Here is a 43162-nt window from a genome sequence, read left to right on the forward strand (position 1 = left end):
ACGAGTAGACATTGTTAGTGGTTGTCCATTTTTGTCTATGAAAAATGAAGCGGCTTCTGACGGTTTAAGCTAAAAAATTAAGTGAAAAATTTTAAAAGCCAACAAATCAACGATGAGTCAAAAATCCAAACCTCCACTGATTGGTATCACAACTTATGGTCATCAACAAACAATTCCTGTGTCCCCACTGAGTGCTTATTCAGATGCTGTACGAACCGCAGGTGGTATACCAGTTTTATTGCCAGCAACAGACGTTGACTTAGTAAAATTCTTAGAGCCTCTCGATGGTCTTATTCTTTCTGGTGGTGGAGATATTGATCCAGTTTTTTACAATGGTTGTGCTCATCCTACCATTTATTCAGTAGATTCACACAGAGATGCTTTTGAACTCCAGGTAGCACGCTTTGCTCTGGATAACCACATACCAGTATTGGGCATTTGCAGAGGATTGCAAATCTTGATTGTGGTATCTGGTGGTACTCTCATTCCTCATATACCAGATGAGTACGGTACATCTGTCTTGCATAGACTAGAACCAGGACCAGAACTGCGGCAATCCACAGAACATATGATCAAACTCAATGCAAATAGCCGTCTGGCAAAGTTGATTCAAAAAACTCAAATATCTGTGGTTTCATTTCATCACCAAGCCGCACGTACGATTGGGCCTGGTTGGCGTGCTGTCGCATATGCACTGGAAGATGGAGTGATTGAAGCAATCGAACATGAACATCATCCTTGGGCAATTGGTGTTCAATGGCATCCAGAACTTTCTCCAAATGATCCCAATCATCAGCGAATTTTCCAGGATTTTGTAGAATCAACGCTCCTTCGAAACAATCTAATCACAGTTTGAGTTTTTGTCTGTAAATGCTTACGCTGATCATCAATAAAAAATAAAGCAACTTTGACAAGTTGTGCTACGCTATCTGAACTTGACGCGTCGTGACACAAGAGGTATTTCAGATGACGAAACTGCGGGTAGGATTGCTTTTTGGTGGTCGTTCGGGAGAACATGAAGTTTCTATAAGTTCAGCACGGGCGATCGCCAGAGCCTTGACGACAGAGCAAAACACTGATGCATACGAAATCTTGCCTTTCTACATCCAGAAAGATGGACGTTGGTTAGCAGGGGATGCACCACAACAAGTCTTAGAATCAGGAACACCGCTGCAATTGCCTACCACACTGACAACCACACCTGATCATCAATTATCAGCTGCCAAAACTCAAGTTCTTAGCCGTTGGCAATCTCCTTCCCAAGTTGCAGAAGTAGATGTTTGGTTTCCCATTCTCCACGGTCCCAACGGTGAAGATGGCACAATACAAGGATTACTCACCTTAATGCAAGTTCCCTTTGTTGGTTCTGGAGTATTGGGTTCGGCGGTGGGAATGGATAAAATTGCGATGAAAACAGCCTTTGCCCAAGCAGGATTGCCACAGGTAAAATACAAAGCGTTAAATAGAGTGCAAATTTGGTCGAATCCTTGTGTTTTCCCCAAACTGTGTGATGAAATTGAGGCCACTTTAGGTTATCCGTGCTTTGTCAAACCTGCTAATTTAGGTTCATCGGTAGGTATTGCCAAAGCGCGATCAAGGCAAGAATTAGAAGCAGCATTAGATAACGCCGCTAGCTACGACCGAAGGATAATCGTTGAAGCTGGAGTTGTCGCCAGAGAATTAGAGTGTGCAGTTTTAGGAAATGATAGTCCTAAAGCTTCTGTTGTTGGTGAAATCACTTACGTGAGTGAATTTTATGATTATGAAACTAAATATACAGAAGGTCAGGCAGATTTCTTGATTCCAGCACCTGTATCAGAAACTGTCACTCGTCAAATTCAGGAAATGGCTTTGCAAGCCTTTGCTGCCGTTGACGCTGCTGGATTGGCAAGGGTAGATTTTTTCTACACAGAAGCCACAGGAGAAATTTTTATCAACGAAATCAACACATTACCAGGCTTTACAGCAACAAGTATGTACCCTTTACTCTGGGCGCATAGCGGTGTTTCTTTCCCGGAATTAGTTGATAGGTTAATTCAACTTGCGATCGAAAGACATTCTACTTTCTCAACAACAAAAGAGGAAAACTGATTTCATGTTGTTTGTTTTTAAGTATAAATAAATACCTTTAAAAGATAGAAAATATCGGATTAAGTAATTTGTGTTTATCAAAAAAATACTTAAAAACGATAGGTTTCTACGGATACATCATAGTCAACCCTTCAGTACAATTAATAATTGGAGGGTACAAATTAATAAAGCAATTATGGAAAATAGCCAGAATGCACAGCAGCAACCATCCCAATCAGAAGCAGCCATACCAGAGTCGGGGAAGAGAATTCCGGGACGCGCAGAGAGCAAAAATCTTCTGATACATCTGCTTGTACATTATCCTTTGCTATTCCCATTTGGGTTGTTACTGATTTTTATAGGTTCTAGTACTCTTGCCTTGTACAGCTTGGGCTATGTAGGACGTGTGAGACAGGAAGAACCTGAAATCGCAGAGGCTGAAATTATCAAACCAATTAAAGTACCCTCTGAGACAATCAATCCTACACCTTTATGGATGGTGGCTGCGATTGCTCTAAGTTGTGCGAGTGGTAGCTTGATACTATTCTTACTGCTAAACCGTCCAGCAAACCGTCAACAATTCAAAAATCAGATTAACCGCCATTACAAACGCGTAGCACAACAACGTCGCCCAGATTTAGAACCTCGGCCCAAGAAAAATCAGCCAGTTTTTGTGCCATCACAAGTTAGGGCACCTGTTGTAGTCATGCCCAGCCAAACACAACCTGTAGTTACAGTTTTACCACCAGAGCAAAATATTTTGCCGAGTCAGGCTAAAGAATCTCTGGCGAATATGTTGGATATGCGTAAGCACACTCCATTGTCTACAATCTTACGCAAGGATTAACATAACATACAATCCGTGTGTGTCTTTGTTATTGCTGACGGGGTCTAACACGTAAGAAATTGAGCCAGCCCTAATACAACGAGTACCCGACTTGGAAGATAGATCCACAAAAAGAGGGCTGGCTCAATTTCTAGGGGACAATGCGTGACCTCAAATCTGAGATTAACAACCTCTGTGTTACGCATAACCCGGATCTTTCTTAACAATTGTGTAAAACCAGACAATTCGGGGAGTTTAGAGCTAGAGGAGGTTAAGAGGGGCTGACTTAGTGTCGCAAAGATGGATAGGAGAATATTCTAAAAAGCGAGCGCCTACTTGTTGTTGGCGCTCGTTAAATGTTTTGAAGAACCAGCGGAGCGTCTATGCCTCTGATCAGAAGACACAAGTCAGGATTGCTGAATCGATTTGGTTGGGGATTCATATCAAGTCCGTTAAATGACTTATCAAAAGTCCGCAGCAGAGCGCGTAGCGGGCAAGAAGTGTTTATCCGGACTTGATATCAGTCGTCAGGAGCATAGACAAGAGGAACGTTCCTGGATTCTGGCGAATGATTCTTCTTCAATTGAACGTTCTGTTTGTGTCGATATATTTTTAATATCTTCTCTCTATCAGATAGCCTTAGATTGTATCGTTTCATAATCTCAATGATGTGTTAATTAATAACTACGGATGAAGGGTATGACCCTTCATTTGTTTCTATAAAAACAAGGGGTATGACCCATCATTGATTCATACTTAATTAAGGGGTATAACCCCACATAAATTTGTCATAGAAAGAGATGTAAAATTAGACTTGAAAGTGTTCCTTAGGGTAAATCTCTGAGAGATAAAGCTCCGCTAGACTCAAGATGATTGAGGAAAAAACATGAGGAAATATCTGGATATATTACCAATTTTTGTCGTACTAGGTCATTTATCAAATCAATAAAAAACTTGCCAAAATGGCAACAAAACTATGAGCAACTCAGTTAAATTAAAGAAGGTAAATGACTTCAAGGGTATTGTTATCAGGGTGTATCGCATACCATTAGATGTGATACACCTTCTACCAAAAAATCACCAAATAAATATCAAAGTATATCTTTGGTGTACTGACTAGTTGTCGAAATAAATACATATGAATAATTAAGTTTACATTTACCGCACCAGGAATACTCAGCCCGTACAGGCGTTGTCGTTGACCTGCACATTAGCCCCCTAAATCACTGGCAGTGTCTGTACATATTCCTGTCTCTTCAGCGGTAAATGCTAAGTGGGAGCTTGAAAGCGTTTGGTATGCTTGCTCCCACTCTTTTTTCTTTTACTTAAGTTTTTGAAGATAACAAAAATAATTTTTTAAGGATTATTCTCCAGATAACAAGAATTCTCTCTTGAGTAGAAAACGGCTGTGCTGTCAGGACATAGCAAGGCTTTGTGCTTCTAGGAGATAATTTATAGTTTCTGTAAACTAAAAGCGCGGTCAAGCATTCAAAACTAAACAATCCAAAGTCAAATTTCCAGTACTAGTGAGTCAATTTAGACTATAACTTAAGCGAATCTGATTGAGAAAACAAGATAAAAAAATCTATCTAGATTCATGACCAAGTTATATTGTGTGCTGTCATTTTCCAAAAATAAAAAACCTGCCACTTTGGCAACCAACCTATGAACGAATCGATTAAATTAAAGAAGGTAAACGACTTCAAGGGTGTTGTTATCAGGGTGTATTACATATTATAAACGTGATACACTTTCTACCACAAAAAGCAGAAAAAAATGGCTATTTTTTGGAAAAAAATAATAATCAGGTTTACATTTGTCGCACCAGGAATATCCAGCCCGTACAGGCGTTGTCGTTGACCTGTACATTAGCCCCCTAAATAACTGGCAGTGTCTGTACATATTCCTGTCTCTTCAGCGGCAAATGGTGAGTGGGAGCTTGAAAGCGTTTGGTATGCTTGCTCCCACTTTTTTTCTTAATAGCGTTAAATAGGCTCTCACAAATGTCATCATAGTTATGGTGAAAACACATTGGAGATAAGACAACGGTTTACGCACGCCCTTTAGCACGTTTAATTGAACAACTGCAACGCTTGCCGGGAGTAGGTCCTAAAACTGCTCAGCGGTTGGCATTGCATATTTTAAAGCGACCAGAAGCAGAAGTTGAGGCTTTGGCACAAGCTCTTATTGAAGCAAAAAAACAGGTGGGTTTGTGTTCTGTTTGTTTTCACCTATCTGCTGAACCAGTTTGTGAAATCTGCCGCAACTCAAACCGTGACAACACGACTATCTGTGTAGTCGCAGACTCGCGTGATGTGATTGCCTTGGAAAAAACCCGTGAGTTCAAAGGCAAGTATCATGTTTTAGGTGGGGTCATTTCTCCAATTGAGGGCATTGGACCAGAACAGTTGACTGTCCAAGCTTTGGTGCGAAGGGTGAGTCAGCACAAACCTCAAGAGGTTATTTTGGCAATTAGTCCAAGTGTGGAAGGTGAAACAACGACACTGTATGTGGGTCAACTACTGAAGCCATTTACCAAAGTGACGCGCATTGCTTTCGGTTTGCCTGTGGGTGGTGATTTGGAATATGCTGATGAGGTGACCTTGGCAAGAGCTTTGGAAGGTCGGCGAGAGCTAGATTAATCATAAGCAAAGTACAATAGCCAGAGGCTTAACGCAGAGCGTACCGCACATCCTCCTATCTGTGTTGATTCGGTGACTTGCGCCTGGAGATAGCAGGCTGTCCCACTCCAGGCATGTGTTCTACCAAAATGCCCTTATGTGGAATAAGGGCTTGGCAAGAGCAGATTGGTAATTGGGGAATTAGACTTATTTGTGTTTGTCCTTATTTTGTTCTTTCTCTTGGTGACTATACTGCTGGAGTACTAAAACACACTGATTAATCGCCCAGTAAAGAACTTCTATTGGAGAGTCTCCCTGCTGAATGCGGTTTTCTACTTGTATGCCAATTAGCAAGGTTTGCAAAATTAGCAAGCCAGCGATGATTTTCTGACTAAGGTTGGAACTGAATTTTTGGGTTGACATTTAAATCACCTTGGTTTTGGATTTACAAGGTGAATTGTTTTTTTGGGTAAATGCCCAGACACGTTCCCCACACAGTGTTTATAATGTCTGTGTAATAAGGTTTTGCAGCTTGGGGACGTTTGTTTGTTTGGGTTATGAAAATTTCTTAATACTTTCTTTACGTTTAACTAATGCCAAGGAATATCCGTTGGGACGAATCTGTAAAAGAGAATACACAGTGTTTAGTAGAAGTTTTACTGTTTCATGCAGATGATGCATTCAAGGATGAGAAACTAAAAAGCATAGTTAATGTGGAGTGGGTAACAGAGAATAAACTGCGAGTCACAGGATTTGAAGACAAGCAGACAAGTGGTAAAAGAAAGCGAACAGTTGAAGTTGGTACCAAAAAAGAATATTTACTCAAGCTACTTCACAAAGCTGACAAAAGTTTAAGACTTCCCAAACCCAAAGACGAAGTTAGTAAAAGTCCAGAACACAGAGAATTAGATGAAATTCAAACTGCACTCGACTGCTTGAACGAGTTAGGAGTGCGAGAAGACGAAAAATCTGCAAAGAATAAAGGTTATTGGAAATTTACACTGACGCTAAAACATCAGACAGTAACACCGGAAGAAAATCTAGAGGTAGTAAAGCGGAAGTGGAGGGAACACTCAAAGACGAATTCACTGGAGAGATCCCAAACTCCACAAACAACGGATAAAAGCATTTACTGTCAATCAATCTGCCATAAGAAGCTGGAAAAGCCGCAAGAATCCGCCAGACTCAAATGCGAAGCACCTGAGATGGGATTTGAGGTAGATACTCTAGTGCCGCAGGTGCGATCGCGTGCCGCAGCCGACATCGGGTACATAGAACAAGTAGGAAAAATGCGGATGTTTCGGATCAATTATCCTGTACCTGTAACAGATGTATATGTTAACCTCAATATTCTGAAGCAAATAAGCAGCAACGATTTCTCTTTTTCCAACAGGCACAAAAATTCTGACGATGATTACAGCTGGCGCAGTTTTGACAGACAAGGATTAGGTTCGACACAACAGAAGGAAGTGCCTGCACTTGAGACAATACATAAACATCGCAAATTGATGGTGCTAGGCAAGCCAGGATCAGGAAAGACAACCTTACTCAAGTCGTTAGCAACTGCCTGCATTTATAAAAACTTAGGGTGGAATGATCCAGATTATATTCCAGTTTTCATTGAACTGCGGAAGTTTGCAAAGGATGCTGCAGAGTATAAAAAATTAGGGCATGAGGAATTTAGCTTATTTGATGCTATCCAAAAGTTGTTTAAACAATGGAAAGTTGCTCCTGAAGGCTGTAAACGTATTTTGGAAGAAGGCAGAACGCTGATTCTGCTTGATGGGCTGGATGAGATACCTACTAGCCACAGTGATTTTGTCACATGGCAAGTACGCCACTTCTGTCAAGATTTTGCTAAAAACCGCTTCATTATCACCTGTCGGACTCAAAGTGTAAAATATTGCTTTGATGATAGTTTTACTGACGTAGAAATTGCAAATTTTACCCAAGAACAAGTTTGTAAATTCGTCCATCACTGGTTTACTGTAATGGTTGGTGATACAGAAGCAAAGGAGTTAATACAAAACTTAAATACTCAATTACTAGTAAATAGACCTGTTGGAGAGTTAGCTGTTACTCCAATTTTGCTGAACTTAATTTGCTATGTGTTTTGGGCTAAGCAGGGCGATTTACCAACCAAGCGCTCTGAACTCTATGATGAATGTTTAAAAGGTTTGCTAGAAGGAGAGTGGGATCAAAGCAGAGGAGTTAAACGAGATAGTGAATTATCCTTAGACGAAAAAGAAAAACTGTTGGCACAAGTAGCATACACGCTGTTCGAGAATAATGATTATTTCCCACGCCAACGAAAGTTAGAAGAGCTTATTGTCAACTATCTTCAGACTCAACGTTCAGAAGCCAAGTATATTCTAGAATTGCTAGAATCACAGCATGGCTTGCTCATCCAACGCTCCACACAATATTTTTCTTTCTCCCACCTTACATTTCACGAGTTTTTTACAGCTAAATACATAGTTTCTAGTCCCAATCTCCAAGAAGTATTTCAACGTCTAGTTACTCACATTACTGAACCACGTTGGAGAGAAGTTTTCTTGCTTACTGTGGAGATGTTAGATCATACAGATAACTTGTTGCAGTTATTGCAGTTGATGAGATGTCAGATTGACAAGCTTCTAGCAGGTGATGAGAAGTTACAGCAGTTCCTCTGTTGGGTTGAAGAAAAATCCCTTTCAGTAAAAACATCACATAATCCTGCTGTTATTCGAGCCTTTTACTTTGATATTGGTTTTGACCTTGCCCAAAATTTTACCGCCTGCCGAGCACTCTCTTGTGCTGTCAATCAAAATTTTGCCCCTTGCCGAGACCTTGTTGCCAACCCCTTCAACAAGAATTTTGGTCTTAGCCTCTTTCCTGGTATGGACTTAGATGACAGCCTCGCTCTCATTTTTATCAACACCTGCGACTTCGGTACAGACCGAATCAATATGGACTCTATTTTCGATAGAGCCACCGACTGCAACACTAATCCAAATATACAATGTGAACTGAAACAACTCAAAGACCAATTATCAGATTTCTTTCACGAGAACTCAGAAAATTTCAAACAATGGTGGCAGGAAAACAGTCAAGCTTGGATAGAAAAACTCAGATCTGTGATGATTAACCATCGTAATATTGGTCACGATTGGAAATTTAGTGAGCTTCAAAAGCAACTGTTAAAGCAGTACTACGACGCAAATAAACAACTGGTTGATTGTCTTAATAGTGATTGTTGCATCAGTCTGAAAGTGCGGCAGGAGATTGAGAATACACTACTGTTGCCTATAATAAGAAATATTCCGCCTTAGAGCCACTACGTAGAATGGGTGGCGAAAAGTATTAATTTATCGCGATTGTGAGCGGCAATCGACAGAAAAAGTACATAGCTGAATACTCAAAAGCCAGCAGTCGGATTTGAACCGACGACCTTCCGATTACAAGTCGGATGCACTACCACTGTGCTATGCTGGCATATCTAGCTTTTTTAAGATAGGACTAACTAGGCTTTTTTGGCATTGCACTAATTAATGATTGTACCATACACAATCAAATTGTACAACAAAAGTTGTAAAGAGTTATATTTGTCCAAATGGTGCGGGAAATTTCTCATCCTCATCTGAATGCCGATTTCAGAAGATGATTGACACTCCCAACTCTGCCTGATTCCGCGTCTGTTGAGAGCGCAAAGCAGATCAATCACAGCACTTGAGACTATAATGAAACTCAAGCAAATTTGTGATTCTTTTCACTGACAATATTGATAAACTAGTCATAGACCAAAGCCACCTTAAAATTATGGGCTAGACATAAAGATATCTGGTGTAGTTTTAAGACAAGATTTTTTGACACGGCTGGGTACACCAAACAGAAAAACAAAAGTGTTCTTTGTAGAGCAACAAGCATGACAGCGTTGATTGGACGGGATTTATTAAGTCTGGCTGATTTGAGTCCAACGGAAGTTCTAGAACTTCTGCAAATGGCATCACAACTAAAATCACAAAGGCTGAGGTTGCAGTGTCATAAAGTGTTGGGGCTGTTGTTCTCCAAGGCTTCAACTCGGACACGAGTGAGTTTTACTGTAGCAATGTACCAACTGGGTGGACAGGTGATTGATTTAAATCCCAATGTCACTCAAGTCAGTCGCGGAGAACCAGTGCAAGATACAGCGCGGGTTTTGGATAGATACCTCGATGTTTTGGCAATTCGTACCTTTGCACAGCAAGAATTGGAAATTTTTGCCAACTATGCCAAAATTCCCGTCATTAATGCTCTCACTGATTTAGAACATCCGTGTCAAGTTCTGGCTGATTTAATGACAGTGCAAGAATGTTTTGGTACTTTTTCTGGATTGACTTTGACTTATGTGGGAGATGGGAATAATGTTGCTAATTCTCTGTTATTAGGCTGCGCTTTGGTAGGCATGAATGTGAGAATTGCCACACCAAATGGATTTGAACCAAATGCAGCGATTATAGAAACAGCACGTTCTATTGCAGCCAATAAAACTCAAGTCCTCTTGACTCATGACCCAGAAATTGCAACAAAAGGTTCTCATGTCATTTACACTGATGTTTGGGCAAGTATGGGACAAGAGCAAGAGGCAGACAACAGAATGCCAATTTTCCAACCTTATCAAGTGAATGAACAATTGATGAGTCTTGCTGAACCAGAAGCAATTGTTTTACACTGTTTACCAGCACATCGTGGTGAAGAAATCACTGATGAGGTTATGGAAGGTTCTCAATCACGTATTTGGGACCAAGCAGAAAATCGGATGCACGCTCAAAAAGCCTTACTCGCAAGTATTTTAGGGGCAGAGGAATTTTAAGTTATCAGCTCTGAGTGATGAATTGTGAGTTATGAATGGCTAAGTCTTTACTTCTGAGGGACTCCTAAATTCTCTGTTCTCGCTTGAAAATAGAACTTACCAACTCACCAACTCGTTCGAGAAAAATCTTTTTCATAGTAAGCTTCGTGGGATTTTCTCGTGGTTGACTGACTTGAATTTATCAAAATGTTTAAAATAAATAGTGCGTAGGGAGGTTTTTTGTAGTACTAATGTTCTAGGAGCATTTGTATTTACCTCCTTAGAAATTTATGGAACGTCTGACAGAAGCCCAAAGAGAACTTTACGAATGGCTGACAGAGTACATACGAGTACATCAGCATTCACCTTCTATTCGACAAATGATGCAGGCGATGAATTTAAAATCACCTGCACCGATTCAAAGTCGGTTGGAACATTTACGCAATAAGGGGTACATTGAATGGAGTGAAGGTAAAGCACGGACAATTAGAATTTTACAAGCGTTAAAACAAGGTGTCCCAATTTTGGGAACGATCGCCGCAGGTGGATTAATAGAACCGTTCACGGAAGCTGTAGAAAATATAGATTTAGCGAATTTCTCATTACCTCCTCAAACATATGCTTTGCGGGTAACTGGCGATAGCATGATTGAAGATTCTATTGTGGAGGGAGATTTGGTATTTTTGCGTCCAGTACTAGAACCAGATCAACTGAAAAATGGGACTATCGTCGCCGCGAGAGTGGATGGTATTGGTACGACTTTGAAGCGGTTTTATCGACTAGGCGATCGCATTACCCTCAAACCTGCAAACCCTAAGTACAATCCAATAGAAATGAACGCTATTCAGGTACAGGTGCAAGGTTCGCTTGTCGCCATTTGGCGCAATTACAACTGATACCTATAGATAAGGAGGATGAGGAAGGAAGAAGCGAAGGATATTTTCCCACACTCCCACATCGAATGAAGTTAAAAGTTAGAAGTCAAAAGGAACTCATAAAAAATTCTTTCTTTTTACTTTGTACTTTTTAATCCCACACTCCCCTATCTTCCTTATCTTCCTCATCCTCCTGGCTTTCGACTTCTCTTAGTACTGATGAGTGTTTATGTATTTGGTAAAAAATCAAGTCACGCAACTACCCACGTTCAAATTAAGATTACCATTTGTCGGTGAAAGTAGGGGTGGTTATCATACACAACCATTACCAGGATGTCCTAGAATACCACCATCTCTACAATTGCGAGGGTATCAGCGACAAGCTGTCAACAATTGGTTTGGCAACAACGGTAGAGGTACACTAAAAATGGCGACTGGTAGTGGTAAGACTATTACGGCGCTGGCGATCGCCACTGAATTATACAAGCAAATAAACTTACAAGTCTTGCTTGTCGTTTGTCCCTACCGACATCTCGTCACGCAATGGGCGCGAGAATGTGCAAAATTTAATTTGCAACCTATTTTAGCTTTTGAGAGTTTACACAATTGGCAGAGTCAACTTTCCACACAACTTTATAATGTGCGTTCTACTTCTCAACCGTTTCTTACAGTTATCACGACCAACTCTACTTTAATTGGGGATGGCTTTCAATCTCAACTCAAGTATTTTCCGGAAAAAACTCTCATCATTGGAGACGAAGCACATAACTTAGGCGCACCCAAGTTGGAAGAAAGTTTACCTCGTCGCGTTGGGTTGCGACTCGCTTTATCTGCGACACCAGAAAGGTATTTTGACGAAGGTGGAACCCAATCTTTATTTGAATATTTTGGTCCTGTTCTCAAACCAGAGTTCACCTTAAGAGATGCTATTACTCAAGGCGCTTTGGTTCATTATTTATATTATCCGATATTAGTAGAGTTAACAGACATCGAAAGCCGTGCTTATGCTAAATTGACGAAAAAGATTGGACAAGCACTGCTATATCGAGAACGAGAAAACGTTGAATTAGCAGATTTAGAAGATAACGAAGATTTAAAGCCGTTATTGATGCAGCGCGCAAGATTAATTGGTGCAGCGGAAAATAAGTTAAACGCTTTGCGGGAGTTAATGTCAACTCGTCGCGAAACAACTCATACACTTTTCTATTGTAGTGATGGTTCACAAGAGATAGGACAACGTTCTAGCTTGCACCAGCTAAAAGCTGTCGTCAAAACTCTGGGGATAGAACTCGGTTACAAAGTCAGCACCTACACATCCCAAACATCTATAGAAGAAAGAGAAGTTTTGCGTCGTCAATTTGAAAGCGGTGAATTGCAAGGTTTAGTAGCCATTCGTTGTTTAGATGAAGGAGTCGATATTCCAGCAATTCAAACGGCTGTGATTTTGGCAAGTTCTGCTAATCCTCGCCAGTTCATTCAACGGCGCGGAAGAGTTTTGCGCCCTCATCCAGGAAAAGAACGTGCCACAATTTTTGACATGATTGTCTTACCACCAGATTTAGATAGGAAAACTTTAGAAGTCGAACGCAATTTATTGAGAAAGGAATTACTGAGATTGGTTGAGTTTGCTGATTTAGCTGATAATGCTGGTGAAGCGAGGATGAAGTTACTCAACTTACAAAAGCGATACGGTTTGTTGGATCTATAAAGCCAAAAACAGGACGACTTTGCGCTTGGTAACTGCTTGTGTCCGACTTGTTCTGTGAGTCGGTTCGTCAATATTTAGATGCGTTTGCCCTGGTTATACCAATTCTGTATGAAAATGCACCACGAACTTATGAAGAACGAACCGCCAAGCCTGCCCTCGAGCGAAGCGAAGGGACGCCAAGAACGCCAAGAAAGAAAGAAAGAAGAAGTCAAGAAAATTTGGCGCAGCCTCACAAAGAATTGGTATTAGACTGCCCGAATTAAAGTGCCTTGAGTTGGCGTTTCTAAAACTGCTTTGGCTAAATTTCCTGGGATATTCCCATCAATTATCCAGCAGTCAATTCCTAAACTGGAAATAGCCAAAAACTCCTCAACTTTTTTAGCCATTCCCCCAGTCACATCTACTGATTTGCTATTACCCAGGAAAGGTTTAATCTGAGAATAGTTGGCTTGAGTAATATTAGAAAGTACTTGCCCATCTTGATCGCGCACACCTGGATAATTCCCGGCATTAATTAGGCGAACTTGAAACTTATGTTGAAGATAGAAATATTTGGCTAGTTCTGCCAGCAAAGTATCTGTGGACAGGATAGTACCACCAATCGCTTTGTCTAGAACAACATCACCAAACACTAAAGGAATCAAACCTGCTTGTAGGCTATTTTCTATTGCACAGAAGTCGCTCGTCAATAGTTTTTTATTATGAGTCACTACCATCGTAAGAGGTGGCAAGCTTACTACTGGCAAACCTGCTTGTAAAAAAACTTTAACTAGTAGTAAATTCAAATCTAAAGCATCTTGGTGGACTAAGCAGAATCCGAGTCTTTCTTCATCAGAAAAAAACCCATCAATTGTATTGTATTTTTTAGCTGATTGGTGAGCGAAAGAACCAGCACCGTTGCCTATAATCAATTTCAAATTAGGATTTTCATGTCTGATGAGGCTGATTTGCTCAACCAGTTGTGCCATAATTTCTGGTCGAGCAGTGTAAGGTTTATCCTTATCAGTAATTAAGGAACCTCCCAGCTTGACTAATACTAGCTCCATAATCAAATGCTCAGGGCAAGCAAGACGAGAACTTCTAGGAAGTTTATCATAATAAAACAAATAAAAATTGATAGTGCAGCAATTTTCAGGTAATTGAACCACAAACTACGGTAAGCTGGACAAAGAGTGATGAATGAGATGCCACTATTTTACTCAGGAGATTTGTGTTGTCGCGTCACGCATTTGTCCCTTATAAATCTGGCACACGAGTGTTGTGTTGAGTGTCCTCCGGACACGCTACGCGAACGGTGGGACTTTCTGGAGTACTCGTTTTTATAAGACTCCCAGATTCGGTGAGTTATACCAAAGACAGGGTATAGAAAAATGTCGTTCAATATTCCCCCTTACACCCTTACACCCCTACGGGGAAATCAAAAATCAAAACCATAAGGTAAGAAATAAATAAAGAACACTGTCACTTTTGACTTGTTTTGCCCCTACACCCTTTCTTGATCAAAGTGGTGACTTACAATGACATTATTCCACAAGTGATCATGTGAAATCATCTGATGATTAGTTCATGAAACTTTGATATTTTAAATTGATGACAAAATATTGCTGCCAGTATATTTACTAATAGTTATCAAACCAGATAATATGATAATCTATGAAACTTATCTCTGAAAAGTCAGATGACAAAAGAAACTCATATTGATTATGTTCAAGAACCAATTCTCAGTGCTTCACCAGAAGTACGGCAAATAATTGATCGTGTATGGCAGCTGGAGAAAAGTAGATTAGATAAGAAAATTAATAGCCATATTAATGATGATATTCTGGCGATTGTGAAGGAAGCAGTGCGATGAAGCTGACTTCGATTAAGCTTTGTAACTTTCGCTCTTTTTATGGCAAGACACCAGAAATCATTCTTGCAGGAGGAGAGACTCGCAACACAACAATTATTCACGGTAATAATGGTTCCGGAAAAACGAGTCTGTTGAATGGGTTTACTTGGGTGTTGTATGAGAAATTTAGTGCAGCTTTTGCATCGACTGAACAGTTAGTGAATAAGCGTGCGATCGCCGAAGCGAAACCTGGGCAAGTTGTAGAATGTTGGGTTGAGGTGGAGTGGGAACATGACGGCAAACGCTACAATGTGAAACGCATATGCCGAGTTTATAAAAATGAAACCGACTTCAACGTTACCAAAACAGAATTGCGTATGCAGGTAGCTGGGGATGATGGACGTTGGTATTTTCCACCTCAGCAACCAGAAGATGTGATTGGGCAAATTTTACCTATAAGTTTACATCAATACTTCTTCTTTGATGGTGAACGCATCGAAGAGATTGTTCGTTCTGACAAGAAAGCTGAAATTGCTGAAGCCACAAAGATTTTTTTAGGCGTAGAAGTGATTAACCGTTCCATCAATCACCTCAAGGAAGCCAAAAAAACTCTGGAGAATGAGTTAAGGGCGATTGGTGACTCAGAAATTAAACAACTTTTGAAACAGCAAAATACTCTCGATCAGGAAATTGAGCGTATCACAAAGCGACAAACAGAAATTAAACAAGAGTTAGAATATCAAGAAACTTTTAAAAAAGAGACAAGCAACCGCTTAAGAGAACTTAGTGCTGCCAAGGAATTAGAAGAAAGACGAAGAGAATTAGAAAAACAAAAAGCATCATCTCAGGAAAATCTCAGAGAAAGTCGGGAAGCGATTAAAAAAGCTATTTCTGCACGCGGTTATACTATATTACTGTCACAAAACACAGCACAATTTCGAGAAATCATAGATGACTTGAAGCAGCGAGGTGAGTTAACGTCTGGAATCTCACGGGAATTTGTGAATGAGTTACTCGACACTCAACGCTGTATTTGTGGTGCAGATTTACGCGAAGGAAGTCACTCACACGAGAATGTGAGAAAATTATTAGAGAAAGCGGGTTCTTCAATTGTGGAAGAAACAGCTATCCGTATGAGTGCTCAAGTCGATGAAATTGATAAGCAAGCAGTGAGTTTTTGGTCAGAAATTGATAGAGAGCAAGCACGGATTAATCAGTTAAGACAAACTATATCACAAACTGAAGGTGAGTTAGATAATATTCAGGAACGATTGCGAAAAGATACCAATGAAGAAATTAGCAGTTTACAAAAGCGGTTAGATGAGATTGAAGAGAAAATTAGAGATTTGATATTAGAACAAGGAGCAAATCAGCAACAAATAGCGAACTTGAAAACTGACTTGGAAGGTTTGAGAAAACAAATCGCCAAGCAAAAGCTGAATGAAGATAGACAAGCACTGGCGCAACGACGCATCAGCGCAACTCAAGATGCTATTGAACGGTTAACAGAAGTCAGAAACCGTCAAGAAAAGCAGTTTCGTTGGCAATTAGAAAAGCGGGTACAAGAAATCTTCAGCGAAATTTCGTTTACACCTTATATTCCTAAAATCAGCGAGAAATATGAACTGACGCTGGTGGAAAATACAGCAGGGATCGAAATGCCAGTTGCAGCTTCCACAGGAGAAAATCAAATTCTCAGTTTATCTTTTATTGCCAGCATTATCGACAGGGTACGGGAATGGAGTGAAAAGAAAAAAATATTGCTGGTTCCTGATAGTAGTACTTTCCCAATTGTTATGGATTCCCCCTTTGGGAGTTTGGATGAAATCTCTCGGCGACAAATTGCAAAGACAATTCCCAAATTAGCAAATCAGTTAATTGTCTTGGTGACTAAGACGCAGTGGCGGGGTGAAGTAGAAGAAGAGATGACAGATAAAATTGGTAGGGAATATGTGCTGACATACTATTCTTCTAAGCCTGAGTGTGAACAGGATTATATTGAGTTGCGTGGGGAACGATATCCTTTGGTGAGACAAAGTCCGAATGAGTTTGAGTACACAGAGATTCTTGAGGTGGTGCGGGAAGGGTAGTTTTTCAACTTTCAGACACAAACACAAAAGCTACAAACACAAAAGACACAAACGCAATGTAGAGACACGAAACCTCGCGTCTCTACAGCGTGTTTGCGTGAGTTGATAGAAGTTATAAACAAAAGAAGCGTAGAGAATGCAAAAGAGTAGAAAAGAGAGTGCTGTTGCTTCCGATGGAAGAAATACAACAAACTCACTTAATGGTAGTTCAAGAACTACATCAATATTGGGTAATGGTTTTTAAAAACTCTTCTCTCGCTGTTCTAATCGCCTCTGTTGTTACTCTATCAACTCAGAGCGCCCTTACTTTTCCTAACCTTGACAATCTTTGGGCTGTAGATTGTCTTCACCAGATAACACCCTAATGCTTGGAGAACTACTATCTAAAAGTTTCTATGTTTATTGTACTATCACACGTGGAGAGTTTGTGGTGTGATGCTGGACACTTTGTCATAAAGTTTTGTGAAGTGCGGTGAGACTGCTTTTGGAGAGATAAACAGTAAAGACGTGCAGGATGCAAAGGGGAGAAAGTGCGAGTTAAGTATCTGCTGTATGGTTAATCAACAGAAATCGCAAGAAGTTAAAGTTGAAGCAATAGTATCGTGAAAACACTTTAGCAAAACATTGGGTTATGGTTGCAAGTTCAGAGCGTCAGTACATGACACCTCAGGAGTACTTGGAATGGGAAGAACGCCAAGACATTAAGTACGAGTACATCAACGGCGAAGTTTTTGCCATGACTGGCGGTACTCTTCCCCATACTACCATTGCTCTCAACCTGGCTTCGGCATTAAAAAGCCATCTCAGAGGTGGTGGCTGTCGTGCTTTTATGGCGGATGCGAAAGTAGGCGTATCGGAAAACGGATCATTTCACTACCCAGATGTGGTTGTTAGCTGTGATCAACGAGATAGACAGGCGATGAAATTCCTTCTCTACCCTTGTCTGATTGTGGAAGTCCTTTCGCCTAGTACAGAGGCTTACGACAGAGGCGGTAAATTTTACCAATATCGCCGCATTCAGACTTTAAGAGAATACGTTCTTATTGATGCTGAAAAAATCAGTGTAGAATGCTTCCGATTTAATGAAAAAAGTATCTGGGAATTACATCCCTACGAGGAGGGGGATGAAGTTCACTTAACCTGTGTTGATTTTCACTTTCCTATATCTTTGGTTTATGAAGATGTGGAGTTTTTGAGGTAGGCGTAGTTTTAACAGAAATGAACCGCTCCAGGCGCAGAGGACGCAGAGGGAAAAGAGTGCGATCGCTGCTTTGTTGGTATAAAATTATGTTGTTATAAATGTGATCACTAGAAGCTTTCAGTTAAAATTGCAACAAAATAAATATCCACATAGATATTCACATCATGGCTGCAAATAGAATCAAAATTGCTAAAGATAAGGTTGAATTAGTCAAAGGTTTAGTTGCATCAAAAGACACAACTGGTCCCTTTAACACTTATGTAGAAGTGATGGTGTTTGCAGCAGCATTGGGAGCAAAATATAAAAAGCGAGTTCCTTTAGAGGGAGTTGCTAAAGATTTATCTCCACTACGACAAGATTATTTTACTAGCAGCTTCGCTCTGTTGATTAATTTATTGGCTATTACCGAAATAAAAGACATCAAAATTCTAGGTGATGATGAAGTAGCTGACGAGCAACGCATTCATATTTTTGAAGAGTATGCCAACGGTGGACTGGAAATTTTGCAAAATGAACTGCGGGGAGCGGTAGATTATTCCGAGCGGCTTCTATTAATTCTTAGTTCTGAAAGATTTAAACATGAGGGTGAAGAAGAGGAGTTTAATCTCAGTAAATTCCTCTCCTAATCAACCTAGATTTGACTTTCTTTACAATTGCAATTATTTTTGTACTACTTTATTATTCTGTATCCAGTTCATCATCTTCGGAGCTTTGTTTTGCTAAAGATTGACTATATAATTCAGGCAAGCCAGCAGCAAGCACAGCAGAAAACCTTTCACGAACGAGCTTATCTTTTTGCTGACTATTCATTTTTTCATGCTCTCTTCCATAGAAAGCAACAGTACTATATCCTTTGTATAATGCGTTGTAAGCATCAGTACAACCTGCCCACTTAACTTTATTCGTATCTGCACTAAAGAAATTTAGTAGCTTTCGCTTTGACAACATTGGATAACCGTTGGCAGTGTCTATTAGCGTTTTACGAGAGCCGAAGTACCACAAGCACAACAAGGAAAATATTCTATCTTCTACAGCTCTTGCAACCTTAATTTTATCATTTCCAGGATTTATAGCTACAAATGTCCATAATCGAAAGGGGTAATCAGGCAAATTGGCATCTACTCTAAGAACATCTTTGTCATATAGTCTATCCAAAAAGTTCAACACGTCATCTATATTCCCTAAATTTGTATCTTTGCCTTTATAGTCAAATTCCACCATTCTCCCCAGACGAATCATAGCTTTTTGGAATATAGCTTTGAAAGCCCACTGATTTTCTTTCATCCTAGCAATAGCATCTTGGTGAGCTAGTATTTCTCGTTTATTCCAATCACTGTCTCTGGCAATTTCCTGCTCTCGAATAATTCCTTTATGTTTATTTGTTTGAGCTTGGAACTTCCCAAAAGTTCCCTCTATCAAATCATGTTCACGAGCATACTTGAGCAAGTTTCGGTATGGCTTAAATTCTAGTAAAAGTTTTACCAGCCAAGGACGAAAGTTGACTTTAAAACCTTCTATTGCGGAGTCAAGGTAATTTTCTGGTATTCGCACAAATGGTGTAACTGGTTCTCCATCTTCATCACAGTAATCTTCTACATAATATTCCTTGAGGGAACGCCCCTCATACTGAACTTCTTGATCATTTCTACCGAGTGCAGAGTCAATACTTTCGAGAAAATCGAAAACTTGCTTCTTTTCCATTGGATCGCGTGGTGGTTTTAGATCCAATATTGCCGAAACCAATAAATCTAAATGAACTAACGAATTCAAATAGTAGGAACTATCAAACCGATTTGAGTCGTCTTGCCAGCGCACGAGAGATAGAGGAAGCCTATCTTTCGCATCTTTAGCTGTACTTTCAGTCAGTAATGTTCTGACACATTGTGCGCTAATGCTCTTGTCATCAAGGATTAGCTCTCTAGCTTTATCTACTGTCTTAGCATTTTTATTCAAGTCAGTGAATAATTCACGAGCAATTCCCCGAATAGAATAGTCAGCTTCACTCTGAACATTCTGGAAACCAGCACTCTCGTGAAGCAAAACGAACAAGACTGGAATTTTAGTTTGTTGTTCAACTGTACGGAGAGTACCGCCTCTAAACTTTTGATCTTCACGGAAAGTACGGAGTGCCCAAAGACGATGTTGTCCATCTACAGCTACTGCTAATACTCGATCTTCATCCCACCGAAGTCGAGCAGAGAGTCCAAAAGAAACGAATTGAACACCATCAAAGTTAGAAACCTTCAATATTATCGGGGATGCGGCTTAAAATAGCACTATTTCCACGTATCTGTGCTAAATCGTACAAGACGACGTTTTCACTTAGCTGTTGCACAGCATCATTGCCATATAGCCATGCCACAAAGTAGACTCCTTTTATACATTATGTATCAAAGTAGCATAAGAATTGCTCTATAACCGAGTCATTATTAGTAACTACAGAACGGCTGGAAGTCCTACTGCCTTCGGTTCAACAAACTTACCATCAAAACCTATTGTTTTATCTTCAACAGTTCTAGCTTTAGCTAAATCCTTGCGAAGTTCCGCACGTTCCATCTGATCCTGAATTCCACCCAGAACATATATCACTAACTTCGCAGCCAAATCCCTTCCAGCAACTTGTACTCGCTTTTTGTTTGGATCGTACAAAACGCCATACCAGAGAGATTGCGGGTACTCCATACCACTGAAGCCGCCTTGCTGATCGAACTTCCGCAGCTTCTTAAAGATATCTGCTAGCAAAAACCCTTTTTTAAAAACCAAAATTCCAAGAGCTTGAGCTAATGCGACTTGAGCCACAGGACGGAAAAGCATATTTCCTTCACCTCCATCCTTCTCAAAGCTAAACCGTCGCAACTGAGAGGAATTCTCTTCTTCAAGAAGCTGATAACTGGGAAGGTTTGCCAAACAATCAAATAGTTTTTTGAATTCCTCAATCCCCTGCTCAAGTTCATCATTCTCTGGGCGCATGGGAATGAGTCCTTTTTCCAAGGGTTTCCAGTGAGGGAATTTTTGCCCCAAGTATCGCTCAGACATATCTTGCAGAGCTTGTAGCGTCGTCAAAACCGTAGAATTTGCTGCAACTGTCGCACTATTCCAATTGACGCGAGGGTTGCGATCCTGGCGTTGTTCCAAAAGCGGATGGGAGGTAGCGATTTTTCTAGCAACAATTGCAAAACCATCATCCTCATTCAGCTGTGCTAACTGCCCTTTAGTCAAGGGTGCAGCCATCAAGTTGACATGAACAAAGATGGATCTCACCCGTCGTCTTGCCTGGATACGGGTTTCGCCAGCAGCCACAGCACAGATAAACTCAATACCAATTTTTTCCTTGGGCAAGCTTTGCAAGTAAGCAGGATCTAGTTGGTACTGTTCTATCAAATTAGCCACTGTGATAAAAGTGTCATCAGCAGTTTTATCTTTTTTGTAGCGCTGGAGTTTGCCTGTCTTGAGCAACTCCATCAGCCCCTGCACCCCCATCAATCGATGTTGACCATCCAGGGCATAAATAGTCACATCATCTTCAGAAATCTTGAGTAATCCTACTTTACCATCTTGATCTAGAGGGGTGAAATCGGTAGTAGATTTTTTGGCTCGCCCCTGGCTATCCCACTCAGCCGCTTTGGGATTATCCACCCACAGTTGGTTAATTACTACCAGAACCGGCGGAAACTTATGATTTTTCCGAGCTGCCAAATACTGTACTAAAGGTGCTTGACGTGACCAATCAAGAGGACGCTGTTGAATTTCATCAATGCTATCTGCGTCAATTTCAATATTATCAGTTTCTGGATTATACTTCTTCTGAAGCAGCGGTAAGCCAGAAGCGAAGTGAACACGACCTGCAAACCATTCCAGTGTAACAGAGCCAACATACGCTTCAGTACCACCCATCTCTGTTTTTTGAACGAGAATCTGATCCTTCTTCCCCAGGAACTTCTCCAGTAGTAAAGCCAGTACCTGTTTCTCCTTACTTTCCCGTTCCAGGTACTCCCTAGCGATTTCAATGGTTGGGTCAAATACACTATCATTCATGGTAGTTTTTAAAAACTTAATGCTATAGGACAGCTTGATTGTCTAAAAATTTGGGTACATTGTAGTAAAATTTTTAAAAACTTTACTCTCCAAATACTTAAAAAAGTATTGTGCGATTTGAAACCCACATAGGCGGCTTTTGTCTGTACAGCAGCAAATTCTATCCGCCATCATTTTAGAAATGAGGTAACACCGATGTTTCCACCAGGTAGAGAGAAATGACTACAGCACAACAGCCAGAAACTAAAGGTAAGCAGACTCGTACTGTAGCAGAGTTAGTAAACGATATCACAATTCTCTCCAATGAAATTCAACAATTGTATTGTCAAGACCAAATACCCTGGATTATAGGTGTATCTTGGGGGAAAGATTCTAGCACAGTATTGCAGCTTGTCTGGAGTGCGATCGCCGCTCTTGCTCCAGAAAAAAGAACAAAAACAATCCATGTCATTACAACAGATACTCAGGTAGAAAATCCTATCGTTTCTGCTTGGGTTCGCAAATCTTTACAGCAGCTCAAGTCTGCTGCAAAAGAACAGGAAATGCCGATTGAACCGCATCTACTTCAACCAGTCGTTCAAGACACATTCTGGGTAAATCTAATTGGCAAAGGCTACCCAGCACCACGCAACCAATTTCGCTGGTGTACCCAACGCTTGAAAATTAATCCTGCTAACCACTTCATTCGTGAGATGGTTCGAGCAAACGGTGAAACAATTCTTGTTTTAGGGACTCGCAAAGCAGAGAGTGCCAAACGTGCTGCCACAATGCAAAAGCATCAAATTGGTAGAGTGCGCGATCGCCTTAGTCCAAATGCCAGTCTACCCAACTCCTTAATTTACACCCCCATTGAAGACTGGAGTAACAATGATGTTTGGATCTATCTAAATCAGTGTGAAAATCCTTGGGGAAAAAGCAATAAAGAGTTATTCCATTTGTACCGAGGTGCAACAGCGGATAATGAATGTCCCCTAGTTGTTGATACTTCCACTCCTAGCTGTGGTGATTCTAGATTTGGGTGCTGGGTTTGCACACTAGTCAATCAGGATAAGTCGATGGAAGCGATGATCCAGAACGACGAAGAGAAAGAATGGATGCAGCCTTTACTCGATATCCGCAATGAATTGGATGCTGAAGATGATCGCGATAAAAGAGACTTTAGAAGAATTTGGGGGGATGTTCAGCTTTTTGAACGCAATAAAGATGGAGAAATCTCCGTAGAACCAATTCCTGGTCCCTATACTAAATATTGGCGGGAACATTGGCTAAGAAAAGTTCTAGAAGCCCAAACACAAATCCGTCGCACAGCACCAAAAAATATGCGTGATATCACTCTAGTTACTACAGAACAATTGAGTGAAATTCGCCGGATTTGGCTAGAAGAAAAACACGAATTTGATGATAGTTTACCCCGTATTTATAAAGAAGTGACAGACGAACCTTTTATAGATCCGCGTCCTGGTGCTGGTAACAGTCTCCTTGGTAGTGATGAATGGGCAGTGCTGGAAGAAATCTGCCAAGAAGATGTCATGCATCTAGAACTCATGGCGAAGCTTTTAGACACAGAACGCCAGTATCGCAAGATGGCGCGTCGCGTGGGAATTTACGATGCACTAGAAAAATGTTTTAAGACAAGTTCGCGTTCGCAAAAAGAAGCGATTGATAATGCCCGTTTAACACGTGATTTGAAAGAAGCAGTGACTCAAGGTGACGTGACAAAGGTAAAGCAGCTGACTTTAGGTGATGCTCCCGTTTCTGAAAATGATGAAACAGCCAAACCGCAAAATTGGGCAAACATCAAATTTAAAAAATAGGGATTCAGTAAACCAGAAACCAAGCGAATCAAATTCGCGGCTACACAGACGAAACCCGCCTACGCGGGTTAAAGAAAAATGAGGTCAAATTACACACAATTATATATACATTATGTTTGGGCGACCTGGGATAGATTGCCCCTGATTACACCTGATATTCAGAAGCTAGTTTATGCAGCAATTATTAAGGAGTGTGAACAGTTGAAATGCACAGTGATTGCGGTGGGTGGCGTTGAGGATCATGTTCATCTGTTAACAGGCTTTCCGCCAACTCTGATTGTATCTGACTTGATTAAACAAATTAAGGGAAGTTCTTCTCATTTTATAACTCATGAAGTCAAGCCAGGTGAGTTTTTCAAATGGCAAGGAAGCTACGGCGCTTTCACGGTTAGTCATGATGCCATAGATAACGTAGCTAATTACATCAGAAACCAAGCTACTCACCATCTTCAAAAATCAATCATTTCCACCTGGGAACTTACTCCTGGATAACCTAAAAATCTCGTACTTAATTAGTCCGCGTAGGCGGACTTTGCCTGTGTAGCCGCGAATTCCATTCGCCTGGTATATTTTCTAGCCAAAGCCAAAGTATCCATCACATGATATTTCTTGAACTTGTACTACAAAACTTTGGTCCCTACAATGGACGTCAAGTTATCAACCTTAACCCACAAGACAATGATAATTCTCGCCCCATCATTTTATTAGGTGGAATGAACGGTGGTGGCAAAACAACTTTGATGGACGCGATTCGCCTCGCGCTGTATGGACCTCGTGCTCAATGTTCTAATCGTGGTAATTTAAGCTATAGTGATTTCCTTAGCCAATGTGTGAACAGCCATTGTGAGGCTATTGAGAAAACCCGAATTGAATTACTTTTTGAACACATTGAAAATGACAAGCCGATTAAATACCGTATCGTGCGAACTTGGGAAAAAAATCCAAAAGATGGTAAAGACAATTTAGGAATTTATGAATTAGATGCAAGACAAGAAGATTGGCTAAGAGAAGAATTAGTTAACACTTGGGACGATTACATTGAAAATCTACTCCCTTTAGGAATTTCTAATTTGTTTCTCTTTGATGGGGAACAAGTCAAGGAACTTGCAGAACAAGAAGTACCACCACCTATTGTCGCTGATGCAATTCGTGGACTTTTAGGGCTAGAGTTGGCAGAACGTTTAGCTGTTGATCTAGAAATTGTAGTCAACCGCAAACGTAAGGAAATAGCCGAGACGAAAGATTTGGTAAATATAGAAGAGATAGAAAAAAGACTCAAACAGCAACAAGCAGAATACGAAGAAAACAAGAACATAAATGAAAAATTAAAAATAGAATTACAAAAATCAGAAAAACAAAAACAAGAAGCGTTTGATAAATTTGTTTCTGAAGGCGGTAAACTCGCGGCGGAACGAAATCAGTTAGAACTACAAAAGAAGCAAAAAACTGCTGAGGTAGAACAAGCACGTCAGGGAATGTGTCAATTGGCTGATAGTATCTTACCACTCGCGTTGATTGAACCTCTACTAACTCAAACGCAACGCCAAGGAGAAAAAGAATTTCGCATTCAACAAGCACAGATAGCAAGAGATATCTTGTTTGAACGAGATAAACGTTTATTAAATTGGATGACTCAAGTAGGAATCACAGAAGAACAAGTTGAAAAAATCAAAATATTTCTGGAAGAAGATGAAGAGACATTGCGAGCCAATTTGATACAACCAGAAGAATCCTGGTTATTAGCTGACGCTGAAACTTTAAGTCAATTGGGTAATGTTTTCTACTACTTGCAAAATGACAAGAAGATAGCCAAGCAGCAAATTGGAATTCTCAAAAATAAGGAAGAAGAAATTATCACTCTGGAAAGACAAATACAGACAGCAGCCGAACCAGAAGCTTATAAACAGTTAGTTGATGCACTAGAAGCAGCACAAAATAAAGTTTCTCAAATTCAAGCAGCAAGCGTTGTCACAAAACGCCGCTGTGATGAATTAGAAGCTGAAATAAAAAATATCAAGAAAGACTTACAAGAATATACCAAGCAAAATATTGACCGCAAAAACTACGAACATATTATTGCCTCAGCAGATAAAGTTCAACAAACACTGAAGCTTTTTCGCGAAAAATTAACCTTGCGTAAACTAAACAAACTCGAAATCGAAGTCACCGAATGCTTCCGCTACCTCCTCCACAAATCAGACTTAGTGCATCGTATCGCCATTGACACTCACACCTTCAGCCTCTCGCTGTACGATTTACAAGGAAAACTCGTTTCAAAACATCGCCTCTCGGCAGGTGAAAAACAACTCTTAGCGATCGCCTTCCTTTGGGGATTAGCCCGTGTTTCTGGACGACGCTTACCAGTCGCAATTGATACACCTTTGGGCAGACTAGATTCTTCTCACCGCAGTAACCTAGTTGAACGTTACTTTCCATCAGCCAGCCATCAAGTCATTCTGCTTTCCACCGATACAGAGATAGGAGAAAAACAAGTCAAAATATTGCGAGAAAACGAGGCGATCGCCCGCGAATACCTCCTCAAATACAACTCATCCACCCGCCAAACAACAGTAGAACCAGGATATTTTTGGTAACTCTCTTCTTGTGATCTTCATCTTCGTGTTCTTCGCGCCTTTGCGGTTCGTTATTCTAAGACAACATGGAATCCCCCATAGATCGTATCAAACTCTCCCAAACAGCCAAAGACCAACTCCTCAAACTCAGACGCAACACCAAAATCGACCAATGGAACATCCTGTGTCGTTGGGCGTTTTGTCGTTCCCTCGCCGAACCAACTCCACCCTCACCCGTACCAATTCCTCAAGATAGCAACGTCGAAATGACATGGCGCGTCTTTGGCGGCGAAATCTCCGATATATTGCTACTCGCCCTCAAGCAACGCTGCTACAACGACGGCTTCCCAACAGACAAAGAAACCTTGGCAACACAATTTCGCCTCCACCTACATCGCGGTATTGGTTACTTAGCAGGCGATCCAAATATCAAGAAGATTGAAGATTTAGTTGAATTAGCGACCAAAAAGATATAAGGATTAACAAACCACAGATGCACACAGATGCTTATGATTGTGTTTGTCTGTGGTTCCTCTCAATATCCTTATGTCGTCAGAGAGTTACTTAGAAATAGAACGCCATAAAGCCGCTATTTTTCGCACTGACTTATCGAGACCTGTGCGATTGGCAATAGAATGGTCAATTATAAATAATGATACCACATTTTTTGACTACGGTTGTGGACACGGTGGCGATGTGCAGCGAGTCGCAAACCTAGGCTACACCAGCACTGGCTGGGATCCATACTACTACCCTGATATCCCGTGTATTTCTGCTGATGTCGTGAATTTGGGCTACATCCTGAACGTGATTGAAGACCCAGAAGAACGCCGCCAAGCCCTTTGCCAAGCCTGGGAACTTGCCCAAAAAGTCTTAATTGTTGCGGCTCAAATTTTGATAAATGCTCCCAGTAACGCTCAAATTGCTTATGGTGATGGTATCGTCACGAGTCGTAATACGTTTCAGAAATATTACGAGCAAGAAGAACTCAAAATATACATAGATGAAACCCTCAATGTCGATGCGGTACCAGTCGCACTTGGTGTGTATTTTATTTTTCGAGATGAAGCCGAAAAGGAAAAATTCAAAGCGATACGCTTTTTCTCTAGAACCTCAACACCAAGAGTCTGCATTCCTACGAAACGGTTTGAGGACTATAAAGAGATCTTGGAACCACTGATGGCTTTTTTTACTCTTCGTGGAAGACTTCCAGTCAAAGGCGAATTGGATAACGAACAGGAATTACTCGGTGAATTTGGGAACTTCCGCCGTGCTTTTGGTGTTGTTTTACAAGCGACTGATGAAGCAGAATGGGATGCGATCGCCTACCGTCGTTCTCTTGACATCCAAGTTTATCTTGCTTTGACTCACTTCGATAAACGTCCCTCTTGGCAAAAGTTATCACTAGAAATGCGCCATGACATCAAAGCTTTTTTTGGGAGTTATGAAGAAGCTTGCGAAGTTGCTGACGCTAAGCTTTTCAGTTTAGGGAAAACCGGAGTCGTGCAAAGAGTTTGCGAAAAAAGTAAAATTGGCAAACACACTCGTAGCGCCCTTTACATTCATATTTCTGTGCTTAGTGAACTCGACCCTTTGCTACGCATTTACGAAGGCTGCGCTAGTCGAACTATTGGGCGTGTCGATGACGCAACACTGATAAAGTTTTGTACAGATAAACCGATAATTTCTTACCTGTTTTACCCCCAATTCGATATTGATCCCCATCCAGCATTAAAAGCAAGTATCACTATCGATTTAAAAACTTTGCGCATAACTCACCGAGATTATGAACAAAGAGCAAATCCGCCAATTCTCCACCGAAAAGAAACATTTGTGACTTCTAACTACCCACTCTACCAAGAATTTGCTCAACTCACCCAACAAGAACAAGAACTAGATCTACTCAAGCATAAAAGCGAGATTGGTACTCGTGAAGGTTGGGCAAAATGTCTTGCAGAACATGGGGTAGAAATTAGAGGTCATCAAATTCATCTGGTTAACAAAAGTTAGGATTCAGCCAAAAAATAAAAAACGCCAACTGCGTAAGATTGTGGAACTTTGCGTGATGTCTTGACATCTTTGCCTGATATTACATCGTAAGTATGGCAAGATATTTAAAATTCTTTCACTTTAGGAGAAAAAAATAAAACAGTGCAAACAATCTCATCACTACTGCAAGTTTTTAAAAGCCGGAAGATGGCGGCTTTGGTGTTACTTGGTTTTTCATCCGGTTTACCTTTTTTGTTAACTGGTAACACTTTAAAAGCTTGGATGACTGGAGAGAATATCAATTTAGGGACTATTGGCTGGTTTAGTCTTGTCAGTTTGCCTTATTCGTTGAAATTTCTTTGGTCACCCTTACTAGATAGGTATAAGCTCCCAATTTTAGGACGGAGGCGGGGCTGGTTAATTGTAACGCAGATTGCTTTAGTTGTCGCGATCGCCCTGATGGCTGGGCAACAACCCGCCACAGCACTACAACTTTTAGCAATCAATGCGATCGCAATTGTTTTTTTGAGTGCTACCCAAGACATTGCTGCTGACGCTTACCGCACCGACACTTTAGAACCACTGGAAGTCGGTGCTGGTGCTGGTCTTTTCGTCTCTGGTTATCGAGTTGCGATTATAGTAGCAGGTGCGTTAGCCTTAATTCTTGCTGACCGTATGCCGTGGAAATCAGTTTACTTGTTAATGGCGCTTTTCATGGCAATTGGCATTTTTGGCACTTTACTCGCACCAGAACCAAAGAAAGTCAGTCCTCCAGATTCTTTAGCACAAGCGGTCATACTTCCATTTCGAGAATTTTTTCAGCGCCTAGGTGTATACCAAGCTCTATTTAGTTTAGCATTCATTGTACTTTATAAACTAGGCGATGCTTTCTTGAGCAATATGTCCACGCCATTTTTGCTCAAAACTGGCTTCACCAAAACTGATATTGGCGCTATTCAGATCGGGATGGGTTCAATTGCTACTATTGTTGGTGCCCTAGCAGGTGGTTCGATTTTGAGCAAAATCGGTATCAATCGCTCGCTTTGGGTCTTTGGGATTTTACAAGCATTGAGTAATTTAGTATACTTTTTTCTGGCTGTACTAGGTCAAAACTACCAATTTATGGTAATTGCCATCAATGTAGAAAACTTCTGTGGTGGTTTAGGAACAGCTGCCTTTCTCGGTTTTTTAATGAGTTTGTGCAATCAGCGTTTTTCGGCGACTCAATTTGCTTTACTATCTAGTTTAATGGCTGTCAGTCGTGATATTCTTGCAGCTCCAGCTGGTGCCCTAGCAGAAATTACGGGTTGGCAGATATTTTTCTTAATTAGCATTGCCGTGGCTGTACCAGGACTATTACTATTACCATTGTTTGCCCCTTGGAACCAAAAGCCAGCAGCAATGAAAAGACCAGGACTCGATAATGAAGAAGAGGATTTATGGGGCAGAAACTAATTATTTCTATCGCAACGGCTATTCTTTTAATTACCGGCGTCTTACTTGGCTACGTCCTCTCCCAGCTGGTTCTGGGATACTTGACGCCTAACCTACTAACTCTGTTAGGAACTTTCAGCCTGATTATAATTTTTGGTACACTTTATTACGTTTTGTTTTGGGAATTTAGAAGACAGCAGGCGCAGACTTCCCCAGCAGGAAGAACACGACCTTCTCGAAGAAATGAGCGAAATGAGCGTACACCTGATGCAAATCTCAAAAACAGACTTACCTCGTTAGCCGGTGACACTAATGCAGCCCAACGGCTAGTAGATCGTGTCAAGCAAGACTACCCTGGTATGCCAGAAAATTGGTATTGGGAAAAGGCGATCGCTGACTTGGAACGCGATCATCCAGCATCATAACTTGAACTTTGTTCAAGTGACCCTCGCTTCGCTCCAATTCAAAATTCAAAATTCAAAATTCAAAAATAATTAAATAATTTTTAATTTCTAGATTTTGAAATTCCATGAATTTTGGATTAAAGGTTTGGATTGGAGCAGTTGGTACAAGCCCCTTCATTTATGAATGGAGGTATAAAAAGCGCAGCATCATTATTTCAAGCCCCCGGATTTATGAGCCAGTGCTCGGCTAGAGTTCCCCGACTTGAAGCACCTGGCGTCCGTAGGGTCTTTAATTTTGAATTTTGAATTTTGAATTTTGAATTCCCCCGAAGGGGGGTTGACACTAACCACAGGTACTATTGCCCCCCTAGCCTTTCCCGATGTATCTATTCAAATTCAGCGCCTCATGGGTGTCAAAATAGCTTAAAAGTCGCTAAAATAAACGAAAAAAGTTTACAAAAATTAAGTAAAATTTTAAGAAATATCTACTGTTCGTTGCAAAATAGAAGTATGGCTATATTTCGTCAGTATATTGCCCCGTTGATTGTGGTACTAGTTTTTCTTATTGCTCTTGTAGCAGTGAGTGCCCGTATATTTTTACCATCTGATATGGCTGCACCAGCACCTGTTGAAGAAACTGGAGAAGTGTCAACTACATTGTCTACCTTCTTTCCCTCTTTAAGTGTCTGAAGAACTTCTACCAGGTTACATAATTCGCCGTGGATCTACCTTAGACAAGGCGCTACTGGTGAAGTTCATGCAACGAACTTACCAGGAAGCTTTTCCACAGCAAGATTTTTCTCATCTAGCGCAAACAGTCGAACAATACTTCTCCAGAGAAACTCCCCTTTGGTGGGTTGATTTTGTAGGAGTGGAACAAAGCAATTCAAAATCGCGTAGCGTTGCAAGCGTTGCAACGCAATCTCAAAATTCAAAATTAGAAGTCTCTCCTTCACTCCCCATCGCCTGTCTATGGGTAGGAAATGCCATAGATCAAATTCGGGGCGATCGCCATGCTCATATCTTTTTACTCTACGTGACGCCAGAACACCGACGACAAGGTATCGGGACAGCTTTAATGCGTTATGGAGAAAATTGGGCAAAAGCTAGAGGCGATCGCCAAATCGCATTACAAGTGTTTCAAACCAACACAGCCGCATTAAATCTTTATAATCAACTAAATTATCAAACTCAATCACTCTGGATGGTAAAATCTCTTGATGTCACAGAAAAATAGAGGTGTCAAATAATTTTTGTCCCTTACTCTCAAACTGAGAAATAAACTAGTGTTAGAAGTTTGACTTATTGCCACGGGGGATTATATGTTAATCCCTAACAGGGATTGAAACTATGTATGACGAAGACGACCATTACCTACTAGATGTCGAAACAGAGCTAGAAAGCCCTCTGGATCACATGGAACCGCTCACTGCCGAAACAGAGACGCCAAAGCCCAATCCAGAGCAGATGCTGGTATTATTAGAACATCCTCAACCGCAGCAAAGGATGCTCGCAGCGCGTGCTTTTTGTGATATAGAAGATGCTAGAGCGACTCCCCTGCTGATTCACTTGTTAAGTGATACCTGTCCTTTGGTACGGGTGAGTGCAGCGTATGGTATCGGACGCAACCCAAGCTTAGATGCTGTAGAACCGTTGATTGCTCAGTTAAACCGAGATTGGAATGGCTACGTGCGTAAAGGGGTTGTTTGGGCATTGGGAAACTGTCGCGATCGCCGTAGCTTAGCACCTCTAGCAGACGCTTTGAGAACCGATATTTCCGCAGTGCGTCTGTGGGCGGCTACCGCCTTGGCACAAATGGCAGATGTGGGATATGAGGCTGTTGTCGGAGCAATGCCCCCCTTGATTGAAGCCTTGGTACGAGATCCTGTAGCAGCAGTACGGAGTAATTGTGCTTGGACAATTGGACAACTCTGCCGCGAGCTCCCTTCTAACGTCGTTTATGCTACTGCTATTGATGCACTGATTCAAGCCTTTGCCGAAGACAAAGATTTGGGAGTACGAGAAGATTCTAAAGCCGCCCTTTTGGGAGTTGGTGACCCCCGTGGACTTCAGTTGATTGAAACTCTCGAACAAGAAGGATGGTTTTAACAATTGTCAGTTATCAAGGAAGCGCAGTACCAGTTACCAGTTATCAGTTATCGCTGTTCACTGTTTACTGGTCACTGTGTACTCTACTAACTCCCCTTATACTGAATCCGATAAATACGGTTATTTGCTTCTTCAGTGACTAAAAGACTACCATCAGGCAAAACGAGTAAGCCCACAGGACGTCCCCAAGTTTTTGGTCCAGCAGGGTCTAGGAGAAATCCAGTCAGAAAGTCTTCATAGTAACCTTGCGGTCGTCCTTTGGTGTCGAATGGTACAAATACAACTTTATATCCAGTGCCGCGATCGCGGTTCCAAGAACCACGAAAGGCAACAAAAGCACCATTACGATACTTTTCAGGGAATGTTTGACCGTCATAAAACTGCAATCCTAATGCAGCTGAGTGCGCTTGAAATAGCACATCTGGTGTACGAGTCAGACGTGCTAAATCAGGTCGCTTACTCGCACCACCCGACTTCTGACGTGGATCGAGGTTTTTAGGTGTTAGGTAGGTATAAGGCCAACCATAGAATTCTCCCTGCTGAATGCGTGTCAAGTAATCTGGTACTAAGTCATCACCTATACCATCACGCTCATTAACAGTAGCGTAAAGTTCTTTAGTCACAGGGTGAAAATCCAAACCAATAGGGTTACGTAAGCCAGAAGCAAAAGTTTGCTGCTGGGAACCATCCAGGTTCATGATTTGCACTGAAGCCCGTGGTAATTCTTCTTCATCTACATTAGATTCAGAACCAACAGAAACATAGAGTTTTTTCTCATCGGGTGAGACTACCACGTTACGTGTCCAGTGCTGATTGTAACCACCACCAGGAAGGTCAGCAATTTTTTGACCAGTACCACTCAGTTGCTGTTGACCTTTTTGATAAGGAAATCGCACTACAGCATTCGTATTGCCCAAAAAGAAAGAATCACCCCCAAAACTCATCCCAAAAGGAATATTGACTCCGTTGGCTTGTGTGGCAAATGTCTGTTTGACATCAGCCACGCCATCGCTGTTGGTATCCCGTAGTAAACGAATACGATTTTGCCTTGTCTCAGTGACTAACACATCACCGTTGGGAGTTAAAGCTAACCAGCGAGGTGCATCCAAACCATCAGCAAAAACGTTGACCACAAAGCCAGATGGTACACGCAGAGTCGGATTTTCAGGAATTGAGACTACCTGAGGTGACTTTGAAGCACTATCAGTGGCGTAAGGTTGTGGCAAATCAGCAACATTAATACGGATGGGTGTCGGTGAAAATGGTTCTGTACGAATACCATTTTCCATTTGTGTAGAACTCTGTGCTAGTTGAGCAGAAGGTGAAGATTGAAGTGTCGGTTCTTCTTCGGACGCACGAGTCTGGTTACAGGCTGCTGCTGTAGTCAGTAGCAGAAAAAGCAGCAAGCAACGCAGATGTTTCATGGTAGAAATGTCAATAATGATGCACAGCTCCTTAAAGTTAGACCAAAAATTCTAAAACTGTCACCATTCCAAAGTCCGATATTATCAATTATCAGTTATCAGTTACCAGTTACCAGTTATCAGGTAGGAAAGGGACTCGTCCACCCCTTGTTTACTGTGTACTGTGTACTGTGTACTGTGTACTGATGTCATCATGACTTCATAGCCGCTTCCCCAAGTTCACTTGGTCGCACACTCAACTGTTGAGTTTGTTCACCCCGTTGTACCTTGATTTGTAAAGGCTGGTTGATTCGACTCTGTTCTACCAAGCCTTGCAATTGCTCAGCTGTTGTTATCGCTTGTTCATCAACTTGGGTAATCACATCTCCCCGACGCACACCAGCAGTAGCAGCAGGACTGTTGGGCATCACTTGTACTACCAATACACCATTGGTTTCTGGTAATATTATTGTCGTATTGGGGTCGCTATTAGATTGTTTTGCTAATTCTGGTGTGAGAGTCACCATCCGAACACCAATATAAGGATGCGAGATTTTCTGACCACTCGCCAAAGCATCTTTAATCACCTTGGCTTTGTCAATAGGAATAGCAAACCCAATTCCCTGAGCATCAGCACGAATCGCTGTATTAATCCCAATAACTTCACCTTGTTCATTAACTAAGGGACCACCAGAGTTACCAGGATTGATAGCAGCATCAGTTTGGATAAAGTCCAAGCGTTTATCTGGGATACCAACTTGAGCACTAGAGCGATTCAACGTGCTGATAATACCCAAAGTCACAGTATTATCTAATCCTAACGGATTGCCGACTGCGATCGCCCAATCACCCACTTGCAAATCCTTAGAGTTACCAAGAGGAGCAACTGGCAAATTGTTTCCATCAATTTTGACAACTGCCAAATCTGAAGGCTCATCCACCCCTTTCACCTCTCCTTTTAACTTGCGTCCATCCTTGAGGGTAACGGTAACAGAATCAGCACCACTGACAACATGAGCATTCGTGAGAATCATGCCATTGGGGTCAATAATAAAACCAGATCCTTCTCCGCGTTGATGGTACTCTTGAGGCACCCTAGAGAAATCATTACCAAAAAAATCCCGGAAAAAAGGGTCACTAAAAAACGGGTCAGGCGTACGCATAGTGATTGTACGCTCCGTATCAATTCTTACAACTGCTGGTCCGACTCGATTGACAGCAGCACTCACGAAACTGCGGATAGAAGCTTTTTGAGAGGTTGCTGCTGGAGGTGTGGTTGTTTCTACCGTGGGAGTGATGGGTGCAACAGCACTAGGTGGAGACGAGTGCTTAAGAATTTGTAAGTTAGGAAATGCCCATAAAGTCGTCAAGGTTAAACCCACACTCAAGACAGCAACCAGAGCATAACTAGTCAACTTAAGCAAGAGGGGAGAGAAACGTTGTTCTTGTGAAGATGACAAAGACATAGTAATTTGTGCGATCGCAAACAGTTATAGGTTGCGTGAACCCGAAGAATCAAGTTTTTTTTGACAACCCATCAAAATTGTGTACTTGGATTTAAAAAAAAATCAGTGTCGATAATATCGGCACCTTTACGACTATTATGACTGGTGAATGTGTTGTTCAGCGTGCTAGCAATATCTAGTTTTCAGCCTGAGTGAGTTCAATCGCTGTTCTCTGGTCACCAAACGTAAGCTATGAACATCAGGCGAAATCTGGGCTACCAGAGTTGTTTAACTCTTAAGAGTTAAACTGCAAAAGCTACAGTCTTTTTCTTTGCTTTTATAGGCAAAATAAAGGTTTTCGGGTTAGTACCGTGTGTCAAAAACAACATAAAATTTTCTGAGTGCAAGATCTGAATCAACATTGAAGCAATTTGTGATAAACAAGCAGTAGAAAAAAGCAATCGGAAACTGCTATGAAAGTTTGGGAAGTTCACTCAAAAGAAGGTTTAGATGCATTGACACTGGTTGAAAAACCAGAACCACAACCAAAAGCAGGACAAATCCTACTGAAAATGCGTGCGGCTTCACTCAATTATCGGGACTTGTTAACTGTCAAAGGCGCATATGGTTCTAAGCAAAAGCTACCGTTTGTTCCACTTTCTGATGGTGTAGGGGAAGTGGTTGCTGTTGGCGAGAAAGTGAGTAGAGTTAAAGTAGGCGATCGCGTCGCTGGTATCTTCATGCAAACCTGGTTAGAAGGAGAATTTTCAGCAGATAAATCAAAATCAGCATTGGGTGGAGCGATTGATGGTATCTTAGCTGAGTACGTGACACTTGATGAAGACGGCGTTGTTCATGTCCCAAAACATCTTTCTGACGAGGAAGCAGCATCATTACCTTGTGCAGCAGTCACTGCTTGGAACGCCTTAACAACAGATGGTAAACTCAAAGCTGGCGACACTATCCTCATACAAGGTACAGGAGGAGTGTCTATATTTGCGTTGCAGTTTGGTAAAATAATGGGGGCGCAAGTCATTGCCACTTCCAGCAGCGACTTAAAGTTAGATAAATTAAAGCAACTTGGAGCATCCGAAGTCATCAATTACAAAACCACACCAAACTGGGATGAAAAAGTTTGGGAACTGACAAATCAGGTGGGTGTTGACCGTATTATTGAAGTTGGTGGTGCAGAAACCTTCAATAAATCGCTACGTGCTGTTCGCTACGGCGGGCATATCAGTCTGATTGGAGTGCTTTCTGGATTCAGCGCAGATGTTAGTACAGTGTCGATTCTGCACAAAGGGATGACTGTACAAGGTATCTACGTAGGTAGTCGCGCCATGTTTGAGGCAATGAACCGAGCAATTGCTTTACATGATATCAAACCTATTGTTGATCGAGTGTTCCCCTTTGAAGAAGCGCGCCAGGCGTTAGAGTATATGGAAAGTGGAGCACATTTCGGTAAAATTGCGCTGCGCTTTTAGGAACAAGACTCAACAGATTTTTGTGAAAAGTTAACTCTTTAGAAGAATTTATCATGGCAAAGTTTTTCAAATTCTTTGCCACTTTTTCTGTCAATAGAAAGATTAATTCCTTTTATAGTACAAACATAATTAACGGGTGTAAAACATCAAATAGGAGAAAACCCGTGACTGACGAGTTGAAAAAAAGTGACAAAGTGAAGTGGAAGACATCGCAAGGTGAAACGACTGGTGAGGTGGAAAAGAAACTCACTTCACCGACACAAATTAAAGGACATCGTGTCGCCGCCTCAAAAGATAACCCAGAGTACTTGGTAAAAAGTGACAAAACTGGAAAAGAAGCAGCTCACAAACCTGATTCTTTAGAGAAAATTGAGGAGTCATGAACGTTATGAGTACAGATGTTAAATCAGTGGTTGACGAGTTTTACTCGTCAGTTAATATGACAGCAAAGGAACTGCAATCTTGGCTAGAAACAAAAGAGTCTCAATCGGTTGGACAAAAAAAAGGAGATGATGAATCCATAGGACATAAATCCGGTAGGTATATCGTCGAACTACTACAAAATAAAAAAGATGATTACACTGATGATGAAATCTCACACATGAAAAAAGTCATCAGTTATATCCATCGTCATTGCGCACAACAACCTGATGGTGATGTTGAGCATACTCACTGGCGCTACTCTTTAATGAATTGGGGACATGACCCGCTAAAATGAGAGATGAATTCAGCAATTCTTGAGTCAGTCGTCAGGAGTAGAATAGCCTTCATACCTGACGCGTGAAGTCTAGGTTCTGTACCTCACGCACGAACAAACTGCTGTAGAAAAGATAGCACAAAGTGCAAAACTTTTGACAAGCAACAAATTTACGAGTGTGCAAAGACTTAAATATTTAAGTAGGCTCAAATACACGGAAGTACGACTTGCACAACTGTTTTTTCTCCTAGCTGACTGTGGATGTGCAATTTTCCTCCGTGTAACTCAGCTATACGTTTAGCGATGATTAAACCTAAACCTGAACCTTGTTGTTCATAAAGTTGGCGCTCAAATTGTCGATATGCTCCCAATTCAGCAATTTGAGCAGCTGTCATACCTCGTCCGTAGTCAGTTAGTGAGATAATCAGTTGATGATTAACCAAAGTACTTTTCAGATGAACTCTTGTTCCTGATGTTGAAAACTTAAAAGCATTATCAATTAACTCTTCAATTATTTTATAAAGTTTTGTCTCGCAAATTTGTAGACAACAGCAACTTTGTAAGTCAACTTGTAAATCTGTATAACGTCCTACTTGTTGAGCTTTTTCAGCCATTAATTTTTCCAACGCCATTGAAGGGAAAAGCGTTTTATGGCTTTGCAACTGTTGCATTCGTTTTGGATCTGTTGCTAGAATTTCGAGTTCTGTATAAAGTAAAAAATTCTGAACTAATCTGTATAAGCGTTGTCCTGACTTATAAATTCCTTCTGCCATCTCACAAATTTCCTGTCGAGAAAGAGTCTCGACTTCTTTCATTAAAAGTTCAGAAAAACCCAAAATACCATTCAGTGGTGTTCTCATTTCGTGAGGAAGAGACTTGGTAATACTATTACGCAAATCATCCAGCCTTTTTTGTGATTGTTGATGAATGATAAGTTGTTTTTCTAATCGGGAGGAAATTGCAGCAAGTAGTTCTGCACGGGTAAAAGGCTTTGTTAAATAATCATCAGCTCCCAACTTCATCCCTTGGCGAAAGCTAGCTTTATCACTTTTAGCTGTTAAAAAAATCAATGGAATCGTCGCTGTTGTCGGTTGTTGACGTAATATATTTAAAACGCCATAACCATCTAATCCTGGCATCATCACGTCACAAAGAATCAAGTCAGGGATTTCTTCTTGAGCTAACTTGACACCAATCTGACCATTTTCTGCAGAAATGACATTAAAATCTTCATAAGTTAGTAATTCTAAAAGATTCTGTCTGACACTTATCTCATCTTCTATGACCAGAATTTTATACATATTCAATCAAGCTTAATTAATGAAAAATTTTAGATTTTTGGTTTCGTTGACCACTACTTATTATTCACTTGATAACACTTGATAAGTAGTAAATAGCCATCATTGCGTACACCAAAACACATGAAAATAAGGAGTCAGGAGCGTTTTCCTTGCCTACGCTTCGCCTCCGGTTAGGAGGAAATGCGGAATTTTATCTCCTGACTTGGTGGATTCTGAATTCTATTTTCAAGCTAGGTGAACAGAATAAAATATAAAATGCAACCCAATTAAATCCTCTCAAAAAAAGGTTTTTTTTCTACTTTATACTCATGGCTTTGAAACTGATTATAGATTTTTTAAAACCTACACACTTAACCGTTTTTTAGCAAATAAAATCTTTTCAAACTCTGCTACTGGTAATGGAAAACTGAAGAGAAATCCTTGGATAGCGTCACATTTATATTGGCGCAAAAAATTAAGTTCTTGTTCCGTTTCTACACCTTCAGCAACTGTATGAAGATTGAGATTATGTGCCATTTGAATTAATGCCGTTGTAATGACTGCTTTCTGTGAGTCATTTGCAATATCTTGAATAAAATATCTGTCTATTTTTAAAGTATGAATCGGTAATAGCTTTAAATAACTTAAAGAAGAATATCCAGCCCCAAAATCATCAATAGCAATTTTGACACCAAAAGAATGAACTTCTTTCATAGTAGAAATTGCTCGATTGATATCTTGCATAATTATGTTCTCTGTTAATTCTAGTTCTAAGCAATCTGGAACTAAATTGTTTGCTAATAAAAGATTGATAACTTTTTGACTAAAATTAGGTTGATTTAATTGATGTGCTGATAAATTAACAGCTATGCGTAACTCTGTTAATCCTGCATTATGCCAGAGCTTTGTTTGTTGACAAACACTCTTTAATACCCAATCACTAATAGGTAGAATTAAACCAGTAGATTCTGCCAAAGGAATCAATTCTGTAGGAGTCACCATTCCTAATTTGGGATGTTGCCAACGTAATAAACTTTCAGCAGCGATGATTCTACCAGAACGAACATCGACTATTGGTTGATAGTAAACTAGAAATTGTTGAAAATCTCCCTGCTCTATAGTACGACGTAAATACATTTCCATCATTTGTACTTTAGGAGAGAATGTCTGCGCCTCCAATTTTGTACAGACTCGCTTTATGAAAGTTGCTTGCTTTGCTAAGCGGCTTGTGATTGCATTTAATAATTCTGTACGAGTAAATGGTTTAGTCAGATAATCATCAGCACCTAAATCCATCCCTTGACGAAAATCAGATCTCGCAGATTTTGCTGTGAGAAAAATAAATGGAATAGTTGCTGTGACTGCTTCTTCACGTAATGTTGTCAGTACACCATAACCATCAATTTCTGGCATCATTAAGTCACATAAAATTAAATCGGGGACTTCAGAAACTGCTAACTCTAGCCCGATACGCCCATTCGGAGCAGCAATAGTTTCAAACTCTTCTGCAGCTAACAAATCTATAATATTTTCTCGTACTAATTTTTCGTCTTCAATGACTAAAATTTTGGTCATGATTTGCCTCTGATTATGCATGATAGTTTAACGGCAGAGTTACAGTGAATATTGTTCCCACTCCAATTTCACTTTTTACCGTAATTTCACCATGATGGGTTTCCACGCAGTTTTTTACAATTGCCAATCCTAACCCCGTACCTTGGATGTTCGCAACATTCGTCCCTCTGTGAAAAGACTCAAATAGGTGAGGTAAGTCTTCTGGTGGAATACCTATTCCTTGATCTTGAATTGTAAAGACTGCTAGCTCATCATGGAATGTCAGAGTAAATCTGACTGTACTACCAGTTGGAGAATATTTAATTCCATTCGAGAGTAAGTTACTCAGAATATGCCCTAGCAATTTTTCATCCATACAAGATGGCATGGAATCAAATTGACTGCTAAAGTGAATGGCATATTGATGATTGATATTTAGTTGTAATTCTTCTACTAGATAATGACAGTATTCGACTAAATCTAAGGGCACAGGTATAAAATCTAATTTTCCTGCTTCTACTTTACCAATCACCAAGATATTGTTTAACATCTCAGTCATACGCTTGACAGCAGTTTGAATGCGATGCAAGTGAGAAACTTGTTTTTCCTCAGTCCATCTATGACGATAGTGTTCTAATAATTCTGATGAAGAAAGAATAGTGCTGAGAGGCGTGCGGAATTCATGAGAAGTCATTGAGACAAAGCGAGATTTCAATTCATTCAGTTCTTTTTCTTTGTGCAGCGCAGCTTTTAATTCTTCTTCTAGTTGCTTGCGTTGTGTGATATCAGTTTGAATACTAATATAATGAGTGAATTTACCACAATTATCATAAACCGGAGAAATACTGACTTCACTCCAAAAGAGAGTACCATCTTTACGATAGTTACGTAAAACGACGGTACAACTTTTTCCTTGGGCGATCGCATCCTGTAACTCAGCCATACCCGGTTGATCGATATCACAGCCGTGGAGAAAACTGTAGTTTTTGCCAATCACCTCCTGTATTGAATAACCAGTGATTTCCTCCAATGCTGGATTAGCATATATAATGGGCGAGTCTGGCATTGTCACATCAGCGATGATGATCCCATTGCTGCTAGCTGCGATCGCGCGATCGCGCAGTTGTAAACTTTCTTCTGCTTGCTTGCGTTCAGTAATATCTTCAAAAGTGCCAAGAACCCCGATCACATTTCCTTGATGATCGTGAAGTGGGATTTTACTCGCCTCCAGCCAAGCTTGTTTACCATCTTTTCGGATGTGGCGAAAGATAACATCATATTCGGGCGTATCAGTCAGCATCACCCTCAGGTCAGATTCATAGTACAAGTCTGCCTCTTGTTCATTAACTAATAAATCGTAGTCAGTCTTACCCACAATATCTTCTGGACTCTCAAGACCAACCATTTCGGCAAAGATGCGATTACAACCTAAGTACGCGGAAGCTGTGTCTTTCCAAAAGATACTTTGGGGGATATTATCCATGATGAACTGCAACATTTCCTGTGATTGTCGCAATTGCTCTTCTACATACAGACGATCAGTCATTTCAAAAATGAGCTGCTTATTCATTTCTTTGACAGCCCTTGTTCGTTCCTCAACTCGCATTTCCAGTTCTGCTTGTACCTGTTGTAGTGTTGCTTCTGTCTGCATACGTTCAGTAATATCTATAGAGCAGCCAATGTAACCAATAAAGCTGCCATCAGACCCAAATCTTGGAACACCCATGTTGAGCAGCGAATGATACTCTTGATCTGGACACAAATAACGACAGATATACTGGAAACGTTGATGGTTTTTGAATGCTGCTTCGTATGTATCGAAATAGCGCTGTTTATCTTCAGGATGAATTCCTTCTACACAACCTTCACCTAGTAACTCTTCCAAAGGACGTCCTGTAAATTCCACACAGGATTGGTTGAGGAATGTATTCAAGTTATTAGCATCCCTCATCCAAATCAGTATGGGTAACTCATTTGCCAGTTTGCTGAATGGCTCCTCACTCTCAGGCAATGCCTGAGTAGCTGTTTCTGCCAACCCTTTGTCAGATTCTGGGCAGTCAGACGAACTTGATAGAGTTCCCTGTGCTTGTTGTTCTAGAGATTGACAAATACTTTCATATGTGCATAAGCCCACAACTTGACCTTGCTCATCAACGAGTGGTACACAAAACAAATGATGTTGGCGTAAAAATGACAGTATAAATACTACATTAGAAACATCAGAGCGTTTTAGGGTGAGTACTGAAGTCGTCATGACATCGGACACTTTTGCAGTGTGTAGATTGATGTCACACAACAGAAGCCGTAATGCATTATGCTCTGTAAAGCACCCCACTATTTGCCGATTCTCAACTATCAACACACACCTTGCTTGCGGTTGACACTTCCTCATCACAGCAATGACATCTGATAAGAGTGTATCAGGTGCAACAGTTAAGGGAAAAAAGTCAATTGCAGAGTCTAACAATGGCAATGAGAGAAATTGAGCAAAGGTGGACATAATACCAATTCAAAATTCAAAATGTGCTGCGCACCGCTGCGCTAACAAAATTCGTCTTGAAAAGTTTTGCGCCGGGAAACCCGGACGCGCAAACTTTTCGCAAAATGAAGAAAACCAAACATCACAAGGGTTTGAGAGTGTGTATCAGTCGCATTCTTTTTTTAAATTGGTATAAATGTTTGCAATCATCTAGTAGCACGAAATTGTTTTATATCTATAAAGTTATGTATAGAGCTACTTTCCATACACTCCTATTCATATGGTGTTTGTAAGTAATTTTTGGCATATTTTTTCGGAAAATAGTGGAGATTTATACTATTTTTACTCCGACTTCATATTTAAGAGAAGTAGGGGTGTAGGGGAAGATAGGGAAGTCGGGGAAGATGGGGAAGTCGGGGAAGTTGGGGAA

35 protein-coding genes and 1 tRNA gene are annotated in these 43162 nt (G+C 40.7%); 25 read left to right on the forward strand and 11 right to left on the reverse strand.

Features of this window, described 5'->3' with window-relative positions; translation table 11 throughout:
* Positions 1–112: 112 nt before the first annotated feature.
* The 4 genes from DP117_RS14215 (at position 113) to recR (ending at position 5538) form a co-directional block, all read left to right on the forward strand.
* Complete coding sequence (locus tag DP117_RS14215) at positions 113–856, forward strand: gamma-glutamyl-gamma-aminobutyrate hydrolase family protein (RefSeq protein WP_169218953.1); 744 nt, start codon at positions 113–115, stop codon at positions 854–856.
* 110 nt (positions 857–966) lie between these two features.
* Positions 967–2091: a D-alanine--D-alanine ligase family protein gene (locus tag DP117_RS14220; RefSeq protein ID WP_169218954.1), complete on the forward strand. Its 1125-nt coding sequence runs from the start codon at positions 967–969 to the stop codon at positions 2089–2091.
* Positions 2092–2266: 175 nt separating this feature from the next.
* Positions 2267–2917, forward strand: a complete 651-nt coding sequence (locus DP117_RS14225) for a hypothetical protein (protein ID WP_169218955.1) — start codon at positions 2267–2269, stop codon at positions 2915–2917.
* A gap of 2063 nt (positions 2918–4980) precedes the next feature.
* Positions 4981–5538, forward strand: coding sequence for a recombination mediator RecR (gene recR, locus DP117_RS14230; RefSeq protein WP_211176110.1), 558 nt, complete (start codon positions 4981–4983; stop codon positions 5536–5538).
* A gap of 186 nt (positions 5539–5724) precedes the next feature.
* On the opposite strand, the gene DP117_RS14235 is transcribed toward recR, so the two are convergent.
* Positions 5725–5940 carry a hypothetical protein gene (locus DP117_RS14235; RefSeq protein ID WP_169218956.1) on the reverse strand — a complete coding sequence of 72 codons (216 nt, stop codon included), beginning with the start codon at positions 5938–5940 and terminating at the stop codon, positions 5725–5727.
* A 170-nt stretch (positions 5941–6110) separates the two neighbouring features.
* Here DP117_RS14235 and DP117_RS14240 point away from each other — a divergent pair, with 170 nt between their 5' ends.
* A complete protein-coding gene (locus tag DP117_RS14240; protein WP_169218957.1) occupies positions 6111–8828 on the forward strand; it encodes an NACHT domain-containing protein in 2718 nt (905 codons plus the stop codon).
* Between the two features lie 91 nt (positions 8829–8919).
* Here the strand turns inward: DP117_RS14240 and DP117_RS14245 are convergent.
* A tRNA-Thr gene (locus DP117_RS14245) sits at positions 8920–8991 on the reverse strand.
* A 430-nt stretch (positions 8992–9421) separates the two neighbouring features.
* Here DP117_RS14245 and argF point away from each other — a divergent pair.
* The 3 genes from argF to DP117_RS14260 all read left to right on the forward strand — a co-directional run bounded on the left by argF (position 9422) and on the right by DP117_RS14260 (position 12910).
* Positions 9422–10348, forward strand: coding sequence for an ornithine carbamoyltransferase (gene argF / locus DP117_RS14250; RefSeq protein WP_169218958.1), 927 nt, complete (start codon positions 9422–9424; stop codon positions 10346–10348).
* Positions 10349–10617: 269 nt separating this feature from the next.
* Positions 10618–11223, forward strand: a complete 606-nt coding sequence (gene lexA / locus DP117_RS14255; protein ID WP_169218959.1) for a transcriptional repressor LexA — start codon at positions 10618–10620, stop codon at positions 11221–11223.
* Positions 11224–11431: 208 nt separating this feature from the next.
* Complete coding sequence (locus DP117_RS14260) at positions 11432–12910, forward strand: DNA phosphorothioation system restriction enzyme (RefSeq protein ID WP_169218960.1); 1479 nt, start codon at positions 11432–11434, stop codon at positions 12908–12910.
* Between the two features lie 245 nt (positions 12911–13155).
* Here DP117_RS14260 and DP117_RS14265 read toward each other — a convergent pair whose 3' ends face one another.
* Positions 13156–13956 (reverse strand): isopentenyl phosphate kinase, encoded by an 801-nt coding sequence (locus tag DP117_RS14265; protein WP_169218961.1) that lies wholly within the window; start codon positions 13954–13956, stop codon positions 13156–13158.
* A 632-nt stretch (positions 13957–14588) separates the two neighbouring features.
* On the opposite strand from DP117_RS14265, the gene DP117_RS14270 reads away from it, so the two are divergent.
* From DP117_RS14270 to DP117_RS14285, 4 genes are all read left to right on the forward strand, one after another.
* On the forward strand, positions 14589–14762 hold the full coding sequence (locus DP117_RS14270) for a hypothetical protein (protein WP_169218962.1): 174 nt from the start codon (positions 14589–14591) through the stop codon (positions 14760–14762).
* Positions 14759–16831 (forward strand): AAA family ATPase, encoded by a 2073-nt coding sequence (locus DP117_RS14275; RefSeq protein ID WP_169218963.1) that lies wholly within the window; start codon positions 14759–14761, stop codon positions 16829–16831. Before DP117_RS14270 ends, DP117_RS14275 begins: the two co-directional genes overlap by 4 nt.
* Positions 16832–17462: 631 nt before the next feature.
* Positions 17463–18032, forward strand: a complete 570-nt coding sequence (locus DP117_RS14280; RefSeq protein WP_169218964.1) for a Uma2 family endonuclease — start codon at positions 17463–17465, stop codon at positions 18030–18032.
* Between the two features lie 164 nt (positions 18033–18196).
* Positions 18197–18658, forward strand: a complete 462-nt coding sequence (locus DP117_RS14285; RefSeq protein ID WP_169218965.1) for a DNA phosphorothioation-associated protein 4 — start codon at positions 18197–18199, stop codon at positions 18656–18658.
* Between the two features lie 52 nt (positions 18659–18710).
* Here DP117_RS14285 and DP117_RS14290 read toward each other — a convergent pair whose 3' ends face one another.
* The 3 genes from DP117_RS14290 to DP117_RS14300 all read right to left on the reverse strand — a co-directional run bounded on the left by DP117_RS14290 (position 18711) and on the right by DP117_RS14300 (position 22067).
* Positions 18711–20279 (reverse strand): DNA sulfur modification protein DndB, encoded by a 1569-nt coding sequence (locus DP117_RS14290; RefSeq protein ID WP_248277661.1) that lies wholly within the window; start codon positions 20277–20279, stop codon positions 18711–18713.
* Positions 20266–20394, reverse strand: a complete 129-nt coding sequence (locus DP117_RS36960; protein WP_282440278.1) for a hypothetical protein — start codon at positions 20392–20394, stop codon at positions 20266–20268. The genes DP117_RS14290 and DP117_RS36960 overlap by 14 nt, the downstream gene beginning before the upstream one ends.
* 74 nt (positions 20395–20468) lie before the next feature.
* On the reverse strand, positions 20469–22067 hold the full coding sequence (locus DP117_RS14300; RefSeq protein WP_169218966.1) for a DGQHR domain-containing protein: 1599 nt from the start codon (positions 22065–22067) through the stop codon (positions 20469–20471).
* A 218-nt stretch (positions 22068–22285) separates the two neighbouring features.
* On the opposite strand from DP117_RS14300, the gene dndC reads away from it, so the two are divergent.
* The 10 genes from dndC (at position 22286) to DP117_RS14350 (ending at position 32390) form a co-directional block, all read left to right on the forward strand.
* A complete protein-coding gene (gene dndC / locus DP117_RS14305; protein ID WP_169218967.1) occupies positions 22286–23881 on the forward strand; it encodes a DNA phosphorothioation system sulfurtransferase DndC in 1596 nt (531 codons plus the stop codon).
* 78 nt (positions 23882–23959) lie between these two features.
* Positions 23960–24373: an IS200/IS605 family transposase gene (tnpA, locus tag DP117_RS14310; RefSeq protein ID WP_169218968.1), complete on the forward strand. Its 414-nt coding sequence runs from the start codon at positions 23960–23962 to the stop codon at positions 24371–24373.
* A 107-nt stretch (positions 24374–24480) separates the two neighbouring features.
* The gene (gene dndD, locus DP117_RS14315) at positions 24481–26475 is read left to right on the forward strand and encodes a DNA sulfur modification protein DndD (RefSeq protein ID WP_169218969.1); all 1995 of its coding nucleotides are present in this window, start codon (positions 24481–24483) and stop codon (positions 26473–26475) included.
* 65 nt (positions 26476–26540) lie between these two features.
* Complete coding sequence (gene dndE / locus DP117_RS14320; RefSeq protein WP_169218970.1) at positions 26541–26930, forward strand: DNA sulfur modification protein DndE; 390 nt, start codon at positions 26541–26543, stop codon at positions 26928–26930.
* Between the two features lie 70 nt (positions 26931–27000).
* Entirely contained in the window at positions 27001–28464 is a 1464-nt protein-coding gene (locus DP117_RS14325; protein ID WP_169218971.1) for a DNA phosphorothioation-associated putative methyltransferase, read from the forward strand.
* Positions 28465–28605: 141 nt separating this feature from the next.
* On the forward strand, positions 28606–29898 hold the full coding sequence (locus tag DP117_RS14330) for an AmpG family muropeptide MFS transporter (RefSeq protein WP_339381245.1): 1293 nt from the start codon (positions 28606–28608) through the stop codon (positions 29896–29898).
* A complete protein-coding gene (locus DP117_RS14335) occupies positions 29883–30302 on the forward strand; it encodes an ABC transporter permease (protein WP_169218972.1) in 420 nt (139 codons plus the stop codon). Before DP117_RS14330 ends, DP117_RS14335 begins: the two co-directional genes overlap by 16 nt.
* Positions 30303–30791: 489 nt before the next feature.
* On the forward strand, positions 30792–30971 hold the full coding sequence (locus DP117_RS14340) for a hypothetical protein (RefSeq protein ID WP_169218973.1): 180 nt from the start codon (positions 30792–30794) through the stop codon (positions 30969–30971).
* Between the two features lie 67 nt (positions 30972–31038).
* Complete coding sequence (locus DP117_RS14345) at positions 31039–31518, forward strand: GNAT family N-acetyltransferase (RefSeq protein ID WP_169218974.1); 480 nt, start codon at positions 31039–31041, stop codon at positions 31516–31518.
* A gap of 113 nt (positions 31519–31631) precedes the next feature.
* Entirely contained in the window at positions 31632–32390 is a 759-nt protein-coding gene (locus tag DP117_RS14350) for a HEAT repeat domain-containing protein (RefSeq protein WP_169218975.1), read from the forward strand.
* Positions 32391–32476: 86 nt separating this feature from the next.
* Here the strand turns inward: DP117_RS14350 and DP117_RS14355 are convergent, their stop codons facing one another.
* Positions 32477–33814: a sorbosone dehydrogenase family protein gene (locus DP117_RS14355; RefSeq protein WP_169218976.1), complete on the reverse strand. Its 1338-nt coding sequence runs from the start codon at positions 33812–33814 to the stop codon at positions 32477–32479.
* Positions 33815–34005: 191 nt separating this feature from the next.
* Positions 34006–35259 carry an HhoA/HhoB/HtrA family serine endopeptidase gene (locus DP117_RS14360; RefSeq protein ID WP_169218977.1) on the reverse strand — a complete coding sequence of 418 codons (1254 nt, stop codon included), beginning with the start codon at positions 35257–35259 and terminating at the stop codon, positions 34006–34008.
* A gap of 452 nt (positions 35260–35711) precedes the next feature.
* Here DP117_RS14360 and DP117_RS14365 point away from each other — a divergent pair, with 452 nt between their 5' ends.
* The 3 genes from DP117_RS14365 to DP117_RS14375 all read left to right on the forward strand — a co-directional run bounded on the left by DP117_RS14365 (position 35712) and on the right by DP117_RS14375 (position 37440).
* Positions 35712–36722: an NAD(P)-dependent alcohol dehydrogenase gene (locus DP117_RS14365; protein ID WP_169218978.1), complete on the forward strand. Its 1011-nt coding sequence runs from the start codon at positions 35712–35714 to the stop codon at positions 36720–36722.
* A gap of 164 nt (positions 36723–36886) precedes the next feature.
* Complete coding sequence (locus tag DP117_RS36220; protein ID WP_169218979.1) at positions 36887–37105, forward strand: DUF2945 domain-containing protein; 219 nt, start codon at positions 36887–36889, stop codon at positions 37103–37105.
* Positions 37106–37110: 5 nt separating this feature from the next.
* Entirely contained in the window at positions 37111–37440 is a 330-nt protein-coding gene (locus tag DP117_RS14375) for a DUF3140 domain-containing protein (RefSeq protein ID WP_169218980.1), read from the forward strand.
* A gap of 185 nt (positions 37441–37625) precedes the next feature.
* Here the strand turns inward: DP117_RS14375 and DP117_RS14380 are convergent, their stop codons facing one another.
* The 3 genes from DP117_RS14380 to DP117_RS14390 form a co-directional block, all read right to left on the reverse strand.
* Complete coding sequence (locus tag DP117_RS14380; RefSeq protein ID WP_169218981.1) at positions 37626–38720, reverse strand: hybrid sensor histidine kinase/response regulator; 1095 nt, start codon at positions 38718–38720, stop codon at positions 37626–37628.
* Between the two features lie 342 nt (positions 38721–39062).
* A complete protein-coding gene (locus DP117_RS14385; protein ID WP_169218982.1) occupies positions 39063–40274 on the reverse strand; it encodes an EAL domain-containing response regulator in 1212 nt (403 codons plus the stop codon).
* A gap of 13 nt (positions 40275–40287) precedes the next feature.
* Positions 40288–42753 carry a PAS domain S-box protein gene (locus tag DP117_RS14390; protein WP_169218983.1) on the reverse strand — a complete coding sequence of 822 codons (2466 nt, stop codon included), beginning with the start codon at positions 42751–42753 and terminating at the stop codon, positions 40288–40290.
* Positions 42754–43162 lie beyond the last annotated feature (409 nt).

Source organism: Brasilonema sp. UFV-L1, assembly GCF_012912105.1.
GTDB lineage: Bacteria > Cyanobacteriota > Cyanobacteriia > Cyanobacteriales > Nostocaceae > Brasilonema.

What these genes read in the sequence shown, in the direction of transcription:
- DP117_RS14215 (WP_169218953.1), top strand. Translation starts at nt 113, where the DNA reads ATGAGTCAAAAATCCAAACCTCCACTGATTGGTATCACAACTTATGGT.
- DP117_RS14220 (WP_169218954.1), top strand. Translation starts at nt 967, where the DNA reads ATGACGAAACTGCGGGTAGGATTGCTTTTTGGTGGTCGTTCGGGAGAA.
- DP117_RS14225 (WP_169218955.1), top strand. Translation starts at nt 2,267, where the DNA reads ATGGAAAATAGCCAGAATGCACAGCAGCAACCATCCCAATCAGAAGCA.
- DP117_RS14235 (WP_169218956.1), bottom strand. Translation starts at nt 5,940, where the DNA reads ATGTCAACCCAAAAATTCAGTTCCAACCTTAGTCAGAAAATCATCGCT.
- DP117_RS14240 (WP_169218957.1), top strand. Translation starts at nt 6,111, where the DNA reads ATGCCAAGGAATATCCGTTGGGACGAATCTGTAAAAGAGAATACACAG.
- argF (WP_169218958.1), top strand. Translation starts at nt 9,422, where the DNA reads ATGACAGCGTTGATTGGACGGGATTTATTAAGTCTGGCTGATTTGAGT.
- lexA (WP_169218959.1), top strand. Translation starts at nt 10,618, where the DNA reads ATGGAACGTCTGACAGAAGCCCAAAGAGAACTTTACGAATGGCTGACA.
- DP117_RS14260 (WP_169218960.1), top strand. Translation starts at nt 11,432, where the DNA reads ATGTATTTGGTAAAAAATCAAGTCACGCAACTACCCACGTTCAAATTA.
- DP117_RS14265 (WP_169218961.1), bottom strand. Translation starts at nt 13,956, where the DNA reads ATGGAGCTAGTATTAGTCAAGCTGGGAGGTTCCTTAATTACTGATAAG.
- DP117_RS14270 (WP_169218962.1), top strand. Translation starts at nt 14,589, where the DNA reads ATGACAAAAGAAACTCATATTGATTATGTTCAAGAACCAATTCTCAGT.
- DP117_RS14275 (WP_169218963.1), top strand. Translation starts at nt 14,759, where the DNA reads ATGAAGCTGACTTCGATTAAGCTTTGTAACTTTCGCTCTTTTTATGGC.
- DP117_RS14280 (WP_169218964.1), top strand. Translation starts at nt 17,463, where the DNA reads ATGGTTGCAAGTTCAGAGCGTCAGTACATGACACCTCAGGAGTACTTG.
- DP117_RS14285 (WP_169218965.1), top strand. Translation starts at nt 18,197, where the DNA reads ATGGCTGCAAATAGAATCAAAATTGCTAAAGATAAGGTTGAATTAGTC.
- DP117_RS14300 (WP_169218966.1), bottom strand. Translation starts at nt 22,067, where the DNA reads ATGAATGATAGTGTATTTGACCCAACCATTGAAATCGCTAGGGAGTAC.
- dndC (WP_169218967.1), top strand. Translation starts at nt 22,286, where the DNA reads ATGACTACAGCACAACAGCCAGAAACTAAAGGTAAGCAGACTCGTACT.
- tnpA (WP_169218968.1), top strand. Translation starts at nt 23,960, where the DNA reads ATGAGGTCAAATTACACACAATTATATATACATTATGTTTGGGCGACC.
- dndD (WP_169218969.1), top strand. Translation starts at nt 24,481, where the DNA reads ATGATATTTCTTGAACTTGTACTACAAAACTTTGGTCCCTACAATGGA.
- dndE (WP_169218970.1), top strand. Translation starts at nt 26,541, where the DNA reads ATGGAATCCCCCATAGATCGTATCAAACTCTCCCAAACAGCCAAAGAC.
- DP117_RS14325 (WP_169218971.1), top strand. Translation starts at nt 27,001, where the DNA reads ATGTCGTCAGAGAGTTACTTAGAAATAGAACGCCATAAAGCCGCTATT.
- DP117_RS14335 (WP_169218972.1), top strand. Translation starts at nt 29,883, where the DNA reads ATGGGGCAGAAACTAATTATTTCTATCGCAACGGCTATTCTTTTAATT.
- DP117_RS14340 (WP_169218973.1), top strand. Translation starts at nt 30,792, where the DNA reads ATGGCTATATTTCGTCAGTATATTGCCCCGTTGATTGTGGTACTAGTT.
- DP117_RS14345 (WP_169218974.1), top strand. Translation starts at nt 31,039, where the DNA reads ATGCAACGAACTTACCAGGAAGCTTTTCCACAGCAAGATTTTTCTCAT.
- DP117_RS14350 (WP_169218975.1), top strand. Translation starts at nt 31,632, where the DNA reads ATGTATGACGAAGACGACCATTACCTACTAGATGTCGAAACAGAGCTA.
- DP117_RS14355 (WP_169218976.1), bottom strand. Translation starts at nt 33,814, where the DNA reads ATGAAACATCTGCGTTGCTTGCTGCTTTTTCTGCTACTGACTACAGCA.
- DP117_RS14360 (WP_169218977.1), bottom strand. Translation starts at nt 35,259, where the DNA reads ATGTCTTTGTCATCTTCACAAGAACAACGTTTCTCTCCCCTCTTGCTT.
- DP117_RS14365 (WP_169218978.1), top strand. Translation starts at nt 35,712, where the DNA reads ATGAAAGTTTGGGAAGTTCACTCAAAAGAAGGTTTAGATGCATTGACA.
- DP117_RS14375 (WP_169218980.1), top strand. Translation starts at nt 37,111, where the DNA reads ATGAGTACAGATGTTAAATCAGTGGTTGACGAGTTTTACTCGTCAGTT.
- DP117_RS14380 (WP_169218981.1), bottom strand. Translation starts at nt 38,720, where the DNA reads ATGTATAAAATTCTGGTCATAGAAGATGAGATAAGTGTCAGACAGAAT.
- DP117_RS14385 (WP_169218982.1), bottom strand. Translation starts at nt 40,274, where the DNA reads ATGACCAAAATTTTAGTCATTGAAGACGAAAAATTAGTACGAGAAAAT.
- DP117_RS14390 (WP_169218983.1), bottom strand. Translation starts at nt 42,753, where the DNA reads ATGTCCACCTTTGCTCAATTTCTCTCATTGCCATTGTTAGACTCTGCA.